Here is a 56,494-nt window from a genome sequence, read left to right as displayed (position 1 = left end):
GCCGCGGCGAAGGTCTCGTTCGGCGGGCGGTCCGCGTAGTACGGCGAGATCACCTCGTCCAGTTCCTCGTACGAGAACACCGTCTTCGCCGTGTCGAACTTCGCCGCCACCCTGGGCCGTTCCACCACGGCGACCATGCCGCCGTGCACCACGAGCAGCTGGCCGTTGACCTTCGCGGCCGCCGGGGACGCGAGATAGCCGACGAGCGGCGAGACGTGTTCGGGTGCCAGCGGGTCCAGTTCGCCCGCGTCCGGCTCGCCGAACCCCGCGAACACGTCCTCGGTCATCCGGGTCCTGGCGCGCGGGCAGATCACGTTGGCGGTGACGCCGTACTTGGCGAGCGCCAGCGCCGTCGACGTGGTGAGCCCCACGATGCCGCCCTTGGCCGCCGCGTAGTTCGGCTGGCCGGCCGAGCCCGCGAGGAACGCCTCCGACGAGGTGTTGACGATCCGGCCGTAGACCGGGCCGCCGGCCGCCTTGGACCGCTCGCGCCAGTGCACGGAAGCGAAGTGGGTGGTGTTGAAGTGGCCTTTGAGGTGGACCCGGATCACCGAGTCCCACTCGCCCTCGGTCATCGAGAAGACCATCCGGTCCCGCAGGATGCCCGCGTTGTTGACCAGGATGTCGAGCTTTCCGTACGTGTCGACGGCCAGCTGGACGAGGGCCCGGGCCTGTTCGTGGTCCGCGACGTCGCCGAGGTGGGCGACGGCCTGTCCGCCGGCCGCGCGGATCTCGGCGGCGACCTCTTCGGCGGGCGCGGCGGACGCCTCGCCGGAACCGTCGCGGCCCGGCTGGCCGAAGTCGTTGACGACGACGCTCGCGCCGAGCCGGGCGAGTTCGAGCGCTTCGGCACGGCCGAGGCCGCGGCCGGCCCCGGTGACGATCGCGGACAGGCCATCAAGTGGCAAGGACATGGACGAGCTCTCCTTACGGGTCTTCGGGTGCCGGTGCTCCGGCTCCGGGTGCTCCCCGCACTCCGGGGCCTCCGGGCGCCGGTCTCCGGGGTTCAGATCTCGATGCAGGTGCGCAGCGCCTCGCCGGAGCGCATCTGGGCCAGCGCGTCGTTGATCCCGGCGAGTTTCACCCGGTGGGTGATCAGCCCTTCGAGGTCGATGCGGCCCGACCGCCAGAGCGAGATGGCCCGCTCGTACGAACGGACCACGTCCCCGCCGCCGTACATGGAGGGCAGGATCCGCTTCTCGTCGAAGAACAGCTCGAACATGTTGAGCTGGAGGAAGTCGTCCATGGCTCCGGCGCCGACGATGCAGAGGGTGCCGCCGCGGCGGGTCGTCTCGTACGCGGTGCGGGCGGTGGCCGATTTGCCGACGACCTCGAAGACGTAGTCGAAGCCCTCCCCCGCCGTGATGCGCTGCTTGGCGTCGTTCAGCGCGTCGGGCGCGACGGCCTCCGTGGCGCCGAAGGTCAGCGCGGCCTCCCGGCGTGAGGCCACCGGGTCGACGGCGACGATCTGGGACGCGCCCCTGAGCCGGGCGCCCTGGATGGCGGAGATGCCGACGCCTCCGCAGCCGATCACGGCGACCGACGAACCGGCTTCCACATCCGCGGTGTTGATGGCGGCGCCGAGACCGGTGGTGACTCCGCAGCCGATGAGCGCCGCGATCTCGAACGGCACGTCGTCGGGGATCGGCACCGCGCACCCGGCGCCGACGACGACCTCCTCGGTGAAGGTGCCGGTCCCGGCGAAGCCGAAGACATCACCGCCGGGGCGCTTGAAGTTGGGGGTGCCCGCGTTCATGAACCCGGCGAGACAGAGCTCGGTCTGACCGCGCTTGCAGGCCGGACAGGTGCCGCAGGCGGGCAGCCAGCAGATCACCACCCGGTCGCCCTGCTTGACGCCCGTCACCCCGTCGCCGACATCGAGGATCTCGCCGGCGCCCTCATGGCCGGGCACGAACGGCGCGGGCTGCGGCAGCACCCCGTTCATCGCCGATACGTCCGAGTGGCAGAGGCCGGTGGCCCGGACCCTGATCCTGACCTTGCCGGGGCCGAAGCCCACCGCCTCGATGTCGTCGAGGACTTCGAGCTTGTCCTGGCCAATCTCGTGCAGTACGGCTGCGCGCATGGTGCGGCTCCTCACATACGGCTGGGGCTCTGATGGATCAGGGGCGGACGGCTTCGGCAGGGGGTGAGGTCAGTGACGGGGTGACGCGGACCGGGTGCCGTCAGTGGTGGCTGACGACCGTGTCGGCGAGGACCGGTGCCTCGTCCCGCTCGACGGCCGAGACCGTCACCTGGACCCGCCCCGGCGACTGCCACATCCGGATCCGGAGCGTCTCGCCGGGGAAGACGACACCGGCGAAGCGGGTGGTGTACGAGTCGACGCGGGCCACATCGCCGCCCAGCGCCGTGTCGACCACGGCCTTGAGCGTCATTCCGTACGAGCAGAGCCCGTGCAGGATGGGCCGGTCGAACCCGGCGAGCTTGGCGAACTCCGGGTCGGCGTGCAGCGGGTTCCAGTCGCCGGAGAGCCGGTAGAGCAGCGCCTGGTCCTCGCGGATCGGGCGGTCCTCCGTGCGGTCGGGGGCGCGGTCGGGCACGTCGAGCCGGGCGGAGGGGCCACGCTCACCGCCGAAGCCGCCCTCCCCGCGTACGAAGATCTGCGAGTCACTGGTCCACAACGGGCCCTGTTCGTCGGTGACTTCGGAGCGCAGCACGATGACGGCCGCCTTCCCCTTGTCGTAGACCGCCTGGACCCGTGAGGTGGCGACCGCTGACGCCTCGACGGGGATCGGCCGGTGCAGGACGACGGTCTGCCCGCCGTGCAGGACGGCCGCGAGGTCCACCTCGATGCCCGGTGCGGCGAGCCCGCCCATCAGCGCCATCCCGGCGCCCGCGACGGTCGCGAAGCTGGGCAGGACATGGAGCCTGGACTCCAGGGTGTAGCGCAGCTCGTCGGCGGCGGTGGCCGGCCGGCCCGCGCCGATTCCCAGGTGGTAGAGCTGGATGTCCTTGTGGTCCCAGGCGATCTCGCCGGAGCGGGGCTCGGCGGCGACGGCCTCTGCGGCATCAATGGGCATGGGGCAAGCGCTCCTTGACGGTGGAAAGACCTCGGTGCGACCGTCCGCACCGTCAGGCGCACCGAGGTCGTACGGGACCGGCCCCCGGCGCCCTTTGTAGAACGCGTTCTAGGCCGATGGCCCCATGTATAACGCACCCCTCACGAGTTGTGAAGACTGCTGACGCCACGTCAGATACGGGTGGACCCGGCGTCCCGCGCCATCCGGCCACGGCGGGCGCCGTGACATTTGTCCCGGGCGGATGCGTACAGCCGCATCTGTCCGCGGCGCCACCGGCTCCGTAGCGTGTGGGCATGACGCAGACAGCAGACACCGGACCCGCGGTGAGCTTCACGGGAGCGGTCAAGACCTTCGGGGCGGTGCGGGCCGTGGACGGCGCCGACCTGGAGATCCGCCGGGGGGAGACCGTCGCCCTGCTGGGACGCAACGGAGCCGGAAAGTCCACCACCATCAGTCTGCTGCTCGGCCTCGACCAGCCCGACAGCGGCCAGGTCCGGCTCTTCGGCCGGACACCCGCGCAGGCGGTCGGGGCAGGTCTGGTGGGCGCGATGCTCCAGGCGGGGCAGCCGATCCCCCGGGTGACCGTGCGGGAGCTGGTGGCCTTCGTGGCCAGCACGTATCCGCGCCCGCTCCCGGTCGCCGAGGCGCTGGACATGGCCGGGCTCGGCGAGTACGGGTCACGCCGGGTCGACAAGCTCTCCGGCGGCCAGATGCAGCGGGTCAGGTTCGCCGTCGCGCTCGCCGGGAATCCGGAGCTGATCGTCCTCGACGAGCCGACCGCCGCCCTCGACGTGGAGGCCAGGCGGGCGTTCTGGGACTCGATGCGGGCGTACGCGCGGCGCGGGAACACCGTGCTCTTCTCCACCCACTATCTGGAGGAGGCCGACAGCAACGCCGACCGCATCGTGGTCATCCACCAGGGCCGCATCGTCGCCGACGGCAGCTCCGAGCTGCTCAAGCGCGCCGCGGGCGGCAGCCTGGTCTCCTTCGACCTCGCGGGCGCCGGCACCGAGGGGCTCCAGGCGCTGCCCGGCGTCACCGCCGTGGAGATCCGCGGGGACCGGGCCTCCCTGCGCACGGACGACTCGGACGCCACCGTCGTCGCCCTGGCGGAGCGGGGCGCGATCCGCGGTCTCGCGGTCGCCCCAGCGACGCTGGAGGACGCTTTCCTGGCCCTCACCTCGCAGGAGAGCCTCCCCGCCGAGACCACCGACGCCCCGGGGGCGGCCGGGATCCCGCCCCGCACCACACAGGAAGCAGCGGTCTGATGCTGGAATACGTCAAGCTCGAAGTGCGGCGGACGCTGCGCGACGCCGGGTTCGTCATCTTCGGCATCGGGATGCCGGTGGTGATGTACCTGCTGTTCACCAACCTCGGCCCGAGCAGTCCCGATTCGGCGGCCTGGCGGGTCACGTCGATGGTCGGCATGGCCGCGTACGGCGCGCTGGGCGCGGCCCTGGGCGTCGGCACCGGGGTCGCGTCGGACAAGACCATCGGCTGGCTGCGCCAGTTGCGGGTCACCCCGCTGCCGCCCTCGCAGGTGGTGCTGGGCCGGGCGGTCTCCGGTTCGGTGACCGTGCTGCCGGGGATCGTGGCGGTGCTCCTGGCCGGGGCGCTCGTCAACGGGGTACGGCTCGACGCCTGGCAGTGGGCCGTCCTCACGCTGCTGCTGTGGGTCGGCGCGCTGCCGTTCACACTGCTGGGGATCGGCAACGGCTACCGGCTCACCGCCCAGACCACGGGCGTGGTGAACGTGGCCTGCCTGATGGGTCTCGCCATCGTGGGCGGGCTGTGGTTCCCGGTCGACGCCTTCCCCGGCTGGCTGCGGTCCGTCGCCCGCTACACCCCGACCAACCGCTTCGCCGATCTGGGCTGGTCCACCACGCAGGGCAGCGCACCCGCCCTCGGCACGGTGGCGGTGCTCGCCGCGTGGCTGCTGGCGTTCGGCACGTACGCGGTGATCTCGTACCGTCGGTCCGCGAGGACCGTGTGACGGGAGAGATCATGCACGCGAAGCTGGACCCGCTGAGGCGGCGCCGCAGAGACTGCGCACAGCGGCGGAAGGACGTCAGGGAGCGGAAGCGGCCGGGACCGCCGAACGCCTTCACGCTGCTCCCCTGGCTGCTGCTCGGCCTGGGCAGCTTCTCCAATCTGATCGGCGGCGAGGCCCCGAACCCGTGGATCGGCGGGGCCGGGCTGCTGGTCTTCAACTCCCTCTACGTATCGGTGGCGTTCCGGGCGTTCGACAAGAAGAAGCGCCAGAGCCGCACGACACTCTGCCTGCTCGGCGTGCTGGCCGCCGTCACCTACGGGCTGGCCCTCGGCTACGGGGGCAGCTGGCTGCTGTACTTCCCGCTGCTCTCGCTGGCCGTCGGCACCACCCTGCGCGACCGGCCGCTCGGCTTCACCCTGCTGCTCCTCTCCGGCTCCGCCGGGTACATCTCGGGCACCGAGGGGCACAGCCCGTGGGACCCCTGGACGCTGGGGTACGGCACATTCATCTCGGGCGCGGTGACCGCCGCGATCCTGACGCTCTCCGAGACGGTCATGGAACTGCGCTCCACCCGTCAGGAGCTGGCCCGTTCGGCCGTCGAGAAGGAACGGCTGCGGTTCTCGCGCGACCTGCACGACCTGCTCGGCCACACGCTCTCGGTGATCGTGGTGAAGTCGGAGGCGGCCCGGCGGCTGGCCCCGCGCGACATCGACGCCGCTCTCTCCCAGATCTCCGACATCGAGACCGTCGGCAGGCAGGCCCTCACCGAGATCCGCGAGGCGGTGACCGGGTACCGGGACGCGAGTCTGGCCAGTGAGCTGGACAGTGCCCGCTCCGTACTGACCGCGGCCGGGATCGAGCCCGTCGTACGGCAGTCGGGGCCACCACTGGAACCGCAGAGCGCTTCCCTGCTCGGCTGGGTCGTCAGGGAGGCCGTCACCAACGTCGTCCGGCACAGCAGGGCCACCCGGTGCGAGATCACGGTGGACGGCGAGAAACCGGAACGCGTGCGGCTGGTGATCAGTGACAACGGCCGCGGCATCGGGGCGACACCGCCCGGCAGCGGGCTGAAGGGCCTGACCGAACGTCTCGCGGCGGCGGGCGGCTCACTGGACGCGGGCCCCGGCCAGCGGTCCGGTTTCCGCCTGGTGGCCGAACTGCCGGTGGAGACCACCGCACCGGACACGGCGCCCGGGGCGGCGCACGGCACCGCGTAGCCGGCCGTCCGGAAGAGCCGGGCACGGCAACAGAAGCCACCAGCAACATTGAGTTCGAACCCCATCCCGAATCTCCGTCACTTTCGAGTGATCACCACGAGGCCGGTGGCCGGGGCTGCATGTCGTCAGTAGATTCATGGTCGTTGCAGGCGTGCCGTTGAAGTCACGGAAGTAATAAGTCGCCGCGGCGGAACAAGTCGCAGAAAGACTTCCGGCACGCTGTCCCACGGATAAAGGAGTTTCGATGACCATCACCGCGCAGGACGAGCTTCTCGACCGCAAGTTTGACATCTGTTTCTCGCATGCCGACCAGAACCGTGACGGCGTCGTGGACGCCTCCGACATCCTGACCTTCGCGAGTCGCGTCATCTCGGCAGTCGAGGAGCCCTTCGCGTCCCCCAAGTCGGTGGCCATGCTGCAGGTCTGCGACGACTGGTGGCGCGCGCTGGTCGCCGGTCTCGACACCAACGGTGACGGCCGGATCGACCCCGAGGAGTACCGGGTCGGCATGCGCCGGATCGTCGGGTCCCCCGAGGCGTTCGACGCGGCGAGCCGCCCGGTGGCCACCGCCATCTGGCAGCTGTGCGACCGTGACGGTGACGGCGACGTGACCGCCGAGGAGTTCGGCAAGGTCCAGGCCGCGTTCGGTGCCACCCCGGAGAACGCCCGCCTTGCCTTCCAGCGCCTCGACCTCGACGGTGACGGCTCCCTCTCGGTCAACGAGCTGATGATCGCGTTCCGCGACTTCTACACGAGCACGGACCCGGAGACCGCCGGCAACTGGCTCTTCGGCGCGGACTTCCAGCACGGCCGGGGTGCGTGACCCGACACCCACGCCCGGCCGGGGCGGCGGCCGCCACGCGTGGTCGCCGCTCCGGCCCGGAAAGCGCCATGAACCTCAGAAACCCGAAGAACACCATCAACGGCGGGAAAAACAGGAAGAGCGTCGGCCCCAGTAAATCCTGGGAGACCGGCAAATCCTGGGAGACCAGGAAAACGGGCCGCCCTGTGAATTCCGGGAACATAGCCGCGCTCGATGTGGACGGAACGCTTTACGACGGCACACTCGGATTCTCCGTGCTGGACGAGTTGCGTGAATCCGGGTGGATTTCCGAAGCCGCTGTTTCCCGTGTCCGGGCGGCCATGGCAGAGCACCGCGGCGCCGGTACCGAATTCCGTACCACCCTGCACCGGACCTGTTCCGCGTACGGCAGCGCCGTCTCCGGTGTTCCGTACGAAGAAGTGGTGCGCGCGTCCCACGGCGCCTGGCGCCGTGTCCGGCACCGGCTGCTGGAGTGCGCGGCCCCTCTCGTCGAGACGCTCCGGGCGGCCGGCTACACCCCCCTCCTGCTCTCCGGCAGCCCCCAGGAAATGGTCGACAGGATCGGGGACGAGCTCGGTGTCGAGCACCGTACCGGGCTCGCACCGACCGTCCGGGGCGGGGTGTGCACCCCACACCTCCGTACCGTCCCGGCGGTACCGGAGGTCAAGGCCGCGCTGCTGCGCGCGGCCGCGGCCCGGCTCGGCGCGGACCCCGCCCGTTCCCTGGCCATCGGCAACAGCGCCTCCGACCGCGAACTGCTGCGCGGTGTCGGCATGCCGATCGCCTTCGAGCCCGACCCGGCGCTGAGCTGCCTGGCCGGCCGGCACGGCTGGCCCGTCGCCGACCGGAACACCGTCGTCGGCCTGGCCCGCGCGGTCACGTCGATGCCGGCTTCCCGGTGGCCCGTCGACACGGCCGCCGCCACCGCCCCCTGACCCCTGCCTCCGTACCCCTGCTCTCCGTACCCCTGCCTCCGTACCCCGCGGAAAGGAACGCACAGATGCCCACGCCGCACGACATCGGCACCCGGCTGGTCGAACGCAAGGTCGACGTCTGCTTCGCCCACGCCGACCACGACGCCGACGGCCGGATCGAACTGGCCGACGTCGCCACACTCTTCACCCGCATCCTCACCTACGTCGGCGAACCCCTGGGAAGCCGCAAGGCGGGAGCGGTGTTCCACGCCGTCCAGGGTTTCTGCGACCACATGGCCGCCGTCACCGGATGGGCCCCCGACCACGGAGTGACCCCGCCCGAGTGGCGCGAGGCGATGGCGAAGGCGCTGGTGAACGGGGCCCGCGACTACGACCGGCACATCCGGCCGGTGGGCGAGGCCATCTGGCGGGCCGTCGACCGCGACGACGACGACCTGATCCGGCTGCCGGAGTTCACCGCCTTCCAGCGGGGCATGGGCACGCCCGGGCCGAACATCCGCCGGGCCGCGGAGACGTACGGGCTCCGCGAGAACGGTGCGGGGCTGCCCCTCACCCGCGTCCTCGACTGCCATCGCGACTTCTACACCAGCCCCGACCCGGACGCCCCGGGCAACTGGCTCTACGGCGACGTGTGGTCGGACACCTTCTGGGACGGCACGAAGGCCCGCCTGTGAGAGTCACCGCGGCGGTCCTGGAGGCGCACGACCAGCCGTTCCGGCTCACCGACGTACACCTGGAGGGGCCGGGGCCCGACGAGGTACTCGTACGGATCGCGGGCACCGGCTTCTGCCACACCGACCTGCTGCCCCGCGCCACGCACATGGGCATCGCCCTGCCGGTCATCGCGGGGCACGAGGGGTCGGGGGTCGTCGAGGAGACCGGCGTACACGTCACTTCGGTGTCCCCCGGCGACCCGGTGGTCCTCTCCTTCGACTCCTGCGGGGGCTGCCGGGCCTGCCTGGCCGCCCGCCCCGCCAACTGCGCCACGTTCTTCCCCCGGAACCTGACCGGCCGCCGCCCGGACGGCTCCGGGACGGCCCGCACCGGGGACGGCCGCACCGTCTCCGCCTGGTGGTTCGGCCAGTCGTCGTTCGCCGGTCATGTCGTGGTCCCCGCGCGCGCCGTCGTCCCCGTACCGTCGGAGGTGTCGGCGGACATCCCCCTGGAGATCCTCGGTCCCCTGGGCTGCGGCTTCCAGACCGGAGCCGGGGCCGTCCTCAACTCCCTCGCGGTGCGGCCCGGTTCACGGATCGTGGTGGCCGGAGCAGGGGCCGTCGGGCTTGCCGCGATCATGGCGGCACACGCCGTCGGGGCGACCACCGTCGTGGCCGTGGAACTGCACCCGGCGCGCCGCCGGCTGGCCGCGGACCTCGGCGCGACCCATGTCCTGGACGGTGCGGACCCGGACCTCGGGCGGGAACTCGACCGCATCGTCGGCGGGGCGGCGGACTACGCGCTGGACACCACCGGCGCGCCGTCGCTCATCACCACACTGGTCAACTCCCTTCACGCGTACGGCACCTGTGGTCTCGTGGGAGTGCAGCACGGCGATCTGACCGTGGACCCCATGCTCCTCGCGGCAGGACGCACCCTCAAGGGGATCATCGAGGGCGACGCCGTCCCCCGGCTGTTCATCCCCCGCCTCATCGGCCTCTGGCGGCAGGGCCGTTTCCCGTTCGACCGGCTGATCCGTACCTACCCGCTGCATGACATCGCGCGCGCCGAGCGGGACACTGCCCGTGGCGACGTCGTCAAAGCGGTACTCCTGCCCTCGTGATGACGTCGTGACCGCCCTTGTGACCACCCCCTTGTGACCACCCCTTGTGATCACCCTCTCGCGATCACCCCCTCGTGATCGCCCCTTGTGACCCGGCCACCGCACACCGCGTCCCCGTCCGCCCATCACCGAGGAGGTTCCCGTGCCGACCCGTCATCTGCTGGACCCGCACGCCGGAGGACAGGCCCGGTCCGCTGCCCTGCGCGCCCTCGGCACCGTGGTCCCCGCCGTCTGGCCGGGCGGTGTCGAGTGCTGGGCCGTCGTCGGCCACCGCGAGCTGGAAACCGTCCTCACCCGGCCCCTGTTCGCCCGTTCCCCCGCCCACTGGCGGGCCCTCGCCCAGGGTGAGGTCCCGCCGGACTGGCCCATGATCGACCACCTGAGCAGGCAGTGGATGCTCACCTCCGACGGAGCCGATCACACCCGGCTGCGCAAGGTGGCCTCCCGCGCCTTCACTCCCCGGCGTGTCGAAGCCCTGCGGCCCGCCGTCGAGGAGAAGGTGGCGCACCTCCTGGACGGCTTCGACCCCGGGCGGGAACCCGTCGACATCCGGGCCGGGTTCGCCACCCCGCTCGCCCTCGGCACCCTGAGTTCCCTGCTGGGCATCCCCGACGACGACCAGCCTGTCGTGACCGCCCTGGTGCGCCGGGCACTTGCCAGGGCGTCGATGTCCCCCGAGGACTCCGCCGTACTGACCCGGGACATCCGGGCGTTCCTCGACGGTCTGCTCGACCACCCGGCCTCCTCCGACTGCCTCGTCGCCGACCTGCGGGAGGCCGCGACGAGCGAGGGGCTGTCCGCCCAGGAGGCCCGCGACACCCTCTGGCTCTTCCTCGCGGCGGGCTTCGACACCACGGCGGCCGCCCTCACCAACGCGGTGGGCGCGCTGCTCGACCACCCCGCCGAACTGCGCCGCGTACTCGACGGGGAGACCAGCTGGGACGACGTGGTGGAGGAGGCCCTGCGCTTCGACCCCGGGGTCTTCGCCCTGCCGTTCGCCTTCCCCCGGCAGGACACCGAGCTGGGCGGCCGGACCATCCGGGCGGGCGACGCGCTGCTGCTGTGCTACACCGCCGCCAACCGGGACCCGCGCCTGCGCGGCGACGCAAGGCACTTCCGGGTCTCCGGCGCCCGGGACCCCCACCTCGCGTTCGGACGCGGGCCTCATTACTGCCTGGGGGCTCCGCTGGCCAAGCTCCAGTTGCGGACGGCCGTGCGCGCGTTGTTCACCCGGCATCCCGGGCTGCGCGCGGCGCGTCCCGCCGGGCCGCCCGCCGCATCCCTGATCGTCAGTGTCCCCAGCAGCCTCCTGGTCGTCTCGGGGGTCTTCGAGGACGACGCCCCCGCGCCATAACCTGTCTCCGTGAACGAGATGCCGCACGACCACCCGGCCCGCTGTGTACGAGTCCTCCTCGCCGAGGACCAGGGCATGATGCGGGGCGCGCTCGCCCTGCTCCTCGGTCTGGAGGAGGACATCGAGGTGGTCGCCCAGGTGGCCACCGGTGACGCGATCGTCCCGGCGGTCCTGGAGGCGAACCCGGACGTGGCACTGCTCGACATCGAACTCCCCGGCCGCAGCGGGCTCGACGCGGCGGCCGATCTGCGCAAGCAGGCCCCGGGGTGCCGGGTGCTGATCCTCACCACGTTCGGCAGGCCCGGTTATCTGCGCCGCGCGATGGAGGCGGGCGCCGCGGGCTTCCTGGTCAAGGACGGTCCGGTGGAGGAGCTGGCCGCCGCGATCCGCCGGGTGCTGGCCGGTGAGACGGTCATCGACCCCGCCCTGGCCGCGGCCGCGCTGAGCGCGGGACCGAGCCCGCTGACCGCGCGCGAGTGCGATGTGCTGAACGCCTCGGTGGACGGGGCGACCGTCTCGGACATCGCGGGGAAGCTGCACCTCTCGGAGTCGACGGTCCGCAACTACCTCTCCTCGGCGATCGGCAAGACCGGCACCCGCAACCGCATGGAGGCCGTACGGTCGGCCCGCCAGCAGGGCTGGCTGTAGCGGGAGGACCAGGGGGAACGGAACGCGCGGGCGGCGCACGGCCGGTCGCCGGACCGCACGCGGTCAGTCGCCCGGGAGCTCCGACGAGGCGACCGCGCGGCCGATGACCCTGTTACGGGCCCGGGGCATCCACACCAGCATCAGCACCGCACCGGCGAGCAGGACGAACCCGCCGCACCGGAAAGCCAGGGCGTAGCCCTCGGTCAGCGCCTCGGTCCCGGTGCCGCCCCGGGTACGGGCGGCGGCGACGGTGGAGAGGACCGCGAGGCCCAGCGAACCGCCCAGCGTGCGTGAGGTGTTGACCAGGCCGGAGACCAGACCCGCGTCACCCGGCGCCGCGCCCGACGTGGCGAGGGAGGCGAGCGGTGTCATGGCGAGACCGGCACCGGCCATCATCAGCATGCCGGGCAGCATGATCGAGGTGACGTACGCACCGTGCGCGGTCATCGTCGACTGCCAGCCGAATCCGGCCACGCTGATCAGGATGCCGGTGACCGCCACGTTCTTGGCGCCGAAGCGCGACATCAGCCGCGGCGCGACCTTGGATCCGGCGACGACGCTCAGCGAGCTGGGAACGAGGGCGAGTCCGGCGATGAACGGTGTGTAGCCCAGCACGTTCTGGGCGTACAGCGTCATGAAGAACCACATGCCGAAGCTGCCCGCGCCGCAGACGAACATCGCGGCGTTGGCGGCGGCGACCGAGCGCGTCCTGAACAGCTTCAGCGGCATCAGGGGCAGCGGGGTACGCGCCTCGACGGCCAGGAACAGCCCGATGAGCACCAGCCCGGCGAGCAGCGGCACCAGGGTCGCCGCGGCGGTCCACCCCTCGGCCTCGGTCTGCACGATGCCGTACGCGAGGGTGGCCGTACCGGCGGTGACCAGCACCGCGCCGGGCAGGTCGAGCCGCCGCGCGCCGCCGGCCCGGCTCTCGGAGATCCAGCGGGCCGCGCCCACCAGGACGAGCGCGCCGACCGGCACGTTGATCAGCAGCACCCAGCGCCAGGACAGCGCGTCGGTCAGCACCCCGCCGACCAGACCGCCCGCGGCGCCGCCGCCCGCGCCGACGGCCGTCCAGGTGGCGATGGCCCGCGCGCGGGCGGCGCCTTCAGGGACGGCGGAGGTGAGGATGGTGAGCGTCGAGGGAGCCAGCACGGCAGCGCCGAGCCCCTGCACGGCACGGGCGGCGAGCAGCTGCCACCCCTCCTGGGCGAGCCCCCCGGCGAGCGAGGCGAGCGTGAAGAGCCCCAGCCCGACGAGGAACATCCGCTTGCGGCCGAAGAGGTCCCCGGCCCGCCCGCCCAGCAGCATGAACCCGGCGAAGGCGATGGCGTACGCGTTCACCACCCACTGGAGCCCGGTGCCGCTGAGACCGAGGCTGGTGCGCATCGAGGGCAGGGCGACATTGACGACGGAGACATCGAGGACCACGAGGAACTGGCCCGCGCACGCCGCGAGCACCACCAGCCAGGTACGGGTCGGCGCGGTCGGTGGTGCGGTGGTGCGGGCGTTCCGGGATATGCGCAGCATGAGTGCCATCGTGACATCCGTGCGCCGCGCGGGACATCCGCATATCGGCGCAGTGGCCGTGGTCCGCAGGTCCTCAGCCCGTCCTCGGCCCTTTCCCGGCCGTTTCCCGGCCGCTTCCCGGCCGTTCCGGACCGGAGGGGCCCCGGCCTCACTCCCGCCGCAGCACCGTCACCACCGCGGCCCCGCCCAGCCCGATGTTGTGCGCGAGGCCGGTCCGGGCCCCGGGGACCTGCCGGCCCCCGGCCTCCCCGCGCAGCTGCCAGACCAGTTCAGCCGCCTGGGCCAGGCCCGTCGCACCCAGCGGGTGGCCCTTGGAGATCAGGCCGCCCGACGGGTTCACCACCCACCGGCCGCCGTGTGTCGTCGCCCCGCTCTCCACGAGCTTCCCGGACTCCCCCTCGGGGCACATGCCCAGCGCCTCGTACGTCAGCAGCTCATTGACCGAGAAGCAGTCGTGCAGCTCGACGACGTCCACGTCCTCGATGCCGAGCCCGGACCGTTCGTACGCGAGCCGTGCCGCTTCGCGTGACATGGGCCGGCCCACCGCGTCGATGCACGAACCGGAGGCGAAGCTCTCCTCGGTGTCCGTCGTCATCGCCTGTCCTGCGATCTCCACCGCCTTGTCGTGCAGACCGTGCTGGGTGACGAACCGCTCCGACACGACGACCGCCGCCGCGGAGCCGTCCGAGGTCGGCGAGCACTGGAGCTTGGTGAGCGGCCGGTGGATGGTCTTCGCCGCCAGGATCTCGTCCACCGTGTAGACGTCCTGGAACTGGGCGCGCGGGTTGTCCGCCGAGTGCCGGTGGTTCTTGGCGCCGACCGCGGCCAGCTGGGCGGCGGTCGTCCCGTACCGCTCCATGTGCTCGCGGGCCGCGTTGCCGAAGATCTGCGCGGTGGGCGGCGACATCTCGAAGCCGTGCCCGGCGGCCATGATCCCGTAGTGCCTGGCCACCGGGGACGTCTTGAAGTCCCCGCTGTCCGCGCCACCGCCGAGGGCGCCGCGCTGCATCTTCTCGAAGCCGAGCGCGAGCACACAGTCCGCGATGCCGCCTTCGACGAACTGCCGGGCCATCATCAGCGCCGTCGATCCGGTGGCGCAGTTGTTGTTGACGTTGTAGACGGGTATCCCGGTGAGCCCCAGTTCGTACGCGGCGCGCTGTCCGGCCGTGGACGCCTGGAAGCAGTAGCCGACGGGCAGCTGCTGCACCTGCTCATAGGCGACCCCGGCGTCTGCGAGCGCCTGGGTGCCTGCCTCCTTCGCCATGTCCCAGTACTGCCAGTCGCGGCTCTCCGGCTTCTCGAACTTGGTCATCCCGACGCCGACGATGTACGCCTTCATGGTCCTGTCCCGCCTCCCGGGCCCGCTGCCCTGTCCTCTTGCATCTGACGCATCGTCAGATACGTAGATAGTGGCAGCGGAAGTCGGTCAGCGGAAGGCCGCGCGGCCGGTGAGTGGGCTGCGGCGAGGGCCTGGCGCGATGGGCGCAGGCCGGACAAGGACGGAACCTAAGGGCTGCCCGGACCCGGTGAAGGCGGAAGTGGAGGTGACGGCGGAACCGCAGGCGCGGCAAGCCCTCGGGAGGGAAGCGCGAACGTGTAGGAGCGCTCCGCGGCGCACCCCTGGCAGGTGCCGACGAACCGGGACAGGAGGTGTTCGCCGTCCACGGACAGGATGTTGCGCCAGAAGCAGCGGAACTCCCCACATCCGCAGGACCGTTTGCTGACATCGATGAACGCACTGGTGCTGGAGTCGTGACCGCCCTCAGCAGGCGTCTGCCGGACTGCGTCACCGCGGCCGGCATCGGGCAGCCCGTACTGCCTCCGCCTCCACGACGCCTCATCGGCGGTGAGCAGACCCGAGCCGCCGCATTCCACACACCTGCCCGGCCCCGCGTTGTTCGCGGCACACAAGCATCGCCCGTAGCCGCCGCTGCCCCCGCTGTAGGCCCTGCCCTCACAGTCCAGGCACACCCCCCAGCCGTGGCAGTCGTCGCACAACACCCCACCGGCCGTGCTGAGCGTGAAGGGCGGCTGGGGCAGATGCCGTTCGGTGTACACGACCGGCGTCCAGCCGGTGAACGTCACGATTCCCCGGCCGTCGCCCTCGTAGATCCTGACTTCGAAATCCTCTTGCCGGGCGGTTGCCCAGCTCTCCCCGGGGTGGCCCGGCGACTGTCGGCGCACGGTCCAGCCGGCTGCGGCGAAGGCGTTCAGGGCGTCGCCGAAACCGGGCGACGAGGGGCCGTCGTCCCCGCCGACGCACAGGAGGAAGAAGAAGCGGTGGCCGACCGGCGCGGGGTCGCGCAGCCGTACCGGGTCGGTCCACTCACGGACCACCGCCGGGCGGCGGTCCGGATGCAGCGCGGCAGCGATCTCCAGCAGCTGCCCTTTCAGCCACACCGCGCTTTCGGGGACGGCAGGCGCACTCCCGTGTCCCTGTTCATCGGTCGTATCGGTCGTATCGGTCATGGTCGGTGTCATCCCTCTCTCACTCAGGGACGCCCATGATGGGCCGTCCGGCAACAGTGAGGCCGGCCGGGCCGGTGGGAGGGCGCACGGTGCGGATCCTCCGCGTACCGGCCGGGGCTGATCTCCTGTCCCTCCACGACCAGTTCGGGGCAGAAGCGGTCCGGCCGGGGCTCACGGATCGCGCGGCAGGCCGAGCAGACGCTCGGCGACGACATTGAGCTGCACCTGAGTGGTGCCGCCCGCGATGGTCAGGCAGCGCGACATCAGGAAGCCGTGGACGGCCTGCTCCCCCGCCCCCTCGCGGACCGCGCCGGCCGGACCGAGCAGTTCGAGGGCAAGCTCGGCGACCTTCTGCTGGTGCGGGGTCTGCACCAGCTTCCGCACGGACGCACCCGCCCCCGGTTCGAGGCCGGAGACCTGCTGGAGAGTGGTGCGCAGCCCGATGCAGGCGAGGGCGTGCGCCTCGGCGGCGAGCGCCCCGATCCGGGCGCGCTGGGCGCCGTCCAGCCCGTCCGACCGGGCGATCAGCGCTTCGAGACCGGTGGGGAAGGTCAACTGGTCGGCCATGTGGACGCGTTCGTTGCCGAGGGTGTTGCGGGCCACCCGCCAGCCGTCGTCGACCGCACCGAGGACCGCGTCGTCGGGCAGCAGTACATCGTCGAAATACACCTCGTTGAAGAGCGAGTCGCCGGTGATCTCCCTGAGCGGCCTGATGTCGATTCCGGAGGCCGCCTTCATGTCCACCAGGAAGTAGGTGAGCCCCTTGTGCCGGGGCGCTTCCTGGTTCGTGCGGGCGAGCAGGATCCCGTAGTCGGCCCACTGCGCGGCCGAGGTCCAGAGCTTCTGGCCGTTGACCAGCCAGCCGCCGTCCACGCGGTCCGCGCGGGTGCGCAGCGAGGCGAGGTCGGACCCGGCCCCGGGCTCCGAGAAGAGCTGGCACCAGAGGACGTCGCCGCGGAGGGTCGGGGCCAGATGGCGGGCGCGCTGCTCGTCCGTCCCGTACGCGAGCAGCGAGGGCACCACCCAGGTGGCGATCCCCAGATCGCTGACCTTCACCCCGGCGGCCGCCAACTCCTGCTGGACGGCGAGCTGTTGCACGGGTCCCGCGCCGAGGCCGTACGGCTCCGCCAGGTGGGGCGCCGCGTAACCGGTGGGGGCGAGGACGCGGCGGGCCCCGGCGGGGTCCAGCCCGCGCGCGGGGCCGATCGCCTCGCGGGCCCGTTCCCGGTACGGCGCGGCCTCGGCGGGCAGCTCCAGGCGTAGTTCCCGGCGCGCGCCCGCGGCGGCGAGCCGCACGGCCCGCGCCCGGTGGGTGTCCCCGGGGCCGAGCAGCTGCCGGGCCACCACGGCGCGGCGCAGGTGGAGGTGTGCGTCGTGTTCCCAGGTGAAGCCGGTGCCGCCGAGGATCTGGATGCAGTCCTTGGCGCAGCTGTACGCGGCGTCCAGCGCGGTCGCCGCAGCGAGTGAGGCGACGAGCCCGCGCACCCCGGCGCTCACCCCTGCGGGACCGGTGTCCTCCTCTGCCGCGCGGGCCGCGTCCCAGGTCAGCGCCCTGGCCTGCTCGACCCGCAGGAGCATGTCGGCGCAGAGGTGCTTGACGGCCTGGAACTGCCCGATGGGCCGCCCGAACTGCTCGCGCACCTTGGCGTGTCCGGTGGCGGTGTGCAGCGCCCAGGCCGCCGTGCCGCAGGCGTCGGCGGCGAACAGGACGGCTGCCAGATCGGTGACGAGCGCGGCGTCGAGCGTCAGCAGCCGGTCGGCGGGGACATCCGCCCGCAGCCGCACCCCGGCGGTCGGCCGGGTCGGGTCCACGCTCTGCTGGGCGCGCACCTCCAGTTCCGTGGCGTCCACGGCGGCCCAGCGCCCCTCGTGCCGCAGCACCACCAGATCGGCCTCCGCGCCGCCGAGTACGGGATCGTCCGCTTCGCCGAGGGCCACCGCGCCGGTCCGGCGCCCGTCCGCGAGCGGCGCCGCGAGGTCGGGGCGGCCCGCCCGGTGCAGTACGGCGGAGGCGAGCACGGTCGGGAGATACGGGCCGGGGAGCGCGGCACGGGCGGCCTCCTCCAGAATGACGGCCTGCTCCAGCAGACCGCCGCCCCCTCCCCCGCACTCCTCGGGGAGATGTGCGCCCAGCAGGCCCTGCGCGGCGAGTGCGGCCCAGTGGGCCGGTGGCGCACCACGGCCGCCGTCGCCGTCCCCGCCGGGTGGCGCGTCGAGCAGCTCGCGGGCCTTCGCGGGCGGCGTCTCCCGCGCCAGCAGCCCCCGCACGGCGTCGGCCAACTCCCTCTGCTCCTGCGTGATTCCGATGCCCATGCGCAGCGAGACTAGAACACGTTACATTCTGACGGAAGGTCAGATACCGAGGTGGGGCCAGGTGATACAGATCACGCGGCACTTATATGGCGTTTACCGGAATACACGGCCCCCTCCGGAAGCTTTCACCATGCAACGACTTGGACGCCCGGCCTCCTGCCGGGCTGTCTTACGCCTCCGGAGGCTTCACGCATGACACAGGCCGCTGCCTTGCTGCCCGAGACACTCGCCGAAGAACCGCGCGCCCCCCGTGGCAGGGGCGGCATCGTCCCCGTACTCGCCTTCGCGGGCATCGTCGTGGCCGTCATGCAGACGCTGCTCGTCCCGGTCATCAAGGACCTGCCGACGCTGCTGAGCACCGCCCCGTCGAACGCCACCTGGGTCATGACCGCCACGCTGCTCGCGGGCGCGATAGCCACGCCGATCATGGGACGGCTCGGCGATCTCTACGGCAAGCGGCGGATGCTGCTCGTCAGCCTTTCCGTCATGGTGATCGGCTCGCTGATCTGCGGGTTCACCGACAACCTGCTGATCATGATCGTCGGCCGCGCGCTCCAGGGCTTCGCCATGGGCGCCATCCCGCTCGGCATCGGCATCATGCGCGACGAGCTGCCCCGCGAGAAGCTCGGCTCGGCCATGGCACTGATGAGCTCCTCCATCGGCGTCGGCGGCGGACTCGCCCTGCCGGCCGCGGCCCTGGTGGCCCAGCACGCCGACTGGCACGCCCTGTTCTTCGGCGCCGCCGGTCTCGGCGTCATCTCGATGGTGCTCACCCTCGTCTTCGTACCGGAGTCCTCGACCCGCGCCCGGGGCAGCTTCGACACCCTCGGTGCGCTCGGCCTCTCGGCCGGTCTGGTCTGCCTGCTGCTGCCGATCACCAAGGGCTCCGACTGGGGCTGGACCTCCGGCACCACGCTCGGACTCTTCGCCGGCGCACTCGCCATCCTGCTGCTGTGGGGCGTGATGGAGCTGCGGATCGCGGCCCCGCTGGTGGACCTGCGCACCACGGCCCGCCGCGAGGTGCTGCTCACCAACCTGTCGTCGATCATGGTCGGTGTCGCCTTCTACGCGATCTCCCTGGTCCTGCCGCAGCTGCTCCAGCTGCCGAAGGCGACCGGGTACGGCCTCGGCCAGTCGATGGTGGTCGCCGGACTGTGCGTGGCACCGCTCGGCCTCACGATGATGCTCACCGCACCGGTCTACGCCAGGATCGCCGCGAAGTACGGGCCCAAGGTCTCGCTGATGATCGGCATGCTGATCATCGCGATCGGTTACGGGGCGGGGCTCGCCCTGATGAGTGCGCCCTGGCAGACCATCATCATCTCGGTCGTCGTCGGTGCGGGCATCGGTCTCGCCTACTCGTCACTCCCCGCGCTGATCATCGGCGCGGTCGACCCGTCCGAGACGGGCGCGGCCAACGGCCTGAACACCCTGATGCGTTCCATCGGTACCTCGGTGTCGAGTGCGGTGATCGGCATGGTGCTCGCGCACTCCTCGGTCGCGGCCGGTCCGGTGTCCGTGCCGAGCATGAGCGGCTTCCGTACCTCGTTCATGATCGCCACGGGCGCGGTGGTCATCGGCCTGGTGTTCGCGGCGTTCCTGCCCTCGCGCAAGCGCACGGCGGCCCCGGCGCGGCCCGTCGCCACGAGTGAGGGCAGCGCGGCGGCCGTCGCCGAGGCCACCGAGATCCTCCAGGACGCGGCCCTCCACGACGCCCAGGACCGGAGCTTCTCCGAATTCCGCGGGTTCCGGGGCCGCGTGCTCGACGCCGACGGCACCCCGGTGCCGCGCGCCACGGTCACGCTGATCGACCAGCGCGGCCGGCAGTCGGGGATCGTGGTCGCGGACGGTGCGGGCGCCTTCGCGCTCGCCGCGCGGACGGCCGGTGCGTACATCCTGGCCGTCACGGCACCCGGCCGCCCGCCGCTCGCCACCCATGTCGCCTACACGAGCGTGGACGAACTGGTGGCGGTGGACCTGAGGCTGGGAGCGACCGTGCCCGAGCGCGCGGCCCGGTAGGCGCAACGGGTGGGACGGGGGTCCCGCGCCGGCCCCCGTACCGCCGCACTAGCATGAGCCGGCCCGGCCGCTCCCCGGCCGGATACGAACAACGGGCCCACACCACAGCCCAGCCCAGCCCAATCCAATCCAGCCCAGCCCAGCCCAGCCCCGCAGCAGGAGGATCCCCATGGCCGCCCCCACGCCAGCGACCCTGGCCGCGTTCGAGGCCGCCAAGGGATTCATGCCCGCGGACGAAGGGCTCGCGCTGTACGACGCGGCCGTGCTGGCCGCCGGGCTCGGCCTCCCGCTCCTGGAGGTCGGCACCTACTGCGGCCGCTCCACCCTCCTCATCGCCGACGCCGCACGCGCGGCCGGGGTTCCCGCGATCACCGTCGACCACCACCGCGGCAGCGAGGAGCAGCAGCCCGGCTGGGAGTACCACGACCCCTCCGTCGTGGACCCCGAGGTCGGTCTGATGGACACGCTCCCCACCTTCCGCCGCACCCTGCACAGGGCCGGGCTCGAAGACCATGTGATCGCGATGGTCGGCCGGTCCCCGCAGGTCGCGAGGGCCTGGGGCGGGCCGCTCGGCCTGGTGTTCATCGACGGCGGCCACACCGACGAGCACGCGAACGGCGACTACGAGGGCTGGGCCCCGCATCTCGCGGACGGCGGACTGCTGCTCGTCCACGACGTCTTCCCGGACCCGGCCGACGGCGGCCAGGCCCCGTACCGCGTCTACCTCAGGGCCCTCGCGTCCGGCGCCTTCACCGAGATCTCCGTGACCGGCTCGCTCCGCGTCCTGCGGCGTACCGGCACCGGAATCTGAGCATCCCGGACCATCCGGGCCCGCGACGCCGCCCTCCGTTCGCCGGTCGGTCTAAGCTCGCGCCGTGCTGTACGACGACGATGACGACACCCGCCCCTCCCTCTCCCGCCGCCTCCGGAGATCACCGGCGGTGATCACGGTCGCCGCCCTGGTGCCCGCCTGTCTGGCGGGCTGGCTGGTCTGGCATGCCGTGGGCGGTCCGGACCACAACAGCGCGGCGGCGAAGACCCCGGCACCCGGCCGGAGCGCCGCAGCGGCGGAGCCGTCGCACGCGGCGGCCGGCGACGACAAGCCCGGCAACGGTGAACCCGCCGGCCACAGGCCACTCGCCGGGAAAGTCGTCGTGATCGACCCGGGGCACAACCCGAACAATTACCGTCACCCGACCGAAATCAACCACCGGGTGAATATCGGTAATGGCACAACAGAGTGCGATACCACCGGCACTTCGACCAATGACGGTTATGCCGAGGCCCGGTTCACTCTCGATGTCTCGCACCGGCTGCGTTCCCTGCTCGAAAAGCAGGGGGCGAAGGTCAGGCTGACCCAGAACGACGACCACAGTTTCGGTCCCTGTGTCACCGAACGCGCCGCCTTCGGCAATAAGGCGAAAGCCGACGCCGCCGTATCCGTCCACGCCGACGGCTCATCGGTCGGCCACCGCGGGTTCCACGTGATCCTTCCTGCCCCGGTGAAAGCGGGTACGGCCAACACCCGGGACATCGTGGCCCCGTCGCGCGAGCTCGGGACCCGGATCGCCGGAAAGTTTCTCCGGAGCACCGGGACCGCGCCTTCCAACTACATCGGCGGTGGTACGGGGTTGGACACCCGAAGCGATCTCGGCGGCCTCAATCTCTCGACCGTGCCCAAAGTGTTCATCGAATGCGGCAATATGCGTGATCCCAAAGATGCCGCTCTGCTCACGAGTGAAAGCTGGCGCCAGAAGGCGGCACAGGGGATCGCGAACGGCATCAGCAGCTTTCTCCACGCGGAGTGACCGGACCCGGCACACGACCCACCGGGGCAGACGATAGATTCACCCCTACGATGGGGAGCCGCCCCCGAGCTCCACGCCGCCCCGACGAGCCGACCTACTAAGGATTCTTACGTGAACATCCGCTCCCTCACACGAGGCGACGGCGTGGTGATCGGAGCAGCGGTGGTGCTGTTCATCGCCTCGTTCCTCGATCTCACCTCTTTCGGCAACCAGTGCAGCGGTTCCGTCTGCGCCAACGTGGACAACCCCACCGCATGGGACTCACTGGGCACGCTGATGGGCGTCTACCTGGCCGGCGTCATCGGGGCCGCCCTGATCACCGTGGCCCGCGCCCTGCCGCAGCCGCGCAAGATCGCCGGTCTCGACATGGCCCAGTTCGGTGTCGCGTTCACGATCTTCGCCGCGTGGACCGGTTTCTGGACCCTGGTCGACGCGTCGAGCCGGGGGGCCGGTCTGATCCTCGGGTTCATCGCAGCGCTGGTGCTCGCGGCCGCGGCGGTCGCCGCCCCGCTCCTCCCCGCGCTCAAGGCCCCGCTGATGAGCGCCCCGAAGCCGGCCGCCATGACGCCGTCCCCGTACGGCGCGCAGGCAGCCGGAGCGCCGGGCCAGGGCTACGGATACCCGGGCGCACAGGCCCAGCACCCGTACGGTGCGCAGCCCGGCCAGCCGCAGCCCGCCGCGTTCGGAGGCCAGGCCGGGCACCCCGGTCAGCCGCAGGACACCCAGCAGCCGGCGGCCACCCAGCAGTCCCAGCCGCAGCCCTCGGCCGACGCCCCCGCCGGGGAGTTCGCGCCGTTCTGGTTCGCGGTTCCGGTGGCCCGTCCGCTGTACGGGGAGGACGGCTCGCCGGCCCCCATCGCCGAACTGGCCCCGGGTACCTGGTACCTCGCGGTCGAGCAGCGCGGCCCGGGTCTGATCGCGCAGACGCAGGACGGCCGGCGCGGTGTGCTCCAGGACACCACGGGCATCCAGCGCGGCTGAAGCCTTCCGCCCGGTCCGGGCCGCGGCGCTTCCGGCCCGGCCCCGCAACGGCCCCCGCCCCTTCCGGGCGGGGGCCGTTGCGCCTAGAGTCGCCTGGCGACCCGTCAGTTACCGTGCGACCGGGAGGCTTCACGATGCGGCTAGGACTCGCCCTCGGTTACTGGGGCCGTGGCCCGACCCCCGGCCATCTCGAACTGGCCCAGGAGGCCGAGCGCCTCGGCTACGCGTCCGTCTGGACCTCCGAGGCCTGGGGTTCCGACGCCTTCACCCCGCTGACCTGGATCGCGGCGCACACCTCCCGGATCCGGCTGGGGACGGCGATCGTGCAGATGGCGGCCCGCACCCCCACCGCCACCGCGATGCACGCACTCACCCTGGACCACCTCTCGGGCGGCCGGATGATGCTGGGCCTCGGGCTCTCGGGCCCCCAGGTGGTGGAGGGCTGGTACGGGCGCCCGTTCCCCAGCAGTCCGCTCACCGCGACCCGGGAGTACGTCGACGTCATCCGCCAGGTCCTCCGGCGGGAGGCCCCGGTCGAGCTGGACGGCCGCTTCCACACACACCCGTACCGGGGCGCGGACGGCACCGGAATCGGCAAGCCGCTCAAGCCGATCACGCATCCGCTGCGCGCCGCACTGCCCGTCCTGCTGGGGGCGGAGGGGCCGAAGAACATCGCTCAGACCACCCGCATCGCGGACGGGTGGCTCCCCCTGTACTGGTCGCCGACCCGCTCCGACGTCTACGAGGCGTCGCTCACCGGTCTCCCCGAGGACTTCATGATCGCCCCGATGGCCCGTGCGCACGTCTGCGACAACGTGGCCGACGGCCTGCTCCCGGTGAAGGCGATGCTCGGCTTCTACATCGGCGGCATGGGCCACGCGGCGCGCAACTTCCACGCGGACCTGATGGCGCGGATGGGGTTCGAGGCCGAGGCCCACCGGATCCAGGAGCTGTTCCTCGCGGGCCGCAGGGAGGAAGCGGTGCTGGCGGTGCCGGACGCCTTCGCCGACGAGATCTCCCTGGTGGGTCCGCGCGAACGGATCGCGGAGCGGCTGGAGTTGTGGCGCAAGGGACCGGTGACGGACCTGCTGGTGACGGCACCGGACACCACGACGCTGCGGGTGCTGGCAGAGCTGAACGCCTGAGCCGCACCGGCAACCGCCCCACCCCGTTCGGCTCCCCCCGTCCCGCTGTGCCGAGGGGCGGGGCGCGGCGGCCCGAGTGACCACGCGGCCTGGAACGAGGCCCGCTCCAGCCAGAAGTCCAGCAGTTCCCGGTCCCCCAGCACCTCCACGCGGTCGCTCCCCGGGGGCAGCCGCCGGTAGAAGACCTGGAGCACGTCGGCCAGCGGCCCCCGCAGCGCCACCGTCGCCTTCTCGTGCCCCCGGCGCCAGGTGAACCCGTCGTCGCCGAACTCGATCAGCCACTCCGCACCGGCCGTGTCCGTGGCATGCAGATGAATCGACCGGCCCGCTCCCCGCAGCCCGGCCACGTCCGGGTCGCCGGACGCCTGGGCGAAGGCCAGGATCTCCAGCCACTCGTCGATGGTGTCCGCGGCGGTCTCCGCCGCCACATCGAACGGCACGCCGGCCGTCAGGGCCGCGTCCGCACGGTGCACCGCCGTCTCGTGGACCATCCGGCGCGCCCAGAACCCGGCACGCCGATCGGCGGCCCACGTCCAGACCACGGCATCGGGGCCCGCCGCCCGCAGGGTCGCCGCGAGCCGCGTGGCGCCCGAGGCCAGCCAGGCGTCCATCGCCTCCGGGGCGTCGTCGGCCGGACCCTCGCTGTCCGGCACCTGGCCGGGCGGAACCGCCTCGGTGGCCTTCGTCCGTACGATCGTCTCGGCCCAGCGCTGCGCGCGGCCCACGTGGCGGGACAGCTCCCCCAGCGTCCACTCCGGGCAGGTCGGCACCGTCGCCGTCAGGTCGGCTCCGGCCAGCGCCGCCCTGAACAGGTCTGTCTGCCGCAGCAGTTCGTCACAGTACTGGTCATGTCCCAGAAGCGTCATGGCCCCACCCTGGACAGCGCCGTCATACGGGGACACACACATGCGGCCGGCCGGTCCGGTCAGCCCCCGGACAGCTGGCCGGTGGACGGGACCTTGTTCTTGACCTCGGCGCCCGCGCTCCTGCCCGCGTCCTTCACCGAGTTGAGCACGCTGTCGAAGCTTCCCGCCGCGCCGCCGTCGCCCTTGCGCAGCTTGCCGGGCAGGCTCTTCAGCGACGCGACGCCGGCGGAGAGCGGCGCGACCGCCCTGGCCAGCAGCGGGTCGCCCTTGGCGTTGTTCAGCGCGGCCTTGAGTCTGTTGTACGCGAAGGTGCCGGCCAGCCCCGCCTTGATCAGGGTGAAGGTCCTGCCGTCCGCGCCCTTCTTGAACTTCCCCTTCTTGTACGGCTTCACGATCCACTGGTAGGTCGCACCGGCAGCGAGCCCCGCGTTGGCCACGAAGCGGGTCTTGGCCAGTTTCTGCTTCTCGGCCGAGCTGGTCGGTGACGCCGACGACGACGCCGACGAGGAAGACGCCGTGTCCTTGGTGCTGTCGCCGCTGCATGCGGTACCACCCGCCAGCAGCGCACCGGACAGGACCACGGCGACGACGGAGCGGCGGAGCGGGGCTGAGGCGACCACGGCGGACCTCCGGGGGGCCGGGAGTGGATGGGCGCGCGGTGCGCGACCTGCGTACTGCCGCAGCGTCACCCGGAGGCGCGGACACCGCGAGCCGGGACGGTCCGTATGGGGTCCGTGCCTCCGGGTCGGCCCCACGCGGGCGCCACGGACGCGGGTGTCACATACGCGGGTTTCACGCACGCACAAGCGGCAACACGTTCGACCATGTCCAGATATTCGAACGGAAGCAGTCCGGCGGCGAACGTCATCATGGTGATCGCCGATGTCATGGCCTTCATCCTGGGCCTGTGGATCCTGATGTATCTCCTGGACGCGAACCGGGCCAATGACCTGGTGACGTTCGTCCACCACTCGGCCGACTGGCTGGCCGGCTGGTCCCGCGACCTGTTCACCTTCGACGAGGCCTGGGCCCGCGTCGTCGCGGGCTACGGCCTGGCCGCGGTCGTGTACCTCTTCATCGGCCACCTCCTCGCGGGCCGGGTGCGCCGGCACTGAGCCGCCGCCCCGTCAGCGGCAGCAGTCCGGTTCGAGCCCGGTCGGCAGCCGCTCCGCCCCGAAGACCGCGGTGGTCGCCTCGTCCCCCCCGAGTGCGGCCACCGCGAGCAGCAGCGATCCCGCCGTCCAGCTGGTGCGCTCCAGCGGCCACAGTGCCCGGTCGTCGAACACGTACCCCGTCCAGTACATGCCGTCGTCGGCCCGCAGGTGCCGGATCGACTGGAGGATCTCCAGCGCCCGGTCCGACTCCCCCATCACCCAGAGCGTCAGGGCGAGTTCACAGCTCTCGCCGCCGGTCACCCAGTTGTTGGGCAGCACACAGCGCACCCCGAGGTCCGGTACGACGAAGCGGTCCCACTCCGCGTCGATCCGCTGCTTCGCCGCAGCCCCGCCGACCGCGCCGCCGAGCACCGGGTAGTACCAGTCCATCGAGTAGCGGCTCTTGTCGAGGAAGCGCTCCGGGTGGCTGCGGATCGCGTGCCCCAGTGCGCCGGTGGCCAACTCCCAGTCGGGCTGCGGCTCTTCGCGCTCATCGGCGAGCGCGAGTGCACAGCGCAGCGCCTGGTAGACCGATGAGGAACCGGTCAGCAGCGCGTCCCCGACGATCGCCCCGCCCTCCTCGGCCGGCTCCCTCTTCCAGCCGATCTCGCCGCCCGGCTGCTGGAGTTGGAGTACGAACTCGACCGCGGCGTGCACGACGGGCCACATCCGGTCCGCGAACGTGTCGTCGCCGGTGGCCAGATAGTGGTGCCAGACGCCCACGGCGACGTACGCGCAGAAGTTGGTCTCCCGGCCCCGGTCGGTGATGCGGGCCGCGTCGCCGTCCTGGTACGCGGCGTACCAGGAGCCGTCCTCGTTCTGGTGCCGGGCGAGCCAGGCGTACGCACGCTCCGCGGCCTCGTGCTCGCCCGCGGCGTCCAGCGCCATGGCCGCCTCGGTGTGGTCCCACGGGTCGAGGTGGTGTCCGCGGAACCACGGGATCGCACCGTCCTCGCGCTGTACGGCGAGGATCCCGGCGACCGTGCGGGCGGCCTGCTCGGCGGTGAGGACTCCGGGCAGGACCAGATGTTCCGTACGGCCCGGTGAGGTCACGCGCCCACCCGCGGCGTGTGCGGCTTGGTCGCGTACGCCACGAAGCTCTTGCCGACGACCGGGTTCAGCGCGCGCTCGGCGAGCCGGGTGGCGAGCGGCTTCTTCATGATGTCCCAGACCAGCAGCTGGTGGTAGGCGCGGACCGGCAGCGCCTTGTCGTTGTCGACGCCGAACGCGCACTTGAGCCACCAGTACGGTGCGTGCAGGGCGTGCGCGTGGTGGCTGCCGTACGGGCGGAGACCCGCCTCGCGGATCTTGCCGAGCAGCTCGTCCGCCTTGTAGATCCGGATGTGGCCGCCCTCGACCTCGTGGTAGGCGTCGGAGAGCGCCCAGCAGACCTTCTCGGGTCCGTACCGGGGCACGGTGATCGCGATCCGGCCGCCGGGCTTCAGCACCCGCACCATCTCGGCGAGCACTCCCTTGTCGTCCGGGATGTGCTCCATGACCTCGGAGATGATCACGACGTCGAAGGAGGCGTCGGGGAACGGCAGGTTGAGCGCGTCTCCCTCCATGGCGGTGGCGGTGGCGCCCGCCGGGGCCTCGCCCTCCTCCTTCATGGCGGCGAACCACTTGGCGACTTCGCGGATCTCCTCGCCGTTCTGGTCGAGTGCCACCACCTGCGCACCGCGCCGGTAGCACTCGAAGGCATGCCTGCCCGCGCCGCAGCCGAGGTCGAGCACGCGGTCGCCCGGAGCGAGCGGGAAGCGGGAGAAGTCCACGGTCAGCACGGGGGGGTCTGCCTTCTTCGCTAGGAGGATGGGAGGGGGTACGGCCTACGCCGGTACGGACGGGGCGCCGGGGCGGCGGGCCGCGATGGCTTCGCGGTAGCGCTCCGCCGTACCGATGGCGGCCTGCTTCCAGGTGAAGCGGGCCAGGACGCGTTCGCGCCCCGCCGCACCGAGGCGGGCGCGGAGCACGGGGTCGGCGAGCAGCCGGGACAGGGCGGCGGCCAGCGCGCCCGCATCGCCCGGGGGCACCGCGAGGCAGGTCTCGCCGTCGGCGCCCGTGACTTCGGGGATGGCGCCGCCGGTCGTCGCGACCAGCGGGGTGCCGGTGGCCATGGCCTCGGCCGCGGGCAGCGAGAAACCTTCGTAGAGCGAGGGCACACAGGCGATCTGCGCGCCGCGCACCAGGTCGACCAGCTCCTGGTCGCTGATGCCCTTGACGAACCGGACCGCCCCGTCGAGTCCGTACCGTTCGATGGCCTGCGCGACCGGCCCGTCCTCGGCGCGTTTGCCGACGACGACGAGGTGGGCGGCGGGGTGCTCGGTACGGAGCTTGGCGAGCGCCTCGACCAGATGGACCAGGCCCTTGAGCGGTACGTCGGCGCTCGATGTCGTCACGATCCGGCCGGGCACCTCGGCCACGGCCGGGTCGGGCGACCAGAGTTCGGTGTCGGCGCCGATGTGCACGACGTGGATGCGGTCCTCGCGCACGCCGAGGTCCTCGATGATCTCCTGCTGCGAGGAGCCGGAGACGGTCAGGACGGACGGCAGCCTGCGGGCGACCCGCTTCTGCATGCGGGTGAAGCCGTACCAGCGGCGCACGGAGGCGCGGCGGCGCCAGCCGTCGGCGGCCGCCAGGTCGAGCCGCCGGTCGACGGTGATGGGGTGGTGGACGGTGGTGACCAGCGGCGCGCCGAGGTCGCCGAGCAGTCCGTAGCCGAGGGTCTGGTTGTCGTGGATGACGTCGAACTCGCCGCGCCTGGCCAGGAGATGGCGCCGGGCGCGCAGCGAGAAGGTCAGCGGCTCCGGGAAGCCGCCGGTCCACATGGTGCCCACCTCGACCGCGTCGATCCAGTCGCGGTACTCGCCACGTCCGGGGGTACGGAAGGGGTCCGGGCTGCGGTAGAGGTCGAGGCTGGGCAGTTCGGTGAGCGGTACGCCCTCGTCCAGCACCGGGAAGGGCTGGGCACCGATCACCTCGACACTGTGGCCGAGCCGGGCCAGCTCCCGCGAGAGGTGCCGGGCGTAGACGCCCTGGCCTCCGCAGAAAGGATTGCCCTTGTACGTGAGGAACGCGATGCGCAGCGGGCCCTGGGCGCCGGTGGCGGATCCACCGGCAAGGGGGCCCGCTTCTATGGCCTCAGCGGTCACACTCGGCCCCCTTCTCGCGGCAGTCCCGGCGGAGCGTAGTCGCTCACGCTAATCTAGAACAAGTTCTTGCAAGCCTGGGGCCCGAGGGTGCCCCCGGAAGAACTCAGCCAGACTTGATCGTTCAATGAGCTTCGAATCTACCGGCAGGTAGCACCGTCGTAACAGCCGGATCAGGTGATTCGCGCCACGGCGGGATCGGATGGGACAGATGACTGTGGAAGCCAGGCCCGCGTCGCCACCGCTGACGGAGCGGCAGGAGGCGCGCCGCCGCAGGATTCTGCACGCGAGCGCCCAGCTGGCCAGCCGCGGCGGCTTCGAGGCGGTGCAGATGCGTGAGGTCGCCGAGGACTCGTCGGTGGCGCTCGGCACGCTCTACCGGTACTTCCCCTCCAAGATCCATCTGCTGGTCGCCACCATGCAGGACCAGCTCCAGCACCTGCACACCGCCCTCCGCAAGCGGCCTCCCGCCGGCGACACCCCCGCCGAGCGCGTCGCGTCGACGCTGATGGGTGCCTTCCGCGCGCTCCAGCGCGAGCCGCATCTGGCGGACGCGATGGTGCGGGCGCTGACCTTCGCCGACCGGAGCGTCAGCCCCGAGGTGGACACCGTCTCCCGTCTGACGACGGCGATCATCCTGGACGCGATGGGCCTGGAGCACCCCACGCCCGAGCAGCTCTCGGCCGTCCGGGTCATCGAGCACACCTGGCACTCCGCGCTGATCACCTGGCTGTCCGGGCGGGCCTCGATCGCCCAGGTGAAGATCGACATCGAAACGGTCTGCCGGCTGATCGACCTGACCGGCCCGGACGGCGGCCCGGACAGCGGCCCGGACCGGACCGCGGCGCCCTGAGGGCTGCTCGGACCGTCTCCACAAGCGCTACTCGTCGGGCGGGAAGACCGTCTCGCCGCTCTCCAGCAAGGTGATGATGATGGCCTCGACCGGGCAGCCCTCGGCCGCGGCCAGCACCTTCTCGCCGGCATCGGTCTCCGGCGACCGCGGGTGGGACTGGCGCGCCGAGTCGAGTGCGAAGCCGTCCGGTGCGTGGTTCACACACATCCCGGAGCCGATGCAGACGGACCGGTCGACCTCCACGTGCCAGCGGTCCCCCATTACTCCGCCTCGCCCGGGGCCGGTTCGTACCCGGCGGGGAGGTGGATCATCTTGTGCTCGAAGTACTCGCCGTACCCCTCGGGCCCGAACTCCCGGCCCACTCCGGAGTTCTTGTAGCCGCCGAACGGCCCGAGCATGTCCAGGCTGAAGGTGTTCACGCTGTACGTGCCCGTCCTGACCCGGCGCGCGATCTCTATACCGTGCTCGACGTCCGCCGTCCACACACTGCCGCTGAGCCCGTACTCGGAGTCGTTGGCGATCTTCACGGCCTCCTCCTCGTCGCCGTAGGGCAGCAGGCAGATCACCGGACCGAAGATCTCCTCGCGGGCGATCCGCATCGAGTTGTCGACATCGCCGAAGAGCGTCGGCTCGACGTACCAGCCGCCGCCGGGGGCCGCCGGGCGGCCGCCGCCGGTGAGGATCTTGGCGCCCTCGTCCTGGCCGATGCGGATGTAGTCCAGTGAGCGCTGCTGCTGGCGGCGCGCCACCAGTGGGCCGACCTCGGTCGCCGGGTCCAGCGGGTCGCCGACCTTGAGCGCGCCCGCCGCCGCGGCGAACGCCTCGGCGATCTCGTCGTACCGGCTGCGCGGGACCAGGATCCGGGTCTGGGCGACACACGCCTGCCCGTTGATCATCCAGGCGAACGGCACGATGCCCGCGACCGCCGACTCCAGGTCCGCGTCGGGCAGGATGATCGCCGCCGACTTGCCGCCCAGCTCCAGGGTCACCCGGGTCAGATTGCGCGCCGCGACCTCCATCACGCGCTTGCCCGCGGCGACCGATCCGGTGAAGGACACCTTGTCGACGCCGGGGTGGCCGACCAGGTACTCGCTCACCTCGCGGTCGGCCGGGAGGATCGACAGCACCCCCTTCGGCAGCCCGGCCTCACAGACGATGTCGGCGAGCACATAGGCGTCCAGCGGGGTCTCCGGCGAGACCTTCAGGATCGCGGGGCAGCCGGCGAGCAGCGCGGGGGCGAGCTTGGCGGCGGCCGTGAACTGCGGGACGTTCCACGGCACCACCGCGGCCACCACCCCGACCGGCTCACGCCGTACGAGCAGCTTGCCGAGGACACCGTCCCGGCTCTCCTCGTACGGGAAGGCGCGGGCGGTCGTGATCGCCGCCTCCCACACCATCATCGCGGCGAGCGCCTGCACCATGACGCTGGAGGTGTACGGGGTGCCGTTCTGCGAGCTGATGACGCGGGCGATCTCCTCGTACCGCACGGCGAACGCGTCCTTGATCCGGGTGATCACCTCGATCCGCTCGTCCAGTGACATCCGGGGCCAGGGGCCCTCGTCGAACGCCTGCCGCGCCACGGCGACAGCGCGGTCCACATCGGCCTCGCAGGCGTGCGGTACGCGCCCGATGACCTGCTCGGTGTGGGGCGAGACGACTTCGATGACGTCGGTGCCGAGTGGTTGCGCCCACTCCCCGCCGATGAAGAGCTGTCGGTGTTCCACAAGCTCGGTCATGACTGACTGCCTCCCGGGGGACACTTTCTGACGCTGTATCAGAAACTGATACCAGTTCTACTTCGCATCCGGAACCCCCGGGGGCCGCCAGGGCCACCCGGGCCGGACCGGCGGGGCTATTGGAACCGGTTCTAGTTATAGTGGGCCGCGCGAGCAAGACCGCGGCCCAAAGGCCGTGCCCCGGACGAAAGTTGAGGACGCCATGGCGCAGGTGACCGAGCACGGCGGGGGCGTCTGGTCCATCGAGGTCCCGATCCCCGACAATCCCCTGGGCCACACCCTGGTCCACGTCGTCGAGACGGACCGCGGCCCCGTACTGATCGACACCGGCTGGGACGACCCCACGTCCTGGGACGCGCTGGCCGCGGGCCTGGCGGACCTCTCCCTCTCCGTCACGGACATCCACGGCGTCCTGATCACCCACCACCACCCCGACCACCACGGCCTCTCCGGCCAGGTGCGCGAGGCGTCCGGGGCCTGGCTCGCGATGCACGCCGCCGACACCGAGATCGTCAAGCGAAGCCGGGACACCGAACCGGCGGTCTGGCTGGAGTACCTCACCCGGAAACTCGCCGCCGCCGGGGCGCCCGACGAGCACATCGCGCCGCTGCGCCGGGCCCGCGCGTCCGGCCGGACGCGGACGCTCCCGGGGCTGCGGGCCGCCGTTCCCGACCGGGAGATCGTCCCCGGCGACCTGCTTCCGCTGCCCGGCCGCAGGCTCCGCGCCATCTGGACACCCGGCCACACCCCGGGCCATGTCTGCCTCCACCTGGACGAGGAACACCCGGCGAACCGCCCCGGCAACGGGCGGCTCTTCTCGGGGGACCATCTGCTGCCGGGCATCACCCCGCACATCGGGCTCTACGAGGACCCGGACGACGCCGCGGTCACCGACCGGGGGGATCCCCTCGGCGACTATCTGGACTCACTGGAGCGGATCGGCCGGCTGGCCCCCGCCGAGGTGCTCCCCGCCCATCAGTACGCCTTCACCGACGCGGCGGGCCGGGTAAGGGAGTTGCTCGCCCACCACGAGGACCGGCTCCGGGACCTGCTGACCCTGCTGGCCCGGCCGCTCACCCCCTGGCAGATCGCCGAGCGGATGGAGTGGAACCGCCCGTGGGAGCAGATTCCGCACGGCTCGCGCAACATCGCGGTCTCGGAGGCCGAGGCCCATCTGCGGCGGCTGGTGAAACTGGGGCGCGCGGAAGCCCTCACCGGCAGCGATCCCGTCACCTATGTGGCGGTATAGCAGGGAACATCCCTCCCGGTCCTTCCGGCACGGCACGAGAGGGCGGGCGACCGCCCCGGATGACGGTCGGCCGGGGGGCCGTCATCCGCGTCCCGGCCGCGGCCGAACTCAGGACCAGCGGAGGATAGTCCGCTGGTCGGAGTAGCGTTAGGGTCATGCATTCAGTACCGCACATCACGAGGGGGGCGGCCGCCGATGGCGCCGGACGAGGCTGTGATCGGCTGCACGGGGAAGCTGATCCTTGCCACGCGCGGATCCGCCGGCCCCGGTGAGGTTCTGGTCCAGGTCAGAGGCGGCTGGGAAGCCTTTCTCGCCTGGTCCGAAGAGCCCTTGTCGTACGGGGCGACAGTGCTCGTGATCGAATCCCGTGGTACTCGCCAGGTCGACGTCATCGAGTGGGCCGATCCCGTGGATCCGCTGGATGCGCTGACCCTCGACCCCGGCGACACCGACTAAGGAGACCAAGGATGTTGGGTTATCGCGTTCCAGCGCCGGATGAGGCCATGCTCATCTCCGGAGGCAGGCGTGGTCTGGGCGGTGCACCCTTCAGGGTCGTGACCGGCCACGGCAAGTTCGTACTTCCGGTCTTCCGCAAGACCCGCTTCCTGACGCTCGCGATGTGCGAGGCGGAGGTCGCCGAGACCTGCGTGACGCGGCAGGGCATCGTGCTGACCGTGCGGGCCGTCATCGCGTTCAAGGTCGGCAACGACACCGAGAGCATCGTCAACGCCGGCCAGCGCTTCCTCTCCGACCAGGACCAGATGTCGGTACTGACCGGCCGGATCTTCTCCGGCCATCTGCGGTCGATCATCGGCTCGATGACCGTCGAGGAGATCGTCACCGAGCGCCAGAAGCTCGCCACCGAGGTGCTGGAGACCTCCAAGACGGAGATGGCCAAGATCGGCCTGATCGTGGACTCGCTCCAGATCCAGTCCATCGACGACGGCGAGACCGGCTACATCTCGGCGATGTCCGCCCCGCACACGGCGGCCATCCAGCGGCAGGCGCAGATCGCCCAGGCCCAGGCCACCCAGGCTTCCGTCGAGGCGCAGCAGGAAGCCACCCGTAACCAGGCCGAGTACGCGCGGCAGACCGCCGTCGTGCAGGCGCAGTACTCGGCCGAGGTGGACCGGGCGCAGGCCGAGGCAGCCCAGGCGGGTCCGCTGGCCCAGGCGCACGCGCAGCAGGAGGTGCTCGCGGCCCAGACCGAACTGGCCGAGCGCGCCGCCCAGTTGCGCCAGCAGCAGCTCGTCGCCGAGATCGTGAAGCCCGCCGAGGCGGACGCGGAGCGGATCAGGGTGCTGGCCGTGGCCGAGGCCGAGCGGATGAAGATCCAGGCCGCGGCGGCCGCCTCCTACGACCGGGTGGCGCTCGACCGGATGCTGATCGACCAGCTCCCGCAGATCGTCAAGGAGGCCGCGTCCGGTCTCGCGGGCGCCAATGTCAACGTGCTCAACGGCGCGGACGGCCTGGGCGAGATCGCGGCCGGTCTGGTGGGCCAGGGTCTGACGATCCTCGACTCGGTACGGAAGAACCTGGGCGCGCAGGACGACGACGCCCACCAGGGCGGCCGGGGCGCGGAGATCCAGCGCTACCTCGGCGGGAAGTCCGGCAACGACAACGGCGACAACGGCCCGATCGACATCAAGTAGGCGACCGGCAGGACCCTGCGGCCCGGGCCGTACGGAGCGGCAACGGACGGCGGCGCACCGGATCCAGTGGTGCGCCGCCGTCCGTTGCCGTCCGTCGTCGTGCCCGGAGGTGCGGCCGTGCCCCGCCCCCGGAGCCGCTCCCGGCGTGGCCGGTACAGTGGGAAGGTCGTCATCACACCCGCACGGGGAGAAGCCGGTGCAATCCCGGCGCTGACCCCGCAACCGTAACCACCTCCGGTGGTGAGCCGGACCGCCCTGTACGGAAGTGACCGGCTCGTGCCACCGGAAGCCTCCGGTGGCCGGCACCGTCGAGGTATACGGAGCCGGAGCCCCGGTGCCTGAGTGGGCCCGTGTCCCGGCTTCCCCGCAGGAGAGGCCCCGCCCGCCATGACCCTTCGCCGCAGCGCCACCGCGCTGGCCGCATCCGCCATACTCTGCGCGGCCGCTGCCCCGACGGCCTTCGCCGACTCCGCCTCGCCGTCGGCCTCGGCGTCCCCGGTGCTCCCCTCCGGCCTGTACGGCAAGACGGACCCCAAGTACGACGGGGTCTGGCGGCAGTCCCTCGCGCTGATCGCGCAGGACGCCACCGGGGTCCGCCCCGCCGCGAAGGCCGTCGACTGGCTGACCGGCCAGCAGTGCGCCGACGGCGCCTTCACCTCCTTCCGCGCCGACGTGACGAAGCCGTGCGACGGGAAGGAACTCCTGGACACCAACGCCACCGCGGCCGCCGTCCAGGCGCTGAAGGCGCTCGGCGGGCACGACGCCGCCGTGAAGAAGGGCGCCGGCTGGCTGAAGTCGGTGGCGGGCAAGGACGGCGGCTGGAGCTACAACCCGGGCGGCGCGAGCGACGCGAACTCCACGTCGGTGGTGATCGGCGCGCTCGCCGCGGCCGGGGAGCCGACGGCGAAGGCGGAGAAGATGCTGGTCTCGCTCTCGCTCCCGTGCGACGCCAAGGAGGGCGGCGGCGGCTTCGCGTACCAGCCCGACAAGAAGTCGGGGAAGCTGTTCGCGAACGCCGACGCGACGGGCGCCGCCGTGCTGGGCACCCTGGGCTCCGGCCTGGCACCGCGCCCCGGCGGCAAGGACGTCGGCGGCACCGGCTGCCTGAACGCCTCTTCGCCCGCCCAGGCCGCGCACAACGGCGCCACCTACCTCGCCGGGGCGACCGCGGGGAAGGCCTATCTCAAGTCCGCGATGCCGGGCGCCGAGGACCAGCCCGACTACGGCAACACCGCCGACGCGGTGACCGCGCTCGGCGCCGACGGCCTCACCGCGCAGGCCAGGCAGCCGCTCGCGTGGCTGGAGCAGCACGCGGCGGGATGGGCCCGGCAGAGCGGCCCCGCCGCATACGCCCAGCTGATCTTCGCGGCCCGGGCGAACGGGGTCGACCCGCACGACTTCGGCGGCGCGGACCTGGTCAAGCAGCTCAACGCGACCGGCCCCGCCCCCGCGTCCTCGGCGAAGGCGGCCGACTCGAAGAAGGACAGCGACAGCTCGGGCGTCAGCGTCTGGTGGATCGTCGGTGTCGGTCTGGTCGCCGGGATCGGGATCGGCTTCCTGCTCAGCACGCGCGGCAGGAAGCGGCAGGCCTGATGCGCCGCCCGACACTCCCCACGCACCGCGTGCGGTCAGGTTCCGTACGGCTGGTCGCCCTGGCCGTCGCGGTGGGCGCGGCGCTCACGGCGCTCGGGGCGGCTCCCGCGCAGGCCGCCGGGTACCGGTACTGGTCGTTCTGGGACCGCGCGGGCAGTGGCTGGCAGTACGCCACCCAGGGCCCGTCGACGGCCCGGCCCGCCGACGGGGACGTTCAGGGCTTCCGCTTCGCCGTCAGCGCGGACTCCCAGGACGCGAGCAAACCGCGCGTCCCCGCGCACACCCCTCTCACCTTCGACGGCATCTGCGCGAAGACCCCGGCCGATGGCGGCTCGAAGCGCATCGCGCTGGTCATCGACTTCGGTACGGCGGCGGACGCGCCGGGCGGCGAGAAGCCGCCCGCCGAGCGCACCGTGTGCGCGCGGGTCGGCGGGGACGCGACCAGCGCGGAGGCGCTCGCCGCCGTCGCCAAACCGCTGCGGTACAACAGCGACGCGCTGCTCTGCTCGATCGCCGGCTATCCGAGGACCGGCTGCGGCGAGCAGGTCTCGCAGACCCGGAAGGGCGGCAGCGAGACACCGGCCGGCAACGCCGCACAGAACGACAGCGGCGACAGCGGCGGGCCCTCCGCGGGACTCGTCGGCGGGATCGCCGCGGTGGTCGTGCTCGGCGCGGCCGGTGTATGGCAGGCACGCCGCAGGCGCACCAGCGGATGACGGTGTCGCTCCGGGCCCCCGCCGTCGGCCGCAGCAACGCCCTGCATGCCGGGGCCTGGTGGCTGTGGGCCCTCGGGCTCGCCACCGCCGCGTCCCGCACCACCAACCCGCTGCTGCTCGGCCTGCTGGTCGGCGTGGCGGGCTATGTGGTGGCGGCCCGGCGCACGGCCGCGCCGTGGGCCCGCTCGTACGGCACGTTCGTGCGGCTCGGGCTGTTCGTCATCGGCATCCGGCTGGTGTTCTCGGTCGTGCTCGGCTCGCCGGTCCCCGGCTCGCACACGCTGTTCACGCTGCCGGAACTCCCGCTGCCGCACTGGGCGCAGGGGGTACGGATCGGTGGGCGCGTGACGGCCGAGCAGCTGGTCTTCGCTCTGTACGACGGCGCCAAGCTGGCCACCCTGCTGATCTGTGTAGGCGCGGCCAACGCGCTCGCCAACCCGGCCCGGCTCCTCAAGTCCCTGCCGGGCGCCCTCTACGAGGTCGGGGTGGCCGTCGTCGTCGCGATGACCTTCGCGCCGAACATGGTGGCCGACGTGGTGCGGCTGCGCACCGCGCGACGGCTGCGCGGCCGTCCCACCGGCGGGGTCAGGGCGGTCCTGCAGATCGGGCTGCCGGTGCTCGAAGGCGCGCTGGAGCGGTCGGTCGCCGTGGCGGCGTCGATGGACGCACGCGGCTACGGCAGGACGGCGCAGGTGCCGCGTGCGGTCCGGCACACCACCACCGTGCTGACGCTCGGCGGACTGCTCGGGGTCTGTGCGGGGACGTACGGTCTGCTGGCCGCCGAGGGCGCCTCGTACGGCCTGCCAGTGCTGGGCATGGGAGTGCTGGCGGCACTGGCCGGGCTCAGGCTGGGGGGCCGCCGGTCCGTGCGGACCCGCTACCGGCCGGACCGGTGGGGCCCGCGCGCCTGGCTGGTCGCGGGCTCGGGGGTCGCCGTGGCCGCGTTGATGATCTGGGCGGGCGGCCGCGACACGGCGGCCCTGCACCCCGGTGTGGTCCCGCTCGTCGCCCCGGTGCTGCCGCTGTGGCCGGCGGCCTCGGTGCTGATCGGACTGGTGCCCGCCTTCGTGGCCCCGGTACCCGTACCCGCACCCGTACCCGTATCCAAGGAGAGGCAGCAGTGATCCGGTTCGAGCAGGTGTCGGTCACCTACGCCGATGCCCGGGAGCCCGCCGTGCAGGGGGTCGACCTGACCGTGCCCGAGGGGGAGCTGGTGCTGCTCGTCGGCCCCTCCGGTGTCGGCAAGTCCACGCTGCTCGGCGCGGTGTCCGGTCTGGTGCCGCACTTCACGGGCGGGGTGCTGCGCGGCCGGGTCACCGTCGACGGCCGGGACACCCGGACCCACAAACCGCGCGAACTCGCCGATCTGGTGGGGACGGTGGGCCAGGACCCGCTGGCCCACTTCGTCACGGACACGGTCGAGGACGAGCTGGCGTACGGCATGGAGTCACTTGGTGTCGCCCCGGACGTGATGCGCAGGCGGGTGGAGGAGACCCTCGATCTGCTGGGCCTCACCGAACTGCGCGACCGCCCGATCGCGACGCTCTCCGGCGGTCAGCAGCAGCGGGTCGCGATCGGCTCCGTGCTGACCCCGCACCCCAAGGTGCTGGTGCTCGACGAACCGACGTCCGCGCTGGACCCGGCGGCGGCCGAAGAGGTGCTGGCCGTCCTGCAACGGCTGGTGCACGACCTGGGCACGACCGTGCTGATGGCCGAGCACCGGCTGGAGCGGGTGGTGCAGTACGCGGACCAGGTGATCCTGCTGCCCGGCCCCGGCGAGGCTCCGGTGCTCGGCGTGCCCGCCGATGTGATGGCGGTGTCCCCGGTGTTCCCGCCGGTCGTGGCGCTGGGCAGGCTGGCGGGCTGGGATCCGCTGCCGCTGTCCGTACGGGACGCCAGACGCCGGGCCGCGGCGCTGCGCGAGCGGTTGGCGGACCGCGTCCGCACGGACCCGCCCGCTCCCCCGCCGGCCGGGCCCGTCGCCACAGCGGAGCGGCTGGGCCTGCGGCGCGGGCGGATCGAGGCGCTGCGGCAGGTCTCCCTCTCGGTGCGGCCCGGCGAGACGGTCGCCCTGATGGGACGCAACGGCGCGGGCAAGTCCACGCTGCTCGGCACGTTCGTCGGGATGCACGAGCCGTCGTCCGGGTCGGTCCTGGTCGGCGGGAAGACCCCGCACCGGACCGCGCCGCGCGAGATGATCCGCCGGGTGGGGCTCGTCCCGCAGGAGCCGCGCGATCTGCTGTACGCGGACACGGTCGGCGCGGAGTGCGCGGCGGCCGACGCGGACGCGGGCGCGGACCCCGGCAGTTGCCGGGCCCTGGTCTCCGAACTGCTCCCCGGTGTTCCGGACTCCATCCATCCGCGTGATCTCTCCGAAGGGCAGCGCCTCGCTCTGGCGCTGGCGATCGTGCTGACCGGGCGCCCCCCGCTGCTGCTGCTCGACGAGCCGACGCGCGGTCTGGACTACGCGGCGAAGAGCCGCCTCGTCGGGGTGCTGCGCGCGCTGGCCCGGGACGGGCACGCCATCGTGCTCGCCACCCACGACGTGGAACTGGCCGCCGAGCTCGCCCACCGGGTGGTCATCCTGGCCGACGGCGAGATCGTCGCGGACGGGCCGACACCGGAGGTCGTGGTGTCCTCGCCGTCCTTCGCCCCACAGGTCTCGAAGATCCTCGCGCCGCAGGACTGGCTGACGGTGGCCCAGGTACGGGAGGCGCTGTGAGAGCCGTCGGGCTCGGGCCCCGCTCGGTCGCCGCGCTCGTCCTGATCACGGTGATGGGGGTGTTCGCCTTCGGCTGGCCGCTGCTCGCCGACTCCGCGTCCGGGCTCGCCCACTCGCAGGACGCCCCCTGGCTGTTCGCCGCGCTGCTCCCGCTGCTGGTGGCCGTGGTGGTGGCGACCATCGCCGACGCCGGTCTCGACGCGAAGGCGGTGGCGATGCTCGGCGTGCTGGCGGCGGTCGGCGCCGCGCTGCGCCCGCTCGGCGCGGGCACGGCGGGGCTGGAGCCGATGTTCTTCCTGATGGTGCTGAGCGGGCGGGTGCTCGGGCCCGGATTCGGCTTCGTGCTCGGCTCGGTCACCATGTTCGCCTCCGCCCTGCTCACCGGCGGGGTCGGGCCGTGGATGCCCTTCCAGATGCTGGCGATGGGCTGGTTCACGATGGGCGCCGGGCTGCTGCCGGGCGCCCGTCGGCTGCGCGGGCGGGCCGAAGTGCTGATGCTCGCGGGATACGGGTGCCTGGCGGCGTTCGCGTACGGCACGGTCATGAACCTGCAGGGCTGGACCTACATCGGCGGGCTCTCCACCGGGATCTCCTTCCACCCCGGTGACGCGGTCGGGGCCAACCTGACGCGCTTCCTCGCCTACTGCGCGGCCACCTCGCTCGGCTGGGACCTGGGGCGGGCGGCCGTCACCGTCGTCCTGACCCTGGTCGTCGGCCCGGCCATCCTGAAGGCGCTGCGCCGGGCGACCCGGCGCGCGGCCTTCGAGGCGGAGGCCGCGTTCGGGACGGGGACGGCCTCCGCGGCGGAGGCTGCCTCCGCCGCAGGGGCGGGCCCCGTCGCAGGGGCGGACCCGGCCGGTCCTGCCCGGCCCGGATCCGCCGCGGGCTCTACAGCCGCTGAATGATCGTGCCGGTGGCCAGCGCGCCACCGGCACACATCGTGATGAGTGCGAACTCCTTGTCCCGGCGCTCCAGTTCGTGCAGCGCGGTGGTGATCAGCCGGGCGCCGGTCGCCCCCACCGGGTGCCCCAGCGCGATCGCCCCGCCGTTCACGTTCACCTTCTCCAGGTCCTGTTCGAAGACCTGGGCCCAGCTCAGCACCACCGAGGCGAACGCCTCGTTGATCTCCACGAGGTCGATGTCCTTGAGCGACATCCCCGCCTTGCCGAGCACCGCACGCGTCGCGTCGACCGGCCCGTCCAGATGGAAGTGCGGGTCCGAACCCACCAGCGCCTGGGCGACGATCCGGGCCCGCGGCTTGAGCTTGAGGGCTCGCGCCATCCGCTTGGACGCCCACATGATCGCGCAGGCGCCGTCGGATATCTGTGAGGAGTTCCCCGCGGTGTGCACGGCGACCGGCATCACCGGCTTCAGCCCGGCGAGCCCCTCCATGGTGGTGTCGCGCAGCCCCTCGTCGCGGTCGACCAGGCGCCACATGCCCTGCCCTGCGGCCTGCTCGTCCTCGGTGGTGGGCACCTGGACGGCGAACGTCTCCCGTTTGAAGCGCTCCTCGGCCCAGGCCGCCGCGGCCCTCTCCTGCGAGAGGAGACCCAGCGAGTCGACGTTCTCACGGGTCAGTCCCCGGTGGCGGGCGATCCGCTCGGCGGCCTCGAACTGGTTGGGCAGGTCGACGTTCCACTCGTCGGGGAAGGGCTTGCCGGGACCGTGCTTGGAGCCGCTGCCCAGCGGCACCCGCGACATCGCCTCGACACCGCAGCTGATGCCGATGTCCACGACGCCGCCCGCGATCATGTTGGCCACCATGTGGCTGGCCTGCTGCGAGGATCCGCACTGACAGTCCACGGTGGTCGCCGCCGTCTCGTACGGCAGCCCCATCGCCAGCCACGCGCTGCGCGCCGGATTCATGGACTGCTCGCCCGCGTGCGTGACCGTACCGCCGACGATCTGCTCGACGCAGTCGGCGTGGATGGCGGTGCGGCCCAGGAGTTCACGGTAGGTCTCGCCCAGCAGATAGGCGGGATGGAGATTGGCGAGGGCGCCTCCACGCCTGCCGATGGGGGTACGTACGGCTTCGACGATGACGGGTTCCGCGGCCATGAGCTCGTCCTCTCCTCCACGTCCGCCGGGGCGTCCCGGCGCCCGGCGGAAGAACTGATACGCGTTCTAGTTCTCTGTGCAGTCTTATGAGTGCTACCCCCGGTACGCAAGGCCCGTGCACGGTCTTGCGGTGCCGCACGCCCTCTTGGCGCGCAACAACTCCGTCCGGAACCCTTGCTCCTTGTAGAACTCGTTACTATCTTTCGGACCACTTCTGATGGGTCGTCAGACGGTCCGCGCCGGACACAGTCAGCCAGACAGCAGTCAGCCAGACCTGGAGTTGGAGGAGCCGATGCACTGCCCCCATCTGCCCGAAGGGTTCGACTTCACGGATCCGGATCTTCTCCAAGCCCGGGTCCCGCACCCGGAGTTCGCCCAGCTCCGACAGACCGCGCCGGTCTGGTGGTGCACCCAGCCGACCGGGATCGCGGGCTTCGGCGACGAGGGGTACTGGGCCGTCACCCGGCACGCGGACGTCAAGTACGTCTCCACGCACCCGGAGCTGTTCTCGTCGAACACCAACACCGCCGTCATCCGCTTCAACGAGTCGATCAGCCGCGACCAGATCGACGTACAGCGGCTGATCATGCTCAACATGGACCCGCCGGAGCACACCCGGGTCCGCCAGATCGTCCAGCGCGGCTTCACCCCGCGCGCCATCCGCTCACTGGAGGACGCCCTGCGCCACCGGGCCCGCTCGATCGTCGAGACCGCACTGGCGGGCGCGGCGGACGACGGCTCCTTCGACTTCGTGACCAACATCGCGGTGGAGCTGCCGCTCCAGGCCATCGCGGAGCTCATCGGCGTACCGCAGCAGGACCGGTCAAAGATCTTCGACTGGTCCAACAAGATGGCGGCGTACGACGATCCGGAGTACGCGATCACGGAGGAGGTCGGCACCGAGGCGGCGATGGAGATCGTCTCGTACGCGATGAACCTCGCCGCTGACCGCAAGGAGTGCCCGGCCAAGGACATCGTGTCCACGCTGGTCGCGGCGGAGGGCGAGGGGAACCTGTCGTCCGACGAGTTCGGCTTCTTCGTCATCCTGCTCGCCGTCGCGGGCAACGAGACCACCCGCAACGCGATCAGCCACGGCATGCACGCCTTCCTCACGCACCCCGAGCAGTGGGAGCACTACAAGGCCGAACGGCCGGACACCACAGCCGAGGAGATCGTGCGCTGGGCCACCCCGGTGGTCTCCTTCCAGCGCACCGCGACCCAGGACCTGGAGCTGGGCGGGCAGCAGATCAAGGCCGGTGAGCGGGTCGGCATCTTCTACTCGTCGGCCAACAACGACCCCGAGGTCTTCGAGAACCCGGAGCAGTTCGACATCACCCGCGACCCCAATCCGCACCTCGGCTTCGGCGGCGGTGGCCCGCACTTCTGCCTGGGGAAGTCCCTCGCCGTACTGGAGATCAACCTGATCTTCAACGCCATCGCGGACGTACTGCCGGACCTCAGGCTGACCGGTGACCCGCGGCGGCTGCGCTCGGCGTGGCTGAACGGGATCAAGGAACTCCAGGTGAACCGCGGCTGACCGGCCGGGGGCCGGGCCCCGGCCGGAGGACCGTCAGCCGGCCCCGGCCGCCTCCGGCTCGGGCTCGGAGGACGGGGGTCCGGAGGACGGGGGTTCCGGCTCCGGAGGGGCGGCGGTGCGAGCGCGGCCGGGCGCACTCCCGCCCGCCGCACCGTCCTCCGCCACGTCGTTCGTCCCGTCCTTCGCCGTGCCCTTCGTCCCGTCGTCCGGCACCTCGTTCGGCACGCCCTTCGTCCCGTCGGCCGGCACGGCGTCGGGCGCCAGCAGCCTGCGCGGGCCCGCCAGTAGATACGTGAGCCCGAAGCCGAGCGCCACCACCGTCGCCCCGCCGATCGCGTCGAGCACCCAGTGGTTGGCGGTGGCGATGATCGCGCTGACCGTGAAGAGCGGGTGGAGCAGCGCGAGCGCCTTCATCCAGCGCTTCGGGACCAGGACCGCGACGGTGACGCCGCACCACAGCGCCCAGCCGAAGTGCAGCGAGGGCATCGCCGCGTACTGGTTGGTCATCGCGGTCATCGCGCCGTAGTCCGGGTGCGCCAGGTCCTGTACCCCGTGGACCGAGTCGATGAAGCCCAGGCCCGGCATCAGCCGGGGCGGGGCCAGCGGGAAGAAGTAGAACCCGACCAGGCCGAGGAGGGTCGCGAACGAGAGCGACGTACGCGCCCAGCGGTAGTCGCTGGGGCGGCGGACGTACAGCACGGCGAGGATCGCCAGCGGCACCACGAAGTGGAACGACTCGTAGTAGAAGTTGAAGAACGATTCGAGCCAGTGGACCTTCACCACCGCGTGGTTCGCCCAGTGCTCGATGTTGATGTGCAGGGCCTTCTCGATCGAGACGACCGTACGGCCGTGCGCCTCGGCGGCGGACCGGCCGCCGGTCGCGGCGGCCCGGATGTGCGAGTACACCGAGTAGCCGACGCGGATCGCGAGGAGTTCGAGCAGCAGATTGGGGCGGGTCAGCACCCGCCGCCAGAACGGCAGCAGCGGCACCCGGCTCCAGCGGGCCGGGACGGGCGCGGCGTACACGGTCGGCTCGGCCGCGTCCCAGCCGGGCGCGGTGCGGCCCATGAACGGCACGGCGCAGGCAGCGGCCAGCGCGGTCAGCAGCACCGCGTTGTCGCGCACCGGGTACAGCGCCGCCATGTTGGGCAGCAGCATCGTGCCCGGCAGGGTGCTCACCAGCACGACCACGGCGGGCCAGACCATCCGGTCGGCGGCGCGCCGGCCGACCCGGCCGACGACCGCGAGCAGCACCCACAGCAGCTGGTGCTGCCAGGCGGTCGGCGAGACGGCGACCGCCGCGCAGCCGGTCACCGCGACGGCGAGCAGCAGCTGTCCGTCCTGCGCGTACCGCGCGGCGCGGCGCAGCGCGAGCACCGAGACCGCCACCGCGAGGACCAGGAAGACCACGATCTCCAGCGGCCCGTGCAGCCCGAAGCGCAGCAGGGCGCCGTGCATGGACTGGTTGGCGAGCCCGTCCGGGTGCGAACCGAGACCGGCTCCCGCCACGTGGTGGACCCAGTACGTCCAGGAGTCGCGCGCCATCAGGGCCCAGGCGAGGGCGGTGCAGACGGCGAAGGCGGCGGTGGTGGAGAGCGCGGCGCGTCTGCGGCCGGTCAGCCAGAGCAGCGGTACGAAGAGCAGCACGGTGGGCTGGAGCGCGGCCCCGAGCCCGATGAGCACTCCGGAGCCCCGCTCGTCCCGTACGGCGAAGCACCCCAGCAGGACGAGCAGCACCGGGATGATGCTGGTCTGGCCGAGGTGGAAGGCGTTGCGCACCGGCAGCGAGAGCATCAGCAGGCTGATCGCGACGGGCGCGGCGATCAGCGACGTACGCCGGGAGACCTCGCCGGGCAGCGCCCGCGCCGCGACCATGCCGAGGACGACGACGAGGAGCAGCGACCCGAAGGTCCAGGCGACACCGAGGCTCTGTTCGGCGGAGCGGGTCAGCGGCTTCAGCACGAGACCGGCGAACGGGGTACCGGTGAACTTTCCCGTCGCGTAGAGCGGCCCGCCGATGTGCAGCACGCCCTCGGCGCCGGTCCACGTCTCCAGGTCGGTGAGGCGTCTGCTGGGCGGCAACCGCAGTATGGCCGCCACCTGCCGGACCGCCAGTGCGGCGACGACCAGCCAGAGCACCGCCCGTGCCCGCTCGATTCCCGCTCCTGCGTCCACCGCAGTCCGCGCCCCGCTGTGCCCGTCGTTCGCCACGCCCCGCCGGCCCTCCGCCCGTCCTCATTACCGGAGATACCCGGCCCTTTGTCTGATAGAGACTCGCACTGCTCCGGAGCAGGGACGCAGGCAACCCCCTGTTCACCTGACCCGGCCCATACAGTTCCGGCCAAGGGTCGCGGTGAAAGCGACCATTGGCGGTACGGCGACACCCTCGCCGGGATCGCCGTCCCGGCTCGCCGGTGACCGGCTCCCCGGGCCTGTCCAGCCGGGCCATTCAAGCACTGCCCGGGCCCGGCCGCAGGCCCCTCCGGTCCGTGGCCCCCTCGGCGCCACGTACGCCCGTGGCCGCGCCGGGCGGTGCCGGGCCTCCCGCCGGGTTGTCCGGAACCGACCTCCTCCGCACGCCGTCTGTGCTCGTGTCGGACGGCGGCACGGCACGGCACGGCGGCAGGCCACGGCGACGGGGAGAGGCCACGGGGGATGCGGGGACAGGGGATGCGGGTACGAGGGCTGCGGGTGCGGGCGATACGCGGACCGGGAACGCGGCGGCGGAGCAGAACGCTGCTTGTGGTGCTGGCGCTGCTGGCGGTGCAGTTGGGATCCCTGATGGCACCGGCGTACGCCTGCGGGTGCGGTGCGCTGGTGCACGACCCGGCGTCCCGGCTGAGTGTGGACCGGGAGACGTCGGCGGTGCGCTGGGACGGTCGCAGCGAGCAGATCGTGATGAGCCTGACGGTCGCGGGGAACGCGGCGCGGGCCGCCTGGATCATGCCGGTCCCGCACCGGGCCACGGTCACGCTCGGCGACAACGCTCTCTTCGACGCGCTGGATTCGGTCACCGCACCGGTGCACCGCACCCGCGACCACTTCTGGCCGCGCAGCGGCGACTGGCCGTTCGCCTCCGGGTCCGGTGGTGACGGCACGTCCGGCGCCGCGCGCCCCGCGGGCGCTCCCGCCGTCGGTGTCGTCGGCCGCGAGCGGCTGGGCCCCTTCGACGTCGCCCGGCTGACGGCCACCGACCCCGGGGCCCTGGACAGCTGGCTCCGGGTGAACGGCTTCCGGCTGCCCGGCGGGATGTCGCAGGACCTGAAGCCCTACGTCGACCAGAAGTGGGAGTACGTCGCGGTGCGGCTGGCCCCCGACCGCAAGGGCGGCACGCTCACGGGCGTCCTCGACCCACTGCGGCTGAGCTTCGCCAGCGACCGGCCCGTCTATCCGATGCGGTTGTCCCGGCGGGCGCGGAATCCCCAGACCCTGGGGCTGTACGTGCTGGCCGCGCACCGGATGGAGCCGCGGAGTGCCATCGGCGGGCTGCCGCCCGAAGTGACGTACGCCGGGCGGATTCCGTCCACCGGTGCGCTGGGCCGCTTCGCGGACGGTGAGCGGTATCTGACCGCGCTGCGACAGAGCTTCCCCGAACCGTCCCGGATCGACGGGGACCACGAACTGCGCCGTACCGCCTCCGACCGCCCCTACCAGCGGGTGATCTTCGAGGAGAAGCTGCTGACGGTGGGCGGGCTCCCGGTCTGGCTGCTGACCGCGGGCGGAGTGCTGGTGGTGCTCGTCGTGGCGGCGCTGCTGCTGGTGCGCGCCCGCCGCCGTCGCCCGGTCGCACCTCCGCCGCCGGTGCAGGGGCCGCCGCCGCTCCTCTGACCCGCCCGGCACGTACGGGCGCCCGGACGGCAGGGTGGGCGACATGAGCATCGTGAAGATCAATGAGTCTGCCGACCCACGCACATGGACGAATCTGAGGAGCCCCGGCCCAACCCGTGCACGGCTCACGAACTGGGCACGACGACACCCCGACCCTTCCGCCGTGGGGGGAGGCAGGCGGACCAGTGGGGGCAGAGGTCAGCTGACACCTCGGTCAGCCCGCGCGGGCACAGGAGTACCCGTGTGGATCGGACAGGGACGGTCGGGCCATGCCTGCCGCTTCGCCTCACGGTGGCCATTGGCCGACCAGCGCGGTGCAGACATCACAACCGCGCGCGGGAGCGGGCGACCCGCCTGGTTCGGATAATTGAACTGGGCCTGACATCGTCGTCTGGTCGCGCAGGTGACCGCACCTCCCGCTGTGGCTGATGCGTCGAGCATTCCGCCACGATCGGGGGGACTCCAGGGATGGAGCGTCCTAGTTACGCCACGCTAATTGGCTACGCCGAGGAATTCCGCGATCGGGCGCAGCCCCGCGGGGCGTGATGGAAGTTCCCACAGGTCATTGACGATGGCCACAGCCAGCGTGTGATGCCGCATCCACGTGGGCGCAACACGCCGCAGCGACTCCAGTGCCTTGACAGCCCCGTCCGCGTTCCCCAGGTCGGTGTGAGCCCGTGCCACGTCAAGGAGCAGCCATGTACGCCATGACGAGGGCGTGTCCTTCGACAGGCGCATGCCTTTGGCCAGCTCCAGAGCCTCCGCCGGCCGCTCGTGCTGCACAGCCAGACGGACGCGCTCGATGCGGACGGAAGACTTGCTGAAGATGGACAGGAGCCGTCCGTCACCCTCGGTGGGCGGCATCTTCGCCAGGCGTCCGGCGGCCTTTTCAGCGGCGCGCATCATCGTGTCGGCGCTGTCGTACTCGTCCAACCGCGCGTATGAGGTGGCCGCGCTCATCGTCAGCCCGCCCCAGACGCGGAGCCCGGAGGCGTCGTCAATGAGGCCGTCCCGTTCCAGATTCTGAGCCGCGTGCAGAGCAATGCTCTTCGCGTCGTCCAGGCGGTTGGACCTCTGGTACGCCCACGCCGGAGAGTTACAGATCATCGCGACCAGAAGCGGATCCCCTGAGACCTGGGCAGCACCTATGGCACGCTCCAGAGCCGCCAGAGCCAGATCGAGCTTGCCCAGACGGATGCTCAGGTGTCCGGCCAGCTGATACGCCTTGCCGAGTGCGGCTTGCCCCTCGGTACCCTCCTCGGACGCCGTGAGACGAGCGTCAGCGAGGATCCCAGGCAGCAGGTTCAGAAGCTGCGGGAACTCGGCAGAGTGATAGAGACTCCAGGCGTCGGCGATCTCGGCCCGCAGGAGAGAAGGCGTCAGTACGTCTGCCCCGTCGGGGTCCTCGGGTGGAGCGAACACGAGCGGGTGAATGGCCCTGCGGACGGCTACCAGCTGGGGCGGATCAGCTTCACCGGTGGACGGGACCCCAGGCGGGTCCCCCAGGAGCGTGGTCAGCTCGACTCCAAGCCCCTTGGCCAAGGCGTGGAGGGTAGGCAGCCGTGCGGAACTCTTCCGCTTCTGCTCAAGCTTCCGGATGACGTCGACGGAGACGCCCGACCGCTCGGCCATTCCCTCTTGCGTGAGGTCGGCCAGGCGCCGGAGTCGACCGATCTTGTCTCCAAGGTGCTCGCTCACACCCTGACGGTACGCCGCGGTGGCCCGAGAGCGGGAGCCGAACGACGGTCAGCTCAGTCCCGCCACACGCAGAGTGCGCCGGTACAGCCCTCACGCGCACATTGATCCTGGAAAAAACGGCTCACCAGGCTTCGGGGGCGACTGTGAGTCGTCTTCACGCTGTTTCTACCGCCTGATGTACGAGACTGCTCTCACGTGGTCCAGATCAGGTGTCCACGTTCGGTCTCGTCCAGTAAGAGGTGCCACGTGCCCAGCGTCGTAAAGATCAATGTCCTGACCGTGCCCGACGAGCAGCGCGAGGTACTGGAGAAGCGGTTCGCCTCCCGCGCGGGGACGGTGGAGAACTCCGACGGCTTCGAGTGGTTCGAGCTGCTCCGCCCGGTCGAAGGCACCGACGACTACCTGGTGTACACGCGGTGGCGCGACGAGGAATCGTTCCAGGCGTGGATGGAAGGCCCCATGAAGGCGGCCCACCAGGGCGGCGGCGACCGCCCGAAGCCTGCCTCCAGCGGCTCCTCGGTGTGGTCCTTCGAGGTCGTGCAGCAGGCGGCGCCCAAGAGCGCATAGTTCTCGGCGGTCACTTGCTCGGTACGGTGCCCCGCACCTGGACAACCCGGTGCGGGGGCCGACTTCGCGCAGTGGACGGCCACGTCCATGCCCGCGGCGGCGGCGCAGAGAGCGGCGAGCGTCCCAGGCCCGCCGCCTCCGGCTCGTCCCTGTGGCCTTCGAGGCCGTCCAGCAGGCCGCCCCGAGGAACGGCTGATCAGAGCTTCAGCAGACGCTCCGTCGCCTCGCGATAGGCGCGGAGCGCGAGCCGCAGCTCTTCCGTCTCCGTCGCTCCGTCCTTGCCGCGCCTGTCGTGCCAGGACGTCCGCAGGCTCCTGGACCGCTCGGCGAGGAGGGCGGTCACCCTGGTGACCGTCTCGTCGAGGACCCGGTCGGCCTGCTCGACCGCCTCCCTCGGGGCGTCCACGAAACCGCTGACGGCTCCGTGCAGTCGGCGCTCCAGCTTCTCGCGCTCACCGGCGGACACGAGTCCGGCGGCGGCCGGTTCAGTGGCGGCCGGGGCGGTCGCGGGGAGGTCGGTGGCTTGCTGGCCAGCCGTGGTGGTCCGGCCGTGGCCGGTGGCGGGCGCGGTGGTGTGCCGGGCTGCCTCCTCGGCCTCGAACCCGGTACCCCGTACGTCCGCGGCCGGTTCCGCGCCCGCCTCCGCGACGGAGTCCGGCACCGGCGCGGTCGCGTGGCCGCCCGCCGTGCCCGCCTCGAAGCCGTCGCCGCGTACCTCCGGGACCCGCAGATCCGAGCCGTTCCCGTCGGAGCCGCGCGCATCCGAACCGCGTGCTCCCGAGCCGGTCCTGTAGCCGGGGGCGTTGCCGGTCCCTTCGGGGCCGTTCCCGACGACCGGGTCCTGGACTCCCGCCGTCGGATCGGACACCGTGCCCGCTCGCCCGGCCCGCTCGGCCTCGGTCTGCCCCGGCGCCGCCGCCGGCTGCTCCGTCCCGTCCCGCTGCTCCGGCAGAACCGCCCGCTCCGGCCGTTCCTGTTCGTACGCCATTACGCACCCTCTCCCTTCGCCTGGTGCCGCGTCGGCAGCACCTTCTGGCGGTCGCGGACCGGTTCGGGCCTGCGGTCCGGGTCGTGCTTCCTCGTGGACACCAGCTCGCCGAAGAGCCCGCGCGCTTCGAGAAGTGCGGCCCTGAGATCCTCGGTGCCCGCTCCGGCCTCCACCGAACTGTGCAGCGTGCGGTAGCCGTTGACGTGGTGCGGGTGGTGGACCGACAGCGCGTCCACATGGTTCTCACGGTCCTCGGCAGCCGGGAATCCGCGTTCCTGGGCCAGGGCGGCGACGAGCCGGTCGGCCTCGGCGACCGCCTGCTGCGGCGAGTCGACGAACTGCTCCTGGAGCCCGGTCCACCGGGACACGTACCGTTCGCGCGTCTCCGGGGTCAGCGGACGCGTCTCCAGCGAGCCGTGGCGCTTCACACGCTCACCGAGCTCCGCCTCCGCGGCCCGGGTGTCCCCGTCGTGGCGCGCCAGCACCCGGTCGTACTCGGGGCCGAAGCGGCGTCTCAGGCTGCCATGGCGGTTCCCCCTGCCGGGTGCGAAGTACAGAAAAGCGGCGACAACGGCGACGAACACCACGATCACTGCGACGATCAGGACTGTGGGCATGGGTACCTTCCTCCTCGCGGACGGGCGGTTATTCGTACGCCGTTCGAGTGTCCCGGAATTCGGGTGCCAAACGGCGGCGCCTCGGCGACACTGCCTCCGGTGACCTGGATCGTGGCCCCCGAGCCGTTCGACACCCCCGACGCGTACGCGCTGCGCCGCTCCTACTACGGCGAGGTGGCAGGCCGTTACTGGCGGCGGGCCGCCACCCGGCAGGAGATCGACGACGGCCTGTCCAGCGACGGTGTCGAGCAACTCGCTTTCCCCACCGGCGAGTTCCTCGTCGGGCGGTACGCGGGCGAACCCGCCTCCTGCGGCGGGGTGCTGCTGCTCGACCCGGCGACCGCCGAGCTCACCCGCGTGTACACCCGCCCCGGACAGCGCGGCACCGGCGGCGGCGGGATCCTGCTCGCCGCACTGGAGGACGCGGCGCGGCGGCTCGGGGCGACGAGGATGGTGCTGAACACCCGGCTGGATCTCGTCGAGGCGCGCGGGCTCTACGTACGCCAGGGGTACGAGGAGATACCGGCGTACGCGACCGGCCCGTACATGGAGATCTGGTACGGAAAGCATCTGTAGTCACCGACCTGTGACCACTGAACTGTCCTGTGGCCACTGATCTGTAGCTGCGACTGCCGATCCATAGCGGCGCAGGAGGGGCCGGCCGCGTCAGACCGTCCGGTGCTCGTGCTCGCGCGGCCATTCGGCGTCCGAGCCGCACAGCTCGCCGTTCAGCTCCTCGACCAGGACGACCAGATCGGTGGGCCGTTCGGGACCCCACCAGTCGCCGAGCAGTTCCGCGAGGGACTCCTCACGGGCCTTGGCGAGCCGGGCCGCGACGTTCACGCCCGGGTCGGTCAGCGCGAGCTGCACCCCTTCGCGGACGGCGAGGCCGCGCTCCTCGGCCTGCCGGGCCGCCTCGGTGATGGCCCGCAGCGGGACCGGCGCGGTCTCGGCCAGCTGACCGGGCTCGACCAGGCCGTGGCGTTTGATGCGCAGCAGCAGCCAGCTGGTGGCGGGGAGCAGGTCGTAACCGGCCTTCGCGGTGATCGTCTCGTAGATCTCACGGCGCCCCTCCCGGCTGCCGAGCACCGAGAGGGCCCGCATCACCTCGTCGTACGAGGACCGCTGGACCGGGTTGGAGGCGAGTGTCTCGGTGACTTCGGGGGTGGTGACCGAGCCGCGCAGCTTGTCCTCCTTCAGGAACCAGGAGACGGCGAACGCGAGCAGCACCACGGGGACCGCGTACAGGAACACATCGGTGATGGACGAGGCGTACGCGTGCAGCACCTGCGGGCGCAGCCTCGGCGGGAGTGCGGCGATGGCCCGCGGGTCGGCCTGCAGGCTGCCCGCGCTCACCCCGGGCGGCAGCGGGCGGCCGGCCAGGGCGTCGCTGAGTTTTCCGTGCAGCCGGGTCGTGAAGATGGTGCCGAAGATGGCCACGCCGAAGGACGCGCCGATGGAGCGGAAGAAGGTGGCGCCCGAGGTGGCGACGCCGAGGTCCTGGTAGCTCACGGCGTTCTGCACGACGAGCACCAGGACCTGCATGACCAGGCCGAGTCCCAGGCCGAACACGAAGAAGCTGAGGCTCATCGACCAGGTGGAGCTGTGCTCGGTCAGCCGGTGCAGCAGCGCGAGCCCGATCGCGGTGATGCCCGTCCCGGCGACCGGGAAGACCTTCCAGCGGCCGGTGCGGCTGACGATCTGGCCGGAGGCGGTCGAGGAGAGCAGCAGGCCGAAGACCATCGGCAGCATGTGCACGCCGGACATGGTCGGCGAGACGCCCTGGACGACCTGGAGGAAGGTCGGCAGATAGGTCATCGCGCCGAACATCGAGAAGCCGACGATGAAGCTGATGAGCGAGCAGAGGACGAAGGTCCTGATACGGAAGAGCTTCAGGGGCAGTACGGGTTCGGCGGCGCCCCGTTCGACGCGCAGGAAGGCGGCGAGCAGCACGACGGCCAGCACCGCGAGCCCGATGATCTGCGCCGACGCCCAGGCCCAGGTGGAGCCGCCGAGCGAGGCGACGAGCACCAGGCAGGTGGCGACGGACGCGATGAGGAACGTACCGAGGTAGTCGATGGTGTGCTTCGTCGAGCGGACCGGGATGTGCAGCACGGCGGCGATGACACCGAGGGCGATCACGCCGATGGGGAGGTTGATGTAGAACACCCAGCGCCAGGTGAGGTGTTCGGTGAAGAGCCCGCCGAGCAGCGGCCCCAGGACGCTCGTCGCGCCGAAGACGGCACCGAACAGCCCCTGGTACTTGCCGCGTTCACGGGGCGGGACGATGTCGCCGACGATCGCCATCGACAGCACCATCAGGCCCCCGCCGCCGAGGCCCTGGAGCGCGCGGAAGCCGATGAGCTGCGGCATGTTCTGCGCGACACCGCAGAGGGCGGAGCCGACCAGGAAGATGACGATGGCCGTCTGGAAGAGCTTTTTGCGGCCGTACTGGTCGCCGAGCTTCCCCCAGAGCGGTGTGGCGGCGGTCGAGGCCAGCATGTACGCCGTGACCACCCAGGACAGATGCTCCATGCCCCCGAGGTCGCTGACGATCGTGGGGAGTGCGGTGGAGACGATCGTCTGGTCGAGGGCGGCGAGGAGCATTCCGAGCAGCAGGGCGCCGATCGCCACGAGGACGGACCGCTGGGGTTGCCCGTCGGCCGCCACCGGCGCCGCCGGGGGTGCCGGGGTTTCCTGAGCCATGCCTCCCATCCTGGTGCTGCGGCATGGACGCCGCGAGTTCAGCCGCCGGTTCAGCCACGAGCCGAAGGGGGCGGCCCCGGTGGGCCATGAGGCCGGCGATCCGCTGCGGGTCCGGCCGTACAACGCGGCCCCCGGATCCACCACCGGATCCGCCGAAGGACGGGGCGGGGACCGCGTACCCAGCAGAACCGGCCACCGCCGAGCGGGTGACGGGGCGGGGACCGGTGCCGCCTCGGGCCGGGGGGCACTGCCTCTGGCGCTCAGCACACTTTATTTTGTACCCTGACGAAACAAAGTGGTTCCGCCCGCACACCCTGACCGGCGGGCGGGACCACCTTGTCCCCGTCTCCGCGCCTCGGGCCGGAACAGAGGCCGGAACAGATTCGGAACAGATCACTCAAGGGCCGCGCCCGCGGTCTCCGGCGCCCAGGCCGCCGAGACGACCGCACCGAGCACGAGGAAGCCCGCGAGGATGGTCATCGAGGTGGCGAAGCCGAGGTGGTCGATGGAGAGCGGCAACAGGAACGTACCGATGGCGGAGCCCACCCGGCTGAGCCCGTTCAGCAGGCCGACGCCGGAGCCCCGGAGGGGGGTCGGGAACAGCTCGGGGGGATAGACCTGGTCGAGGTTGGAGGCCGCCGACATCACCAGGGTGAACACCAGGAAGAGCACGAAGAGCAGCAGCTTCGGCCCACCCGGCCAGAGCCCCATCGGACCGAGCGCGAGCGCCATCACGACGAACGAGCCGGTGACGAAGGCGCGTCGCGAGAAGCGGGCCACGCACCACAGACCGGCGACGCTCCCGAGGAAGAGGAAGCCGTTGAGCAGGCCGTCCACGGTGACGCTCTCGTCCATCGCGAACTTCGCGAGCACCACGGGCAGGAAGGTGTAGATGGCGAAGTACGGGATGACCTGGCAGTTGTAGTACAAGATCCCGAACGTGGTGGCGCGCCACTGCTCGTGGCTGAACAGGTCCCGGTAGGAGCCGGACGAGGAGGTCTCGGACTGCGGGGTGCTGCGGACCGATTCGAAGTCGACGTTCGGGCCGATGTACCGCGCGACGACGGCCCGCGCCTCCTCGATGCGGCCCTCAGATCTGGGCCACCGAGGCGACCGTGATGAGGGCGAAGTTCAGCGTGTAGAGCTTCTGCCGGCCGATGCGGTCGGCGAGCCAGCCGAGGGCGATGCTGCCGATGAGGGCGGACGCGCCGAGCATGCCCTGCCAGACGGCGCCCAGGCCCATCTGCGGGGCCATGAGGGTGAGGGCGATGCCGATGACGCCGAGCTGGTACCCGTCGGAGAAGTTGGCACCGAAGGTCAGCGCGGTGACCTTGAGGTGGAAGCGGTTGAGGGGCGCGTCGTCGAAGGAGTACGACGTGGCCGGGGCAGGAGGCGAGGCAGGAGCGGGGGGTGGTGAGGAGGTGCCGGTGTCTGCCATCGGGTCAGGTTGTCCCCTCGGTCACGGCTGCTCGGGGCGGCCCGCCCGCCGGCTGCGGCACACGGAGCCGACAGGCGTGCATGGATAGTTTCATGCAGCATCAATTCTGAATTGATACATGTCAAGAGGTCTGCACGCCTGTACGCCGGGGTGGCAAACTCCGCCGCACCTGCACGGATGAAGAGCCCTCACATCTTTTGTATCGTGGTGAAACAAAGAATCGCCACAGGACATACACGACAGGACATAGAGGATGGATGCCTTGAGCAACGAACGACTCGTGGGTGCGTGCAAGGCCGTGCTCCTCGACATGGACGGGACGCTGGTGAACTCCGACGCCGTCGTCGAGCGCATCTGGCACCGCTGGGCCGTCGCCCACGGCCTGGACCCGCACGAGGCACTCAAGGTGGTGCACGGCCGCCAGGGGTACGCGACGATGGCCATCCTGCTCCCGGGCCGCCCCGTGGAGGAGAACTACGCCGACAACCGCGCGATGCTCGCCCTGGAGACCGCCGACACCGAGGGCGTCGTCCCGATCCCCGGCGCACCGGCCTTCATGGCGTCCTTGACCGGCCTTCCGCACGCCCTGGTCACCTCGGCGGACGCGGCGCTCGCACGGGCCCGGATGACGGCCGCAGGTCTGCCCATGCCGGAGGTCCGGGTCACAGCGGAGAGCGTCGGCGCCAGCAAGCCGGACCCGGAGGGCTTCCTCAAGGGCGCGGCCGAGCTGGGCTTCGCCCCCGAGGACTGCATCGTCTTCGAGGACTCGGAGGCGGGGATCGCCGCGGGCCGGGCGGCCGGCATGCGCGTCGTGGGCGTGGGCCCGCGCGCCACCGCCCACCGGCCGACCGCACAGGTGCCCGACCTGACGCGGATCCGCGTCGAGCGGGCGGACGACGGCTCCCTGCTGGTCCACCTCACGGACTGACGGGCCACGCCGGGGCCGCGGGGCCGGGCCACCTCACCACTCACCGGCCGACCGGCGCGGGCCGCGCGGCTCACCGGCCGACCGGAGCGGACCCGGCGGGACGGACCGCGCCTGCGGGACCCCCCGCTCCCCCGCCCCTTCCACCCGTCCCACCGGGACCCGCCGGGACCTGCCGGGTCAGCCCGCGATGGCCTCGTACAGGCTGAATCCCGCGAGCACCAGCATCAGACCGGCGGCGATCTTCGTGATCAGCCTCAGCGGTACGTGCTTCATCAGCTTGCGGCCACCGAGGATGCCCAGACCGCCCACCGCCCAGAGCGCCAGCACCGCACCGATGCCCACCGAGACCGGGCTGTCGTAGCGGGCCGCCAGGTTCGCCGTCATGATCTGGGTCA

The 56,494-nt window shown here is 71.8% G+C and carries 51 protein-coding genes, 1 pseudogene and 1 riboswitch (2 of these 53 running past the window's edge); of the genes and pseudogenes, 29 read left to right on the top strand and 23 right to left on the bottom strand.

The features are described from left to right. From OG285_RS26330 to OG285_RS26320, 3 genes are all read right to left on the bottom strand, one after another. A protein-coding gene (locus OG285_RS26330) for a 3-oxoacyl-ACP reductase (RefSeq protein ID WP_356825306.1) crosses the window boundary here: on the bottom strand, positions 1-914 show its 5' portion. 28 nt of this gene lie to the left of the window's left edge; the window shows 914 of its 942 coding nt (coding positions 1-914); the start codon lies at positions 912-914; the stop codon falls past the left edge of the window. A gap of 92 nt (positions 915-1,006) precedes the next feature. Next, a complete protein-coding gene (locus tag OG285_RS26325) occupies positions 1,007-2,083 on the bottom strand; it encodes a Zn-dependent alcohol dehydrogenase (protein WP_371792419.1) in 1,077 nt (358 codons plus the stop codon). A 100-nt stretch (positions 2,084-2,183) separates the two neighbouring features. Beyond that, positions 2,184-3,038, bottom strand: coding sequence for a MaoC/PaaZ C-terminal domain-containing protein (locus tag OG285_RS26320; RefSeq protein ID WP_356825310.1), 855 nt, complete (start codon positions 3,036-3,038; stop codon positions 2,184-2,186). A gap of 323 nt (positions 3,039-3,361) precedes the next feature. Here OG285_RS26320 and OG285_RS26315 point away from each other — a divergent pair, with 323 nt between their 5' ends. From OG285_RS26315 to OG285_RS26275, 9 genes are all read left to right on the top strand, one after another. Then, positions 3,362-4,306, top strand: a complete 945-nt coding sequence (locus tag OG285_RS26315; RefSeq protein WP_356825955.1) for an ABC transporter ATP-binding protein — start codon at positions 3,362-3,364, stop codon at positions 4,304-4,306. After that, the gene (locus OG285_RS26310; protein WP_371792418.1) at positions 4,306-5,031 is read left to right on the top strand and encodes an ABC transporter permease; all 726 of its coding nucleotides are present in this window, start codon (positions 4,306-4,308) and stop codon (positions 5,029-5,031) included. Before OG285_RS26315 ends, OG285_RS26310 begins: the two co-directional genes overlap by 1 nt. 11 nt (positions 5,032-5,042) lie before the next feature. Beyond that, entirely contained in the window at positions 5,043-6,248 is a 1,206-nt protein-coding gene (locus OG285_RS26305) for a sensor histidine kinase (RefSeq protein ID WP_356825314.1), read from the top strand. 244 nt (positions 6,249-6,492) lie between these two features. Then, positions 6,493-7,071, top strand: coding sequence for an EF-hand domain-containing protein (locus OG285_RS26300; protein ID WP_371792417.1), 579 nt, complete (start codon positions 6,493-6,495; stop codon positions 7,069-7,071). Between the two features lie 68 nt (positions 7,072-7,139). Further along, positions 7,140-8,006 carry an HAD family hydrolase gene (locus OG285_RS26295; RefSeq protein ID WP_371792416.1) on the top strand — a complete coding sequence of 289 codons (867 nt, stop codon included), beginning with the start codon at positions 7,140-7,142 and terminating at the stop codon, positions 8,004-8,006. A 65-nt stretch (positions 8,007-8,071) separates the two neighbouring features. After that, positions 8,072-8,680: a hypothetical protein gene (locus OG285_RS26290; RefSeq protein ID WP_371792415.1), complete on the top strand. Its 609-nt coding sequence runs from the start codon at positions 8,072-8,074 to the stop codon at positions 8,678-8,680. Continuing rightward, positions 8,677-9,783 carry an NAD(P)-dependent alcohol dehydrogenase gene (locus tag OG285_RS26285; RefSeq protein ID WP_356825322.1) on the top strand — a complete coding sequence of 369 codons (1,107 nt, stop codon included), beginning with the start codon at positions 8,677-8,679 and terminating at the stop codon, positions 9,781-9,783. The genes OG285_RS26290 and OG285_RS26285 overlap by 4 nt, the downstream gene beginning before the upstream one ends. A gap of 142 nt (positions 9,784-9,925) precedes the next feature. After that, complete coding sequence (locus tag OG285_RS26280) at positions 9,926-11,137, top strand: cytochrome P450 (protein ID WP_356825324.1); 1,212 nt, start codon at positions 9,926-9,928, stop codon at positions 11,135-11,137. Positions 11,138-11,155: 18 nt separating this feature from the next. Next, entirely contained in the window at positions 11,156-11,785 is a 630-nt protein-coding gene (locus OG285_RS26275; RefSeq protein ID WP_371793623.1) for a response regulator, read from the top strand. A gap of 63 nt (positions 11,786-11,848) precedes the next feature. On the opposite strand, the gene OG285_RS26270 is transcribed toward OG285_RS26275, so the two are convergent. The 4 genes from OG285_RS26270 to OG285_RS26255 form a co-directional block, all read right to left on the bottom strand. Further along, positions 11,849-13,312 carry an MFS transporter gene (locus tag OG285_RS26270; protein ID WP_371792414.1) on the bottom strand — a complete coding sequence of 488 codons (1,464 nt, stop codon included), beginning with the start codon at positions 13,310-13,312 and terminating at the stop codon, positions 11,849-11,851. Positions 13,313-13,460: 148 nt separating this feature from the next. Beyond that, positions 13,461-14,651 (bottom strand): lipid-transfer protein, encoded by a 1,191-nt coding sequence (locus tag OG285_RS26265; RefSeq protein ID WP_371792413.1) that lies wholly within the window; start codon positions 14,649-14,651, stop codon positions 13,461-13,463. Positions 14,652-14,818: 167 nt separating this feature from the next. Continuing rightward, a complete protein-coding gene (locus OG285_RS26260) occupies positions 14,819-15,781 on the bottom strand; it encodes a hypothetical protein (RefSeq protein ID WP_371792412.1) in 963 nt (320 codons plus the stop codon). A 171-nt stretch (positions 15,782-15,952) separates the two neighbouring features. Further along, a complete protein-coding gene (locus tag OG285_RS26255; RefSeq protein WP_371792411.1) occupies positions 15,953-18,094 on the bottom strand; it encodes an acyl-CoA dehydrogenase in 2,142 nt (713 codons plus the stop codon). A 192-nt stretch (positions 18,095-18,286) separates the two neighbouring features. On the opposite strand from OG285_RS26255, the gene OG285_RS26250 reads away from it, so the two are divergent. From OG285_RS26250 to OG285_RS26230, 5 genes are all read left to right on the top strand, one after another. After that, on the top strand, positions 18,287-20,113 hold the full coding sequence (locus OG285_RS26250; protein ID WP_371792410.1) for an MFS transporter: 1,827 nt from the start codon (positions 18,287-18,289) through the stop codon (positions 20,111-20,113). Between the two features lie 169 nt (positions 20,114-20,282). Continuing rightward, positions 20,283-20,924, top strand: coding sequence for a class I SAM-dependent methyltransferase (locus OG285_RS26245; protein ID WP_371792409.1), 642 nt, complete (start codon positions 20,283-20,285; stop codon positions 20,922-20,924). A 64-nt stretch (positions 20,925-20,988) separates the two neighbouring features. After that, positions 20,989-21,921 (top strand): N-acetylmuramoyl-L-alanine amidase, encoded by a 933-nt coding sequence (locus OG285_RS26240; protein WP_371792408.1) that lies wholly within the window; start codon positions 20,989-20,991, stop codon positions 21,919-21,921. A 111-nt stretch (positions 21,922-22,032) separates the two neighbouring features. Next, entirely contained in the window at positions 22,033-22,902 is an 870-nt protein-coding gene (locus OG285_RS26235; protein ID WP_371792407.1) for a DUF5336 domain-containing protein, read from the top strand. Positions 22,903-23,036: 134 nt separating this feature from the next. After that, positions 23,037-24,047, top strand: coding sequence for an LLM class F420-dependent oxidoreductase (locus OG285_RS26230; protein ID WP_356825342.1), 1,011 nt, complete (start codon positions 23,037-23,039; stop codon positions 24,045-24,047). A 92-nt stretch (positions 24,048-24,139) separates the two neighbouring features. Here OG285_RS26230 and OG285_RS26225 read toward each other — a convergent pair. Beyond that, positions 24,140-24,913: pseudogene (locus OG285_RS26225) on the bottom strand (maleylpyruvate isomerase family mycothiol-dependent enzyme); the annotation flags it as partial. Between the two features lie 59 nt (positions 24,914-24,972). Further along, positions 24,973-25,533 carry a hypothetical protein gene (locus OG285_RS26220; RefSeq protein ID WP_356825346.1) on the bottom strand — a complete coding sequence of 187 codons (561 nt, stop codon included), beginning with the start codon at positions 25,531-25,533 and terminating at the stop codon, positions 24,973-24,975. A 204-nt stretch (positions 25,534-25,737) separates the two neighbouring features. On the opposite strand from OG285_RS26220, the gene OG285_RS26215 reads away from it, so the two are divergent. Continuing rightward, positions 25,738-26,028 (top strand): hypothetical protein, encoded by a 291-nt coding sequence (locus tag OG285_RS26215; protein ID WP_356825348.1) that lies wholly within the window; start codon positions 25,738-25,740, stop codon positions 26,026-26,028. 12 nt (positions 26,029-26,040) lie between these two features. Here OG285_RS26215 and OG285_RS26210 read toward each other — a convergent pair whose 3' ends face one another. The 3 genes from OG285_RS26210 to OG285_RS26200 are packed head-to-tail and all read right to left on the bottom strand — an operon-like array spanning position 26,041 to position 29,216. Beyond that, positions 26,041-27,120 carry a prenyltransferase/squalene oxidase repeat-containing protein gene (locus OG285_RS26210; protein ID WP_356825350.1) on the bottom strand — a complete coding sequence of 360 codons (1,080 nt, stop codon included), beginning with the start codon at positions 27,118-27,120 and terminating at the stop codon, positions 26,041-26,043. Beyond that, complete coding sequence (locus OG285_RS26205) at positions 27,117-27,848, bottom strand: class I SAM-dependent methyltransferase (protein ID WP_164265932.1); 732 nt, start codon at positions 27,846-27,848, stop codon at positions 27,117-27,119. Before OG285_RS26205 ends, OG285_RS26210 begins: the two co-directional genes overlap by 4 nt. Positions 27,849-27,893: 45 nt before the next feature. Further along, complete coding sequence (locus OG285_RS26200; RefSeq protein WP_371792406.1) at positions 27,894-29,216, bottom strand: glycosyltransferase family 4 protein; 1,323 nt, start codon at positions 29,214-29,216, stop codon at positions 27,894-27,896. A gap of 208 nt (positions 29,217-29,424) precedes the next feature. Between OG285_RS26200 and OG285_RS26195 the strand changes: the two genes are divergently transcribed. After that, positions 29,425-30,066 carry a TetR family transcriptional regulator gene (locus tag OG285_RS26195; protein WP_356825355.1) on the top strand — a complete coding sequence of 214 codons (642 nt, stop codon included), beginning with the start codon at positions 29,425-29,427 and terminating at the stop codon, positions 30,064-30,066. A gap of 27 nt (positions 30,067-30,093) precedes the next feature. On the opposite strand, the gene OG285_RS26190 is transcribed toward OG285_RS26195, so the two are convergent. Both OG285_RS26190 and OG285_RS26185 read right to left on the bottom strand, forming a co-directional pair. Continuing rightward, the gene (locus OG285_RS26190) at positions 30,094-30,327 is read right to left on the bottom strand and encodes a ferredoxin (protein WP_356825357.1); all 234 of its coding nucleotides are present in this window, start codon (positions 30,325-30,327) and stop codon (positions 30,094-30,096) included. Further along, positions 30,327-31,802, bottom strand: a complete 1,476-nt coding sequence (locus OG285_RS26185) for an aldehyde dehydrogenase (RefSeq protein WP_371792405.1) — start codon at positions 31,800-31,802, stop codon at positions 30,327-30,329. Before OG285_RS26185 ends, OG285_RS26190 begins: the two co-directional genes overlap by 1 nt. Positions 31,803-32,004: 202 nt before the next feature. Between OG285_RS26185 and OG285_RS26180 the strand changes: the two genes are divergently transcribed. From OG285_RS26180 to OG285_RS26145, 8 genes are all read left to right on the top strand, one after another. Continuing rightward, positions 32,005-33,051: an MBL fold metallo-hydrolase gene (locus tag OG285_RS26180; RefSeq protein ID WP_356825361.1), complete on the top strand. Its 1,047-nt coding sequence runs from the start codon at positions 32,005-32,007 to the stop codon at positions 33,049-33,051. A 195-nt stretch (positions 33,052-33,246) separates the two neighbouring features. Further along, a complete protein-coding gene (locus OG285_RS26175; RefSeq protein WP_356825363.1) occupies positions 33,247-33,507 on the top strand; it encodes a hypothetical protein in 261 nt (86 codons plus the stop codon). 11 nt (positions 33,508-33,518) lie between these two features. Beyond that, the gene (locus OG285_RS26170) at positions 33,519-34,703 is read left to right on the top strand and encodes a flotillin family protein (RefSeq protein ID WP_371792404.1); all 1,185 of its coding nucleotides are present in this window, start codon (positions 33,519-33,521) and stop codon (positions 34,701-34,703) included. 146 nt (positions 34,704-34,849) lie between these two features. After that, a riboswitch (cobalamin riboswitch) is annotated at positions 34,850-34,976 on the top strand. Between the two features lie 114 nt (positions 34,977-35,090). Further along, positions 35,091-36,296: a prenyltransferase/squalene oxidase repeat-containing protein gene (locus OG285_RS26165; protein ID WP_371792403.1), complete on the top strand. Its 1,206-nt coding sequence runs from the start codon at positions 35,091-35,093 to the stop codon at positions 36,294-36,296. Further along, on the top strand, positions 36,296-37,012 hold the full coding sequence (locus tag OG285_RS26160; protein WP_371792402.1) for an SCO2322 family protein: 717 nt from the start codon (positions 36,296-36,298) through the stop codon (positions 37,010-37,012). Before OG285_RS26165 ends, OG285_RS26160 begins: the two co-directional genes overlap by 1 nt. Then, a complete protein-coding gene (locus OG285_RS26155) occupies positions 37,009-38,136 on the top strand; it encodes an energy-coupling factor transporter transmembrane component T (protein WP_371792401.1) in 1,128 nt (375 codons plus the stop codon). The genes OG285_RS26160 and OG285_RS26155 overlap by 4 nt, the downstream gene beginning before the upstream one ends. Next, entirely contained in the window at positions 38,133-39,734 is a 1,602-nt protein-coding gene (locus OG285_RS26150) for an ATP-binding cassette domain-containing protein (protein ID WP_356825371.1), read from the top strand. Before OG285_RS26155 ends, OG285_RS26150 begins: the two co-directional genes overlap by 4 nt. Before the next feature lie 53 nt (positions 39,735-39,787). Continuing rightward, on the top strand, positions 39,788-40,639 hold the full coding sequence (locus tag OG285_RS26145; protein ID WP_371793622.1) for an ECF transporter S component: 852 nt from the start codon (positions 39,788-39,790) through the stop codon (positions 40,637-40,639). Here the strand turns inward: OG285_RS26145 and OG285_RS26140 are convergent. After that, a complete protein-coding gene (locus OG285_RS26140) occupies positions 40,623-41,792 on the bottom strand; it encodes a steroid 3-ketoacyl-CoA thiolase (protein ID WP_356825373.1) in 1,170 nt (389 codons plus the stop codon). The genes OG285_RS26145 and OG285_RS26140 overlap by 17 nt on opposite strands. 292 nt (positions 41,793-42,084) lie before the next feature. Between OG285_RS26140 and OG285_RS26135 the strand changes: the two genes are divergently transcribed. Next, positions 42,085-43,329 carry a cytochrome P450 gene (locus tag OG285_RS26135; RefSeq protein WP_356825375.1) on the top strand — a complete coding sequence of 415 codons (1,245 nt, stop codon included), beginning with the start codon at positions 42,085-42,087 and terminating at the stop codon, positions 43,327-43,329. A 33-nt stretch (positions 43,330-43,362) separates the two neighbouring features. Here the strand turns inward: OG285_RS26135 and OG285_RS26130 are convergent, their stop codons facing one another. Continuing rightward, on the bottom strand, positions 43,363-45,468 hold the full coding sequence (locus OG285_RS26130) for a bifunctional glycosyltransferase 87/phosphatase PAP2 family protein (protein ID WP_371793621.1): 2,106 nt from the start codon (positions 45,466-45,468) through the stop codon (positions 43,363-43,365). A 642-nt stretch (positions 45,469-46,110) separates the two neighbouring features. Between OG285_RS26130 and OG285_RS26125 the strand changes: the two genes are divergently transcribed. After that, positions 46,111-47,157 (top strand): DUF2330 domain-containing protein, encoded by a 1,047-nt coding sequence (locus OG285_RS26125; RefSeq protein WP_371793620.1) that lies wholly within the window; start codon positions 46,111-46,113, stop codon positions 47,155-47,157. A 492-nt stretch (positions 47,158-47,649) separates the two neighbouring features. Here the strand turns inward: OG285_RS26125 and OG285_RS26120 are convergent, their stop codons facing one another. Then, positions 47,650-48,855, bottom strand: coding sequence for a helix-turn-helix domain-containing protein (locus OG285_RS26120; RefSeq protein ID WP_371792400.1), 1,206 nt, complete (start codon positions 48,853-48,855; stop codon positions 47,650-47,652). A 246-nt stretch (positions 48,856-49,101) separates the two neighbouring features. On the opposite strand from OG285_RS26120, the gene OG285_RS26115 reads away from it, so the two are divergent. Next, positions 49,102-49,422, top strand: a complete 321-nt coding sequence (locus OG285_RS26115) for an antibiotic biosynthesis monooxygenase (RefSeq protein WP_371792399.1) — start codon at positions 49,102-49,104, stop codon at positions 49,420-49,422. 196 nt (positions 49,423-49,618) lie between these two features. Here the strand turns inward: OG285_RS26115 and OG285_RS26110 are convergent, their stop codons facing one another. Continuing rightward, positions 49,619-50,410, bottom strand: a complete 792-nt coding sequence (locus OG285_RS26110; RefSeq protein WP_371792398.1) for a hypothetical protein — start codon at positions 50,408-50,410, stop codon at positions 49,619-49,621. Then, a complete protein-coding gene (locus tag OG285_RS26105; RefSeq protein ID WP_356825381.1) occupies positions 50,410-51,027 on the bottom strand; it encodes a hypothetical protein in 618 nt (205 codons plus the stop codon). The genes OG285_RS26110 and OG285_RS26105 overlap by 1 nt, the downstream gene beginning before the upstream one ends. Positions 51,028-51,126: 99 nt before the next feature. Here OG285_RS26105 and OG285_RS26100 point away from each other — a divergent pair, with 99 nt between their 5' ends. Continuing rightward, positions 51,127-51,603, top strand: a complete 477-nt coding sequence (locus tag OG285_RS26100; RefSeq protein ID WP_371792397.1) for a GNAT family N-acetyltransferase — start codon at positions 51,127-51,129, stop codon at positions 51,601-51,603. Positions 51,604-51,693: 90 nt separating this feature from the next. On the opposite strand, the gene OG285_RS26095 is transcribed toward OG285_RS26100, so the two are convergent. The 3 genes from OG285_RS26095 to OG285_RS26085 form a co-directional block, all read right to left on the bottom strand. Then, on the bottom strand, positions 51,694-53,733 hold the full coding sequence (locus OG285_RS26095) for an MFS transporter (protein WP_356825385.1): 2,040 nt from the start codon (positions 53,731-53,733) through the stop codon (positions 51,694-51,696). Positions 53,734-54,126: 393 nt separating this feature from the next. Continuing rightward, the gene (locus OG285_RS26090; protein WP_371793619.1) at positions 54,127-54,816 is read right to left on the bottom strand and encodes an MFS transporter; all 690 of its coding nucleotides are present in this window, start codon (positions 54,814-54,816) and stop codon (positions 54,127-54,129) included. Positions 54,817-54,823: 7 nt separating this feature from the next. Beyond that, entirely contained in the window at positions 54,824-55,171 is a 348-nt protein-coding gene (locus OG285_RS26085; RefSeq protein WP_371792396.1) for a hypothetical protein, read from the bottom strand. A gap of 262 nt (positions 55,172-55,433) precedes the next feature. Between OG285_RS26085 and OG285_RS26080 the strand changes: the two genes are divergently transcribed. Beyond that, positions 55,434-56,099: an HAD-IA family hydrolase gene (locus OG285_RS26080; RefSeq protein ID WP_371792395.1), complete on the top strand. Its 666-nt coding sequence runs from the start codon at positions 55,434-55,436 to the stop codon at positions 56,097-56,099. 177 nt (positions 56,100-56,276) lie between these two features. On the opposite strand, the gene OG285_RS26075 is transcribed toward OG285_RS26080, so the two are convergent. Then, positions 56,277-56,494, bottom strand: partial view of a TMEM165/GDT1 family protein gene (locus OG285_RS26075; protein ID WP_356825391.1) — the end only. 364 nt of this gene lie beyond the right edge of the window; only the last 218 of its 582 coding nucleotides appear in the window; the start codon falls outside the window, past its right edge; its stop codon occupies positions 56,277-56,279.

Source organism: Streptomyces sp. NBC_01471, from assembly GCF_041438865.1.
GTDB lineage: Bacteria > Actinomycetota > Actinomycetes > Streptomycetales > Streptomycetaceae > Streptomyces.
Note: the sequence above shows the minus strand (reverse complement) of the source record. Positions and strands in the feature narration are given on the sequence as shown.

Excerpts from the sequence above, each read along its gene's own strand:
- OG285_RS26230 (WP_356825342.1), top strand. The coding sequence starts at position 23,037 with ATGCGGCTAGGACTCGCCCTCGGTTACTGGGGCCGTGGCCCGACCCCC.
- OG285_RS26270 (WP_371792414.1), bottom strand. The coding sequence starts at position 13,312 with ATGCTGCGCATATCCCGGAACGCCCGCACCACCGCACCACCGACCGCG.
- OG285_RS26125 (WP_371793620.1), top strand. The coding sequence starts at position 46,111 with ATGGCACCGGCGTACGCCTGCGGGTGCGGTGCGCTGGTGCACGACCCG.
- OG285_RS26140 (WP_356825373.1), bottom strand. The coding sequence starts at position 41,792 with ATGGCCGCGGAACCCGTCATCGTCGAAGCCGTACGTACCCCCATCGGC.
- OG285_RS26095 (WP_356825385.1), bottom strand. The coding sequence starts at position 53,733 with ATGGCTCAGGAAACCCCGGCACCCCCGGCGGCGCCGGTGGCGGCCGAC.
- OG285_RS26255 (WP_371792411.1), bottom strand. The coding sequence starts at position 18,094 with ATGGGCATCGGAATCACGCAGGAGCAGAGGGAGTTGGCCGACGCCGTG.
- OG285_RS26110 (WP_371792398.1), bottom strand. The coding sequence starts at position 50,410 with ATGGCGTACGAACAGGAACGGCCGGAGCGGGCGGTTCTGCCGGAGCAG.
- OG285_RS26275 (WP_371793623.1), top strand. The coding sequence starts at position 11,156 with ATGCCGCACGACCACCCGGCCCGCTGTGTACGAGTCCTCCTCGCCGAG.
- OG285_RS26245 (WP_371792409.1), top strand. The coding sequence starts at position 20,283 with ATGGCCGCCCCCACGCCAGCGACCCTGGCCGCGTTCGAGGCCGCCAAG.
- OG285_RS26135 (WP_356825375.1), top strand. The coding sequence starts at position 42,085 with ATGCACTGCCCCCATCTGCCCGAAGGGTTCGACTTCACGGATCCGGAT.
- OG285_RS26290 (WP_371792415.1), top strand. The coding sequence starts at position 8,072 with ATGCCCACGCCGCACGACATCGGCACCCGGCTGGTCGAACGCAAGGTC.
- OG285_RS26295 (WP_371792416.1), top strand. The coding sequence starts at position 7,140 with ATGAACCTCAGAAACCCGAAGAACACCATCAACGGCGGGAAAAACAGG.
- OG285_RS26175 (WP_356825363.1), top strand. The coding sequence starts at position 33,247 with ATGGCGCCGGACGAGGCTGTGATCGGCTGCACGGGGAAGCTGATCCTT.
- OG285_RS26145 (WP_371793622.1), top strand. The coding sequence starts at position 39,788 with ATGGGGGTGTTCGCCTTCGGCTGGCCGCTGCTCGCCGACTCCGCGTCC.
- OG285_RS26325 (WP_371792419.1), bottom strand. The coding sequence starts at position 2,083 with ATGCGCGCAGCCGTACTGCACGAGATTGGCCAGGACAAGCTCGAAGTC.
- OG285_RS26105 (WP_356825381.1), bottom strand. The coding sequence starts at position 51,027 with ATGCCCACAGTCCTGATCGTCGCAGTGATCGTGGTGTTCGTCGCCGTT.
- OG285_RS26310 (WP_371792418.1), top strand. The coding sequence starts at position 4,306 with ATGCTGGAATACGTCAAGCTCGAAGTGCGGCGGACGCTGCGCGACGCC.
- OG285_RS26265 (WP_371792413.1), bottom strand. The coding sequence starts at position 14,651 with ATGAAGGCGTACATCGTCGGCGTCGGGATGACCAAGTTCGAGAAGCCG.
- OG285_RS26215 (WP_356825348.1), top strand. The coding sequence starts at position 25,738 with ATGTCCAGATATTCGAACGGAAGCAGTCCGGCGGCGAACGTCATCATG.
- OG285_RS26250 (WP_371792410.1), top strand. The coding sequence starts at position 18,287 with ATGACACAGGCCGCTGCCTTGCTGCCCGAGACACTCGCCGAAGAACCG.
- OG285_RS26165 (WP_371792403.1), top strand. The coding sequence starts at position 35,091 with ATGACCCTTCGCCGCAGCGCCACCGCGCTGGCCGCATCCGCCATACTC.
- OG285_RS26300 (WP_371792417.1), top strand. The coding sequence starts at position 6,493 with ATGACCATCACCGCGCAGGACGAGCTTCTCGACCGCAAGTTTGACATC.
- OG285_RS26155 (WP_371792401.1), top strand. The coding sequence starts at position 37,009 with ATGACGGTGTCGCTCCGGGCCCCCGCCGTCGGCCGCAGCAACGCCCTG.
- OG285_RS26180 (WP_356825361.1), top strand. The coding sequence starts at position 32,005 with ATGGCGCAGGTGACCGAGCACGGCGGGGGCGTCTGGTCCATCGAGGTC.
- OG285_RS26170 (WP_371792404.1), top strand. The coding sequence starts at position 33,519 with ATGTTGGGTTATCGCGTTCCAGCGCCGGATGAGGCCATGCTCATCTCC.
- OG285_RS26085 (WP_371792396.1), bottom strand. The coding sequence starts at position 55,171 with ATGGCAGACACCGGCACCTCCTCACCACCCCCCGCTCCTGCCTCGCCT.
- OG285_RS26305 (WP_356825314.1), top strand. The coding sequence starts at position 5,043 with ATGCACGCGAAGCTGGACCCGCTGAGGCGGCGCCGCAGAGACTGCGCA.
- OG285_RS26320 (WP_356825310.1), bottom strand. The coding sequence starts at position 3,038 with ATGCCCATTGATGCCGCAGAGGCCGTCGCCGCCGAGCCCCGCTCCGGC.
- OG285_RS26190 (WP_356825357.1), bottom strand. The coding sequence starts at position 30,327 with ATGGGGGACCGCTGGCACGTGGAGGTCGACCGGTCCGTCTGCATCGGC.
- OG285_RS26185 (WP_371792405.1), bottom strand. The coding sequence starts at position 31,802 with ATGACCGAGCTTGTGGAACACCGACAGCTCTTCATCGGCGGGGAGTGG.
- OG285_RS26160 (WP_371792402.1), top strand. The coding sequence starts at position 36,296 with ATGCGCCGCCCGACACTCCCCACGCACCGCGTGCGGTCAGGTTCCGTA.
- OG285_RS26195 (WP_356825355.1), top strand. The coding sequence starts at position 29,425 with ATGACTGTGGAAGCCAGGCCCGCGTCGCCACCGCTGACGGAGCGGCAG.
- OG285_RS26260 (WP_371792412.1), bottom strand. The coding sequence starts at position 15,781 with ATGACCGATACGACCGATACGACCGATGAACAGGGACACGGGAGTGCG.